Origin of the sequence: Copranaerobaculum intestinale, assembly GCF_009831105.1 — a bacterium.
GTDB classification, from domain to species: domain Bacteria; phylum Bacillota_I; class Bacilli_A; order Erysipelotrichales; family Erysipelotrichaceae; genus Copranaerobaculum; species Copranaerobaculum intestinale.
Map to the genome: position 1 here is coordinate 345616 of NZ_WUUQ01000002.1, position 57671 is coordinate 403286.

The 57671-nt window shown below is 42.0% G+C and carries 51 protein-coding genes and 1 other annotated feature (2 of these 52 only partly in view); of the genes, 46 read left to right on the plus strand and 5 right to left on the minus strand.

Annotated elements, in window-relative coordinates; genetic code table 11:
• The 21 genes from lepB to GSF08_RS06595 form a co-directional block, all read left to right on the plus strand.
• Positions 1-554, plus strand: the 3' portion of a protein-coding gene (lepB, locus tag GSF08_RS06495; RefSeq protein ID WP_160625022.1) for a signal peptidase I. Its footprint begins 58 nt before the window's first position; the window shows 554 of its 612 coding nt (coding positions 59-612); the start codon falls outside the window, past its left edge; the stop codon is at positions 552-554.
• 9 nt (positions 555-563) lie between these two features.
• On the plus strand, positions 564-1427 hold the full coding sequence (gene ylqF, locus GSF08_RS06500) for a ribosome biogenesis GTPase YlqF (protein WP_160625023.1): 864 nt from the start codon (positions 564-566) through the stop codon (positions 1425-1427).
• Positions 1417-2037: a ribonuclease HII gene (gene rnhB, locus GSF08_RS06505; protein WP_160625024.1), complete on the plus strand. Its 621-nt coding sequence runs from the start codon at positions 1417-1419 to the stop codon at positions 2035-2037. Before ylqF ends, rnhB begins: the two co-directional genes overlap by 11 nt.
• A 105-nt stretch (positions 2038-2142) precedes the next feature.
• Positions 2143-2934, plus strand: a complete 792-nt coding sequence (locus GSF08_RS06510; protein ID WP_347337986.1) for a DNA-processing protein DprA — start codon at positions 2143-2145, stop codon at positions 2932-2934.
• 65 nt (positions 2935-2999) lie between these two features.
• Positions 3000-5204, plus strand: a complete 2205-nt coding sequence (topA, locus tag GSF08_RS06515) for a type I DNA topoisomerase (protein ID WP_160625025.1) — start codon at positions 3000-3002, stop codon at positions 5202-5204.
• Positions 5201-6496 carry a methylenetetrahydrofolate--tRNA-(uracil(54)-C(5))-methyltransferase (FADH(2)-oxidizing) TrmFO gene (gene trmFO, locus GSF08_RS06520; RefSeq protein WP_160625026.1) on the plus strand — a complete coding sequence of 432 codons (1296 nt, stop codon included), beginning with the start codon at positions 5201-5203 and terminating at the stop codon, positions 6494-6496. The genes topA and trmFO overlap by 4 nt, the downstream gene beginning before the upstream one ends.
• Positions 6475-7398 carry a site-specific tyrosine recombinase/integron integrase gene (gene xerA / locus GSF08_RS06525; protein WP_249805944.1) on the plus strand — a complete coding sequence of 308 codons (924 nt, stop codon included), beginning with the start codon at positions 6475-6477 and terminating at the stop codon, positions 7396-7398. The genes trmFO and xerA overlap by 22 nt, the downstream gene beginning before the upstream one ends.
• Before the next feature lie 238 nt (positions 7399-7636).
• Entirely contained in the window at positions 7637-8290 is a 654-nt protein-coding gene (locus GSF08_RS06530) for a polymer-forming cytoskeletal protein (RefSeq protein WP_160625027.1), read from the plus strand.
• 114 nt (positions 8291-8404) lie between these two features.
• Positions 8405-8719: a PadR family transcriptional regulator gene (locus GSF08_RS06535; RefSeq protein ID WP_160625028.1), complete on the plus strand. Its 315-nt coding sequence runs from the start codon at positions 8405-8407 to the stop codon at positions 8717-8719.
• Positions 8716-9516 (plus strand): DUF2812 domain-containing protein, encoded by an 801-nt coding sequence (locus tag GSF08_RS06540; RefSeq protein WP_160625029.1) that lies wholly within the window; start codon positions 8716-8718, stop codon positions 9514-9516. Before GSF08_RS06535 ends, GSF08_RS06540 begins: the two co-directional genes overlap by 4 nt.
• 203 nt (positions 9517-9719) lie before the next feature.
• Positions 9720-10691: a 30S ribosomal protein S2 gene (gene rpsB, locus GSF08_RS06545; RefSeq protein WP_160625030.1), complete on the plus strand. Its 972-nt coding sequence runs from the start codon at positions 9720-9722 to the stop codon at positions 10689-10691.
• Between the two features lie 17 nt (positions 10692-10708).
• The gene (tsf, locus tag GSF08_RS06550) at positions 10709-11599 is read left to right on the plus strand and encodes a translation elongation factor Ts (RefSeq protein ID WP_160625031.1); all 891 of its coding nucleotides are present in this window, start codon (positions 10709-10711) and stop codon (positions 11597-11599) included.
• 159 nt (positions 11600-11758) lie between these two features.
• Positions 11759-12475 carry a UMP kinase gene (gene pyrH, locus GSF08_RS06555; protein WP_160625032.1) on the plus strand — a complete coding sequence of 239 codons (717 nt, stop codon included), beginning with the start codon at positions 11759-11761 and terminating at the stop codon, positions 12473-12475.
• Between the two features lie 3 nt (positions 12476-12478).
• Complete coding sequence (frr, locus tag GSF08_RS06560; protein ID WP_160625033.1) at positions 12479-13024, plus strand: ribosome recycling factor; 546 nt, start codon at positions 12479-12481, stop codon at positions 13022-13024.
• A 68-nt stretch (positions 13025-13092) separates the two neighbouring features.
• Complete coding sequence (gene uppS / locus GSF08_RS06565) at positions 13093-13803, plus strand: undecaprenyl pyrophosphate synthase (protein WP_160625034.1); 711 nt, start codon at positions 13093-13095, stop codon at positions 13801-13803.
• The gene (locus tag GSF08_RS06570) at positions 13800-14600 is read left to right on the plus strand and encodes a phosphatidate cytidylyltransferase (RefSeq protein WP_160625035.1); all 801 of its coding nucleotides are present in this window, start codon (positions 13800-13802) and stop codon (positions 14598-14600) included. The genes uppS and GSF08_RS06570 overlap by 4 nt, the downstream gene beginning before the upstream one ends.
• Positions 14601-15758 (plus strand): 1-deoxy-D-xylulose-5-phosphate reductoisomerase, encoded by a 1158-nt coding sequence (dxr, locus tag GSF08_RS06575; protein WP_160625036.1) that lies wholly within the window; start codon positions 14601-14603, stop codon positions 15756-15758. It abuts the gene before it with no gap.
• Positions 15755-16810: an RIP metalloprotease RseP gene (gene rseP / locus GSF08_RS06580; RefSeq protein WP_160625037.1), complete on the plus strand. Its 1056-nt coding sequence runs from the start codon at positions 15755-15757 to the stop codon at positions 16808-16810. The genes dxr and rseP overlap by 4 nt, the downstream gene beginning before the upstream one ends.
• Before the next feature lie 161 nt (positions 16811-16971).
• Positions 16972-17658 carry a LytTR family DNA-binding domain-containing protein gene (locus GSF08_RS06585; RefSeq protein WP_160625038.1) on the plus strand — a complete coding sequence of 229 codons (687 nt, stop codon included), beginning with the start codon at positions 16972-16974 and terminating at the stop codon, positions 17656-17658.
• A 180-nt stretch (positions 17659-17838) separates the two neighbouring features.
• Positions 17839-18573, plus strand: a complete 735-nt coding sequence (locus GSF08_RS06590; protein ID WP_160625039.1) for a C39 family peptidase — start codon at positions 17839-17841, stop codon at positions 18571-18573.
• A 42-nt stretch (positions 18574-18615) separates the two neighbouring features.
• A complete protein-coding gene (locus tag GSF08_RS06595; RefSeq protein WP_160625040.1) occupies positions 18616-19794 on the plus strand; it encodes a hypothetical protein in 1179 nt (392 codons plus the stop codon).
• A 52-nt stretch (positions 19795-19846) separates the two neighbouring features.
• On the opposite strand, the gene trhA is transcribed toward GSF08_RS06595, so the two are convergent.
• The gene (gene trhA / locus GSF08_RS06600; RefSeq protein ID WP_160625041.1) at positions 19847-20500 is read right to left on the minus strand and encodes a PAQR family membrane homeostasis protein TrhA; all 654 of its coding nucleotides are present in this window, start codon (positions 20498-20500) and stop codon (positions 19847-19849) included.
• Between the two features lie 116 nt (positions 20501-20616).
• Between trhA and GSF08_RS06605 the strand changes: the two genes are divergently transcribed.
• The 16 genes from GSF08_RS06605 to GSF08_RS06680 all read left to right on the plus strand — a co-directional run bounded on the left by GSF08_RS06605 (position 20617) and on the right by GSF08_RS06680 (position 40912).
• Entirely contained in the window at positions 20617-23556 is a 2940-nt protein-coding gene (locus GSF08_RS06605; protein WP_160625042.1) for a chromosome segregation protein SMC, read from the plus strand.
• 1 nt (position 23557) lies between these two features.
• Positions 23558-24532, plus strand: a complete 975-nt coding sequence (ftsY, locus tag GSF08_RS06610) for a signal recognition particle-docking protein FtsY (protein ID WP_160625043.1) — start codon at positions 23558-23560, stop codon at positions 24530-24532.
• The gene (gene ylxM, locus GSF08_RS06615) at positions 24525-24860 is read left to right on the plus strand and encodes a YlxM family DNA-binding protein (protein WP_160625044.1); all 336 of its coding nucleotides are present in this window, start codon (positions 24525-24527) and stop codon (positions 24858-24860) included. The genes ftsY and ylxM overlap by 8 nt, the downstream gene beginning before the upstream one ends.
• Complete coding sequence (locus tag GSF08_RS06620; protein ID WP_160625045.1) at positions 24853-26049, plus strand: acetate/propionate family kinase; 1197 nt, start codon at positions 24853-24855, stop codon at positions 26047-26049. The genes ylxM and GSF08_RS06620 overlap by 8 nt, the downstream gene beginning before the upstream one ends.
• Before the next feature lie 2 nt (positions 26050-26051).
• Entirely contained in the window at positions 26052-27002 is a 951-nt protein-coding gene (locus GSF08_RS06625; RefSeq protein WP_160625046.1) for a DHH family phosphoesterase, read from the plus strand.
• Between the two features lies 1 nt (position 27003).
• Positions 27004-28674: a CvpA family protein gene (locus GSF08_RS06630; protein ID WP_160625047.1), complete on the plus strand. Its 1671-nt coding sequence runs from the start codon at positions 27004-27006 to the stop codon at positions 28672-28674.
• 89 nt (positions 28675-28763) lie between these two features.
• Positions 28764-29876, plus strand: a complete 1113-nt coding sequence (locus tag GSF08_RS06635) for a hypothetical protein (RefSeq protein WP_160625048.1) — start codon at positions 28764-28766, stop codon at positions 29874-29876.
• A 75-nt stretch (positions 29877-29951) separates the two neighbouring features.
• Entirely contained in the window at positions 29952-33023 is a 3072-nt protein-coding gene (dnaE, locus tag GSF08_RS06640; protein ID WP_160625049.1) for a DNA polymerase III subunit alpha, read from the plus strand.
• Between the two features lie 10 nt (positions 33024-33033).
• A complete protein-coding gene (locus GSF08_RS06645) occupies positions 33034-33603 on the plus strand; it encodes a histidine phosphatase family protein (RefSeq protein ID WP_160625050.1) in 570 nt (189 codons plus the stop codon).
• A gap of 103 nt (positions 33604-33706) precedes the next feature.
• A complete protein-coding gene (locus tag GSF08_RS06650; RefSeq protein WP_160625051.1) occupies positions 33707-34627 on the plus strand; it encodes a DUF2156 domain-containing protein in 921 nt (306 codons plus the stop codon).
• Positions 34611-35471, plus strand: coding sequence for a GNAT family N-acetyltransferase (locus GSF08_RS06655; protein ID WP_160625052.1), 861 nt, complete (start codon positions 34611-34613; stop codon positions 35469-35471). The genes GSF08_RS06650 and GSF08_RS06655 overlap by 17 nt, the downstream gene beginning before the upstream one ends.
• Positions 35472-35528: 57 nt before the next feature.
• Entirely contained in the window at positions 35529-35729 is a 201-nt protein-coding gene (locus tag GSF08_RS06660; protein WP_160625053.1) for a hypothetical protein, read from the plus strand.
• A 1-nt stretch (position 35730) separates the two neighbouring features.
• The gene (locus tag GSF08_RS06665) at positions 35731-36222 is read left to right on the plus strand and encodes a YbaK/EbsC family protein (RefSeq protein ID WP_160625054.1); all 492 of its coding nucleotides are present in this window, start codon (positions 35731-35733) and stop codon (positions 36220-36222) included.
• 270 nt (positions 36223-36492) lie between these two features.
• Complete coding sequence (locus tag GSF08_RS06670; protein WP_160625055.1) at positions 36493-37242, plus strand: GNAT family N-acetyltransferase; 750 nt, start codon at positions 36493-36495, stop codon at positions 37240-37242.
• Positions 37243-37457: 215 nt separating this feature from the next.
• Positions 37458-39083, plus strand: coding sequence for a M20/M25/M40 family metallo-hydrolase (locus GSF08_RS06675; RefSeq protein WP_160625056.1), 1626 nt, complete (start codon positions 37458-37460; stop codon positions 39081-39083).
• 53 nt (positions 39084-39136) lie between these two features.
• A complete protein-coding gene (locus GSF08_RS06680) occupies positions 39137-40912 on the plus strand; it encodes a MutS-related protein (protein WP_160625057.1) in 1776 nt (591 codons plus the stop codon).
• Positions 40913-41016: 104 nt separating this feature from the next.
• Here GSF08_RS06680 and GSF08_RS06685 read toward each other — a convergent pair whose 3' ends face one another.
• The 3 genes from GSF08_RS06685 to GSF08_RS06695 are packed head-to-tail and all read right to left on the minus strand — an operon-like array spanning position 41017 to position 42331.
• Positions 41017-41259, minus strand: a complete 243-nt coding sequence (locus GSF08_RS06685) for a DUF3781 domain-containing protein (protein WP_160625058.1) — start codon at positions 41257-41259, stop codon at positions 41017-41019.
• Positions 41256-41810: an NUDIX hydrolase gene (locus tag GSF08_RS06690; RefSeq protein ID WP_160625059.1), complete on the minus strand. Its 555-nt coding sequence runs from the start codon at positions 41808-41810 to the stop codon at positions 41256-41258. Before GSF08_RS06690 ends, GSF08_RS06685 begins: the two co-directional genes overlap by 4 nt.
• A gap of 59 nt (positions 41811-41869) precedes the next feature.
• Positions 41870-42331 (minus strand): metallophosphoesterase family protein, encoded by a 462-nt coding sequence (locus GSF08_RS06695; protein WP_160625060.1) that lies wholly within the window; start codon positions 42329-42331, stop codon positions 41870-41872.
• A gap of 149 nt (positions 42332-42480) precedes the next feature.
• Between GSF08_RS06695 and GSF08_RS06700 the strand changes: the two genes are divergently transcribed.
• The 9 genes from GSF08_RS06700 (at position 42481) to GSF08_RS06740 (ending at position 56910) form a co-directional block, all read left to right on the plus strand.
• Complete coding sequence (locus GSF08_RS06700) at positions 42481-43713, plus strand: glycoside hydrolase family 25 protein (RefSeq protein ID WP_160625061.1); 1233 nt, start codon at positions 42481-42483, stop codon at positions 43711-43713.
• Between the two features lie 95 nt (positions 43714-43808).
• The gene (locus tag GSF08_RS06705) at positions 43809-44555 is read left to right on the plus strand and encodes a DUF3196 family protein (RefSeq protein ID WP_347337987.1); all 747 of its coding nucleotides are present in this window, start codon (positions 43809-43811) and stop codon (positions 44553-44555) included.
• 45 nt (positions 44556-44600) lie between these two features.
• Positions 44601-45869 carry a trigger factor gene (gene tig, locus GSF08_RS06710; RefSeq protein WP_160625063.1) on the plus strand — a complete coding sequence of 423 codons (1269 nt, stop codon included), beginning with the start codon at positions 44601-44603 and terminating at the stop codon, positions 45867-45869.
• Between the two features lie 60 nt (positions 45870-45929).
• Positions 45930-48248 (plus strand): endopeptidase La, encoded by a 2319-nt coding sequence (lon, locus tag GSF08_RS06715; RefSeq protein ID WP_160625064.1) that lies wholly within the window; start codon positions 45930-45932, stop codon positions 48246-48248.
• A 2-nt stretch (positions 48249-48250) separates the two neighbouring features.
• Positions 48251-48835 carry a ribosome biogenesis GTP-binding protein YihA/YsxC gene (yihA, locus tag GSF08_RS06720; RefSeq protein ID WP_160625065.1) on the plus strand — a complete coding sequence of 195 codons (585 nt, stop codon included), beginning with the start codon at positions 48251-48253 and terminating at the stop codon, positions 48833-48835.
• A 186-nt stretch (positions 48836-49021) separates the two neighbouring features.
• A complete protein-coding gene (locus GSF08_RS06725; protein ID WP_160625066.1) occupies positions 49022-49729 on the plus strand; it encodes a stage VI sporulation protein D in 708 nt (235 codons plus the stop codon).
• A gap of 547 nt (positions 49730-50276) precedes the next feature.
• Positions 50277-52877: a leucine-rich repeat domain-containing protein gene (locus tag GSF08_RS06730; RefSeq protein WP_160625067.1), complete on the plus strand. Its 2601-nt coding sequence runs from the start codon at positions 50277-50279 to the stop codon at positions 52875-52877.
• 485 nt (positions 52878-53362) lie between these two features.
• Positions 53363-53995: a YczE/YyaS/YitT family protein gene (locus tag GSF08_RS06735; protein ID WP_160625068.1), complete on the plus strand. Its 633-nt coding sequence runs from the start codon at positions 53363-53365 to the stop codon at positions 53993-53995.
• Between the two features lie 58 nt (positions 53996-54053).
• Positions 54054-54265: a binding site (T-box leader), on the plus strand.
• Between the two features lie 32 nt (positions 54266-54297).
• Positions 54298-56910: a valine--tRNA ligase gene (locus tag GSF08_RS06740; protein ID WP_160625069.1), complete on the plus strand. Its 2613-nt coding sequence runs from the start codon at positions 54298-54300 to the stop codon at positions 56908-56910.
• Positions 56911-56985: 75 nt separating this feature from the next.
• Here the strand turns inward: GSF08_RS06740 and GSF08_RS06745 are convergent, their stop codons facing one another.
• Positions 56986-57671 carry the 3' portion of a DegV family protein gene (locus GSF08_RS06745; RefSeq protein WP_160625070.1) on the minus strand. It continues 202 nt past the right edge of the window, so the window shows 686 of its 888 coding nt (coding positions 203-888); its start codon lies off the right edge, out of view; its stop codon occupies positions 56986-56988.

Genomic DNA, 57671 nt, shown 5'->3' on the forward strand with positions numbered 1-57671 from the left:
ATTGGGTGCGGACCATTCTGATATGCATGGTTGGAGTTTCGATCTTTGTTCATTTTTTCTTTCGGCCGGTGCAGGTTGATGGACAATCCATGCAGCCGACGCTTTTAAACAATGAAATTGGGTTTTCCAATGTATTCAGCAGACTGACCGGGTCAATTCATCGCTTTGATGTGGTAGTGGTACGTGAACCGGTGAGCGGGGATCTTTGGGTAAAGCGGGTCATCGGATTGCCTGGTGAAACGGTAAAGTATGAAGCCGGTAAGTTATATATTGATGGAGCTTATATCAAAGAGCCGTTTTTGAATAAAGCGTATATGATTAAGGACAGCGGCAGTACTGATGCCTTTACAAAGGATTTTAATACCGATGGGAAAGTGGATTACAACAATGACGGTAAAATCGAACCGCTGAAAAGTGATGAATATTTCTTAGTAGGCGATAATCGCAATAATTCTTATGATTCAAGATCGCGGGGAGCATTTCATGAGGATGAGATTGTCAGTAAATCAGTATATATTATCTATCCGTTCCAGAAAATCGGCGCGGTGGAATAGGAGCTTATAATGAGTGAACGGAAATTGAATATCAACTGGTTTCCAGGTCATATGACCAAGGCAAAGCGGGAGATGGAAGAAAAATTAAAATTGGTAGATATGGTTATTGAATTGCGGGATGCACGTATTCCTAGCGCAAGCGCGAATCCTTTGCTGGCAGATTTGACAAAGCAGAAGCCGCGGCTGATCATTATGAGCAAAGCGGATAAGGCAGAACCGATATACAGCGCGAAATGGGTGGAAAAGCTGAGTAAAGAAGGGGTTCGGGTCGTAGTAATGGATTTAAATCATGACAATGTCATAAAAATTGTCAGTGAAGCAGCTCGGGAATTAATGAAAGCAAAGCTTGAACGGCAGATACGACGGGGGATTCGCCCCCGTCCGATACGCTCAATGGTCGCCGGCGTTCCCAATGTTGGAAAATCTACTTTAATCAACCGTATGGCTAAGAAAAAAGCAGTTCAGGCAGCGGATCGTCCCGGGGTTACAAAGGCTTTGCAGTGGGTCAAGGTCAGCAAAGAGCTGGAGCTGCTTGATACACCGGGTGTTTTGTGGCCGAAGTTTGACGATGAACAAATCGGACTTCGGCTGGCCGTTAGCGGTGCGATTCGCGATGAAATCCTGCCACTGGAGGAGGTAGCTGTTTTCGCAATGAAATTTCTGATTCAGCATAAACCGGAAGTGATCGAGGAACGCTATCAGGTAACGCTGAGTGATGATCCGTATGTGATGCTGGAGCGGATAGCCGATGCCCGAGGTTATCGATTAAAGGGTGATGTGTGGGATGAAAAGCGTACGATTGAAACCTTTATTCGTGATATTCGAGATGATCAGCTGGGACGGATCACTTGGGAGCTTCCCGATGAAATGTGAGAATGTCTATGAAAAAGCTTGGTGGAAAGAAGGCCGTCAGCATATCATCGGATTGGATGAAGCCGGACGGGGACCATTGGCCGGGCCTCTGGTTGTAGCAGCGGTAGCATTTCCAATCGGATATGAGCATGAAGCGATTTATGATTCTAAGAAGGTGTCAGAGAAGAAGCGCGAGCAATTGTTTCGGGAAATCATTGAGCAGGCTGAGGAATATCATATTGCAATCATTGAACCGAAAATTATTGATGAACAGAATATTTATCGGGCAACTCAGCATGCGATGGAAGCTTTGGTGCAGCAGTTTCAATATGCAGATGGGGTGCTGAGCGATGCGATGCCGCTTCCCGGATGTGCAGTGGAAACCATCGATTTGGTCAAAGGCGACCAGAAAAGCGTCAGTATTGCGGCTGCCAGTATTTTGGCGAAGGTGACCCGTGATCATATCATGATGGGCTATGATCATCTGTATCCGCAGTATGGATTTGCCCGCCATAAGGGATATGGCACAAAAGAACATCTTGCAGCCTTGAAAAAATATGGAGTATTGCCGATTCATCGGCTGAGCTACGCTCCGGTCGCCCAAATGAGGCAGCTTCAGTTAGAGCTTTAGAAATTCCTGAAAGGATTAGGAATTTCTTTTTTTATACCTTATATATAAATGTGGATATAGTCTGATGGAATAAAGCATATCCGGCAGGGATCAGAAGATCTGTTCATGAAGAGAAAACAGCTATGGGAAGGCGGATATAGGAAAATGAATATTGCAGAGAAACAGAATATGCGAAAACAGATACTGGCTTATGCACTGCGCTATCAGGGAGATTGGAATAAAATTGCCAAAGCGATTGCTGAACAGGAGCGTTGGACAGCGATCAGTTATCCGGAAAATTATGTGACAGTGTTTGAGGAAGCATATCCGCAAGCACTGCGAAATCTGCAGTTTGCACCGTGGATTTTGTTTTACCGCGGAGATTTGAGCTTAACAAACCAATCGGCAATCAGTGTGGTCGGCAGTCGTAATCCGGATGAGTATGCATTGCGGCAGTGTCAGCGAATTGTGAATTTGCTGAAACCGCATGAAGTAATTATCAGCGGGCTGGCAAAGGGAATTGATGGCGCTGCTCATCAGGAAGCGTTGTCTCATCGAACGATCGGTGTGATAGGATGCGGCTTGGATATCGGTTATCCGAAGGTGAACCGGCAGCTGCAAAAACAGATGGAGGAGCACCATCTGGTGCTCAGTGAATATCCCAATGGAGTAAAGCCGCTGGCTTTTCACTTTCCCTGGCGCAACCGTATTCTGGCGGCTTTGGGAAGAGCGCTGATTGTGGTAGCGGCGGCACCGCACAGCGGAACCATGCTGACGGTGAATGAAGCACTTGCATGCAGCCGTCCGGTATATTGTGTTCCTCATGCGATGGATAGTCCCTGCGGCCTTGGCTGTAATCTCTTGATATCACAAGGAGCATTCATCCTCTGTGAAGAAGATGATATCGCAAATATTTAAACTTGTATTTGACAAAATTGAAAAATAGGCAATAATATAGTACGAAGTTCCTCAGGAGGAGTTATATGAAGAAATTAGTTATCGTTGAGTCTCCAAGCAAATCAAAAACGATTGAGAAATATTTAGGCAAAGATTATACCGTTGTGTCCAGCAAAGGGCATATCCGCGATTTAGCAACATCGGGAAAAGGCGGTCTCGGTATTGATATTGATAATGATTTTAAAGCAACCTATAAAATCAGTCCGGACAAGCGTGAAATTGTAAAGGAATTGAAGAATGATGTGAAAAAGGTCGATGAAGTCTATCTGGCAAGTGATCCCGATCGTGAAGGGGAAGCAATTGCATGGCACCTGGCTCAGGAGCTGGGACTGGATATGAATGAACAGAATCGTATTATTTTTCATGAAATTACGAAAAATGCGGTATTGGAAGCATTTGATCACCCTCGTTCAATCGACCAGGATCTAGTGAAATCACAGGAAACTCGTCGTATGCTCGACCGCATTATCGGGTTTAAACTATCTAAGCTATTGCAAAGCAAGATCAAGTCTAAGTCAGCCGGCCGCGTGCAGTCCGTAGCACTACGGTTGATCGTTGAGCGGGAAAATGAAATTCGCGCTTTTAAGAGTGAAGAGTACTGGACTTTACAGGCCAATATTGAAAAAGATGAAGCAAAATTCAGTGCTAATCTGGTAAGAGTGGACGGCAAAAAGGCTGAGCTGCACAATCAGGAAGAAACCGATGCAGTCATCAATCGCTGTGTTGGTGATTTTACAGTATCTTCGATTGAGAAAAAAGTTCGCAAGAAAGAATCGAAAATGCCGTTTATTACATCAACGCTCCAACAGGAGGCGAGCACCAAGCTTGGATTTGGTGCGAAAAAGACCATGCAGATCGCACAGAAATTGTATGAAGGTATTGATTTAGGCGGTCATAGTGAAGGCTTGATTTCCTATATGCGTACCGATTCGACGCGTATGTCTGATTTATTTATCAAGGATGCCATGCAATACATCGAATCTGAATTCGGTAAAGAATATGTCGGCAAGGCTCGCCAGAAAAATAACGAAAATGCACAGGATGCTCACGAGGCAATTCGTCCGACCAGCATTGACAACGCTCCGGATAAGGTAAAGCAGTATTTGACCAACGATCAGTATAAGCTGTATAAGCTGATCTATATCCGCGCTATGTCATCTTTGATGGCACCGGCAAAAAGCAATGTCGTGAATGCAACAATTGTGAATAACGGCTGTGAATTTACGGCCAGCGGCTCAATCATTGTATTCGATGGTTATTTAAAACTGTATCATGAATATGAACAGACCAAGGATGAACTGCTGCCGCTTTTAAAGGAACAGGAAATTCTGGAGCATGTGGAACTGGAAGGGAAACAGCACTTTACTGAGCCGCCGCTTCGTTATTCAGAAGCCCGTCTGATCAAGGAAATGGAAGAAAAGGGAATCGGACGTCCTTCTACCTATGCGATTATTATTGATACGCTGCAGGCTCGCGGCTATGTATCGCTAGAGAAGCCAAGTGAGGGAAGCAAAACCAAAGTGTTTGTTCCTACCGATCAGGGAGAACTCACGGATGAAAAGCTGCAGGAGTTTTTCTCGAGTATCATCAATGTCATGTATACGGCAAACATGGAACATCATCTCGATGAAATCGCCGGCGGTGAACGCGATCATATTCGCGAACTGCGGACGTTCTATGACGAGTTTGAACCGTTGTTAGAAACCGCATATGAAAAAATGGAAAAGAAAGAACTGGAGCGTACCGGAGAGATGTGTCCGGACTGCGGCAGTGAGCTGGTATACCGCAACGGCCGCTATGGGCGGTTTATTTCCTGCATCAATTTTCCAACCTGCCGATATACGAAAAATGAAAATCCGGAAGAAAATGAGGAAAGTGAAGAAACCTGTCCGCAGTGCGGCAGTAAGATGGTCATGAAAAAAGGCCGTTATGGGTCCTTCTTAGCTTGTTCCAACTATCCGGAATGTAAATATATCAAGAATAACAAGGTAAAGGAACCGCCGGTTTTGACCGGTGAGAAATGTCCGGACTGCGGCAGTGACCTGGTACAGCGCAAATCTCGTTTTGGTACAACATTTATTGGCTGCTCCAATTATCCAAAATGCCGATATATAAAGAAAGAGCCTAAGGATGAAACAAAGAAAGCATCTGCAGAAAAGAAAGCGGTGCGTAAAACGACAAAAAAGGCGGTAAAGAAATCCGTTAAAAAAGTTGCGGGAGATGAGGCATGAAGCAGGTAACTGTAGTCGGTGCCGGGCTTGCGGGCTGTGAAGCAGCCTGGCAGTTGGCCAATCGCGGTATTTCTGTAACTCTGATCGAAATGCGTCCGGTAAAAATGACGCCGGCACATAAAACTGCGGATTTTGCAGAACTGGTATGTTCTAATTCCCTGCGTTCCGATGCACTCACCAATGCCGTAGGGGTATTGAAACAGGAAATGCGAATGCTGAATTCCGTTATTATGGAGGCGGCTGACGCCCATCGCGTACCCGCAGGCTCTGCATTAGCGGTAGACCGTGAAGCGTTCGCAAAAACAGTAACTGAAAAAATCAGCAGTCATCCAAATATCACGATCGAACATCGGGAAGTATGCGAGCTACCGTCTGGTCCGGTAATTTTAGCTACCGGTCCGCTCACTAGTGATGCTTTAGGCAAAGCAGTCAAAGCGCTGCTTCATGAGGATACTTTTTACTTTTATGATGCGGCGGCGCCAATCGTGGAGCGCGACAGTATTGATTTTACCAAGGCATATTTTAAATCCCGTTATGACAAGGGTGATGCAGATTATATCAATTGCCCGATGAATGAAGAAGAATTTCATCGGTTTTATGAGGAATTGATTCACGCAAAAACTGCTGATATGCATGAGTTTGAAGATGAAAAATATTTTGAAGGATGTATGCCGTTTGAGGAAATGGCCCGACGCGGAGAAAAAACCCTGCTATTTGGTCCAATGAAGCCGGTCGGTCTGCAGCGACCTGATGGAACGCGGCCGTATGCAGTCGTACAGCTTCGTCAGGATAATGCGGCAGCCAGTTTATATAACATTGTAGGGTTTCAGACACATTTGACCTGGGGAGAACAAAAACGCATTCTAGCACTGGTACCGGGGCTTGAAAATGCCAGCATAGTACGTTATGGGGTAATGCACCGCAATACTTATATCTGTTCTCCAAAAGTTTTAAAACCTACCTATCAATGCACATTAAGAGACGATTTATATTTTGCCGGGCAGATGTGCGGAGTCGAGGGTTATGTGGAAAGTGCCGCCAGTGGATTATTGGCAGGGATCAATATGGCGAAGCAGCTGCTTAATGAAGCACAGATCATATTGCCGCCAACCTGTGTCATGGGTTCTATGGCACATTATATAACGCATACGCATCCTGATTATTTTCAGCCGATGAATGCGAATTTTGGCATCATGCAGCTGCTGGTTAATGTCAAAAAGAAAGATCGTAAAGAAGCCTATGGAAAACAGGCGTTGGAAGTGATGGAATCATGGCTGCCCAAATTGACGTAATGAAGCAGCAGCTTCAGCAGTTTTTGAATTTTGTCAAGCAAAGAAATACCGGTTCCAAGCATACCTTGGATGCCTATGAACTGGATATATCGGATTTTATCGCATATCTGTCCAGCCAATCTGTGGATACCTTTGATGATGTTGATCGGATTGTCGTTATGAATTATATTGCCGAACTAAGACTTCGCGGGGGGCGGCAGGGGGCCATGAAAAATACCACGGTGGCCAGACATCTGTCCTCGCTGCGTTCGTTCTATCATTATTTGAATACCTATGTCGGTGTTATTCATAATCCATTCCTTTATGTGAAAAGTCCAAAACGAGCTAAACGAATACCTGAATTTTTGTTTTATGATGAGATGGATGCTTTTCTTGCTTCAATTGATGAGCAGGATGAGGCAGGGATCCGCAATCGCGCAATGTTTGAAATCATGTATGCCTGTGGCTTGCGTGTCAGTGAAGTTGTTCAGCTGAAGCTTTCGGATATTGATTTTCAGGATCAGATACTGCATGTGCTCGGTAAAGGCGACAAACAGCGGCTCGTCCCTTTTTATGATCTTGCGAAAGATAAGCTGTTATATTATATCCAGCATGTCCGGAGTAAATGGATGCATCAGGTAACGCATGAGTATGTCTTTATCAACCAGCGCGGCGGTCAGCTGACGTCTCGTGGTGTCCAATACCTCATGGAAAAGCAGGCCACGCTTTGTAATCTGCATATCCATGTGCATCCGCATATGTTTCGACATACCTTTGCCACCCATTTGCTTGATAATGGAGCTGACCTTCGCGTGGTACAGGAACTGCTCGGTCATTCTTCGTTGTCAACGACGCAGATTTACGTGCATGTAACGCAGGATCGGCTGAAAAAGGTATATGATCAAGCGCATCCAAGAGCTTGATTCCCATAAAATGTATGAATTTTATTTGCTTTTCTTGTGTTTTTATACGAACTGTTGTATGATATCAGAAAGATTATGTCTATAAAAGTGTACAAATATAGACATTCTTTTTTTTTGATTTTTTACCTGCATTTGGTAATATTTTTAGATAATTACAGTAATTTCTGTGCCTTAACCTCTTTCTTTGAAAGGTACACATTCGTACACAATTTGATATTATCTTTCAGGAGGAACGCATATGAAATGGTATGAAAAGCAAAAAATGATATTCGCGACGAAAGAAAAAAAAGATGAATGGCCCAATGCAGATGTGAAGGAATTGAGCGAAGAAGCGTCAAATAAGGAAAAGGATGATAAATTGTCGGAAATAGTAGAAGCGATGATTGTGGAAGAGGAAGCGGCAGCAGGGGAAAAACACTCCTTTGAACCGACAATAATTGGAGAGGGATGCGTGATTGAAGGGAATATTACAACCGCAGGTGATATGGTCTTTCAGGGCAATGAGATCCGAGGAAATCTTGAAACGCACGGGAATCTTGAATTTACCGGTACAATTATCGGTGATATAATCTGTCATGGGAATTTATCCGTGAAAAGGGCTACTATGCAGGGAAATATCCAATGCGGTGAAGCACGAATTGAAAATGGCAGTATCGAAGGAGATATATCCTGTAGCGGAAAGGTTACGGTTGAGAAAGATTCATCGATAAACGGCAACATAACAACAGAAAGCATGGAAACAAACGGACAGATAAACGGACAGATAATTGCTTCGAAGTCGGTTTGTCTTGCCTCCTCTGCAATCATGCTCGGTGATGTGAGCAGCGGCGATATTGAAATAGAGCGAGGGGCACTCATGCGCGGAAATATTATAATGAAGCAGGATAATTAAGCAGAAACTGGATGAACAGAATTCATCCGGTTTTCTTTTTGGTTGACTATATCGATATTCGACTGTATAATGTAAATAGAAAGATGTATCGATAATCGATAGTGTGGTGGTGACATGGCAAGAGAACAGTTAAAGACACTGACGGAACAGATGTACTATATCATGCTCGCACTGCGTCATGAAAACTTCGGCTATGGAATTATGGAAGAAGTAAAAAAGCGTACTGGCGGCCGGGTTGAGATCGGTGCCGGCACCCTGTACGCCTTGCTTGCGCGGTTTGAAAAAGAGAAGATCATTTGCTGTACCAGAGAAGAAGATCGCAAACGCTATTATCGCTTGGATGAAAAAGGAGAACAGATGCTGAAAGACGAGTACAGACGATTAAAGCAGTTGATTCTGGATGGGGAAGAATTGGAGGAGGCAAAATGAAAAAGAAAGAGAAGATCATGAGCTATCTGGCTATGGAATATAAACAGATGGAGCTGTATTTTGAAGATATGGCAAAAAAGGGATGGTTGTTAAAGGATTATGAAGAGCTGTTCTTCAAACAGGTGAATAATGCCGTGTTCATGCAAAGCGAACCCAAAACGGTACAGTATTGTGTTGATTTTAAATCAAATGATTCTTATGACTATTTTGAAACCTGTCGTTTAAGCGGATGGAACTATGTGGCCTCGACATCGTATTTTCATATTTTTATGCATGAGGGTGAATCAATCGTTCCGCTTCAAAGTGATGAGAGAATTGAAAGTCAATTGATCTATGATCAGGTCTATCGCAAGGAGCTGCGTAAATTTTATCGGGGCGTATTCATATTTATATTTATTATGTATCCGGGTATTGAACGGCTGCTGAACCCTGCCATATATGAAAACCCTGGATACACCGTCACTCATTTGTCCGATTTGATGATGCTGGGCATGACCTTGCTGTATTTTCTGTATAGTGTAGTAATGATTGAAACGATCAGGCACATGATGAAAAAACGAACCTTTCTGAAGCGCAGCCGGCATCCGCTTTCACGGTTTCTCGGTATTTATCCCTTCACAGTCGCAATGACGATATTTATCATTTATGATATCATCAACAATCTGCAGCAGGGTAAGGCTCCTCTTGATCCGTTCGTATTGATAATTGCTGTTCTCATTTCCTTATGCTATTCAGGAATTTATGCAATCCGTAAAAAAGGCGAACGAATAGGAGAATCCTCGGTGTCTGATAAATGAAAACAGCCTTAATAACTGCATGTTTTTGTAAAATAACAGTTGTAACTCAAATGGATTATGCTATAATATATATTGCGCAAAATTGCGCGAATACACACATCATGGATTCAGCAGCCCGTGCTCTAGAAACGCAAGGTGCATTTCGATAATGAGTTGCTGCTGTCAGAAATGATGGAGGCTTAACGGAAAGTGAGGATTTATTTATGCCAGTTGTATCAATGAGAAAGTTATTAGAAGCTGGTGTTCACTTCGGTCATCAGACAAGACGCTGGAATCCGAAGATGAAACCAAACATCTACGCATCCAGAAATGGTGTTTACATCATTAACCTGGAGAAGACGATGGAACAGGTTGAAACTGCTTATGCCGCAATGAAGGATATTGCTGAAAAAGGCGGAAAAGTACTGTTCGTAGGAACAAAGAAACAGGCAACTGCCGTTGTTATGGAAGAAGCTCTGCGTTCTGGTTCATTCTTTGTTAACCAGAGATGGTTAGGTGGTTTGCTGACAAACTTCCGTACAATTCAGAAGCGTGTTCGCCGTCTGATTGAAATCGAAGAAATGGAAGCAAGCGGTGTTATCGATGTTTATCCGAAGAAAGAAATTGCTCAGATCCGCAAACAGAAAGCGCGTTTGGAAAACTTCCTCGGTGGTATCAAGGAAATGAAAAAACTTCCGAATGCAGTCTTTGTGGTTGACCCTAAGGAAGAACACAATGCAGTAGCGGAAGCAAAAAAACTGGGTATCCCGGTATTTGCCATGGTTGATACCAACTGTGATCCGGAATCGGTAGATTACCCGATTGCATCCAATGATGATGCTTTACGTTCTGTAAAACTGATCGTTACCCTGATGGCTGATGCGATTGTTGAAGCAAAGGGCGGTTTGCTGAGCGTAGCGCATAATGTAGATGAAAATGAAGCCGACGTTACGATGAAGGATGTTATCGTAAATGTTGAAGAACAGATTGCTGAAAATGAGCGTCGCCGCCGTCAGCGTAATGAAGAGCGCCGTAACCGCCGTCCTTATGACAAGAACCGCGGTCCTAGACGTGACGGCAATCGCCCTCCGTTCCAGAGAAGAGAAACGGAAGAAAATAAAAATGAAGCTGCAGCAAATGCAAATCAGGAAGCCAAAGCTGCTCCTGCTGAAGCAAAAGCTGAAGCTGCGAAATAATAGGAGGCCACAGAAATATGGTTACTGCTAAGGATGTAAAGGAACTGCGTGAAAAAACTGGCGCAGGCATGATGGACTGTAAAAAAGCGCTGACTGAGTGCGATGGTGATATGGCCAAAGCAATTGATTGGCTGCGTGAAAAGGGTATTGCTAAGGCTGCTAAAAAAGCTGATCGTATCGCTGCCGAGGGTCTTTCCCGCGTAGCGGTCGAGGGCAATACTGCCGTTGTATTCGAAGTTAATACAGAAACTGATTTTGTTGCGAAAAACGAACAGTTTTTAGGACTGCTGGATACTATGAAGGAAGTATTTTTACAGGTTAAACCAGAATCTTTGGAAGCTGCTTTGGCTGCTGAAAAAGATGGTAAGAGCATTGAAACAATGATTACCGAAGCTACTGCTACGATCGGTGAAAAGATTTCGCTGCGTCGCGTTGCGGTTGTGACAAAGACTGATGATGAAATGTTCGGAAGCTATATGCATATGGGCGGAAGCATTTCTGCTTTGGCATTATTAAAGGGAAAACAGGACGAAGCGGTTGCAAAGGATATCGCAATGCAGGTTGCATCTATGAACCCGGGATATGTTACGCGTAACGACATGCCAAAAGAAATCGTTGATCACGAACGTGAAATTCAGACGGAAATCACAAAAGCAGACGAAAAGCTGGCAAACAAACCGGAAAAGGTTCTTGCTGGTATTATTGAAGGACGAGTATCTAAAAATCTGCAGGATATGTGTCTGGTAGAGCAGCCATTCTTTAAAAATCCTGATCAGAAGGTTGGTCAGTATGTGAAAGAGGCTGGTGCTGAAATTGTATCCTTCGTACGTTTTGCTGTAGGTGAGGGCATTGAAAAGCGTGAAGATAACTTTGCCGATGAGGTTATGAATCAGGCGTTTGGAAACTAATTGAAAAGGACACAGCGTGTCCTTTTTTTAAGGAAGAATATTTATCATTATATTTTTTATAAAACTGGTAAAGCTTCTTCTTTTTCTTGGCTATTTACGTTATAATAAAGACGTATTATGGCTGGATATGTATAACGACAAGGAGCAGGTGAATAATGTATGTATAATCGGGTGCTATTGAAATTAAGTGGTGAGGCTCTGTCTTCACCCGGGAATGCTTTTGATCCGCAGATTTTAAAGAATCTCGCTTTGGAATTGAAAGAGGTTGCGGCTCTGGGAGTTGACCTTGCCATCGTAGTCGGCGGCGGCAACTTCATTCGCGGTAAACTGGCGGAATCGGTTGGTATTGAACGGGTGCAGGCAGACTATATGGGAATGCTGGCTACAGTAATCAATGCGTTGGCGGTTCAAAGTGCTCTTGAACAGGAGGGCGTACCGACAAGGGTGCAGACAGCAATCGAAATGCAGAAGGTTGCAGAGCCGTTTATTGTCCGTAAAGCGCTTCGTCATCTGGAAAAAGGGCGGATTGTCATATTTGGAGCAGGAACTGGAAATCCTTACTTTTCTACTGATACTACCGCTGCTTTACGCGCCAGTGAAATAAAGGCCGATGTAATTTTAATGGCAAAAAATGGTGTTGACGGCGTTTATGATGCGGATCCTAAGCTGAACCCGGAAGCGAAAAAATATGAATCGCTGACATATATGGATCTGATTCAGCAGGGTCTTCAGGTAATGGATACCACGGCAACTTCTATGTGTATGGATAATGATATCGATCTTGTCGTATTTAATATGAATGAGCCTGGAAATATCTTGAAAGCAGTAAAAGAGGATATTACCGGAACGGTGATTACTAGAGAAAGGAAGGAATAATATATGCAGGAAATTTTAAACAGTGTAACGGAAAAAATGGAAAAGGCTATTTCTGGATTAGAAAACAACTTAAAAACAATTCGTACCGGCAGAGCGAACCCAACTCTTTTGGATCGCGTACATGTTGATTATTACGGTTCTGCGACTCCATTAAATCAGTTGGCAAGCATTCAGGTGGTGGAAGGTCGTCAGCTGATGATCAAACCGTTTGATAAGAATATCTTGAAAGATGTAGAGCATGCGGTATATGCTGCTGATCTGGGATTGACGCCGCAGAATGACGGACAGGTTATCCGTATTTTAGTGCCTGCACTTACGGAAGACCGTCGCAAAGAATTGGCAAAGGATGCGCATAAAATGGGCGAAGATGCGAAAATCATCGTACGTAATGCCCGTCGTGACGGCAATGATATGGTGAAGAAAAATGCTGATCTTACGGAAGACGGCAAACATGATGCAGAAGATCAAATTCAGAAGCTGACGGATGTGTACGTTAAGAAAGTAGACGCTGTCATTGCGGAAAAAACCAAAGAAATCATGTCTGTATAACCCAAGTAGCAGTAACGAATCAAGCAGAACCCACAGACTGTGGGTTTTACTTTTAGGAGGTAGGAATAATGGATGCCTTGCATATACCTGAGCATATTGCCATAATCATGGATGGCAATGGTCGGTGGGCGCAGAAGCGGGGACTGCCGCGTACCGCCGGACACAAACAAGGAGCAGAGAATATACGAAAGATTGCGATTGCCTGCAGTAATATGGGCGTGAAGGCTTTAACCGTTTATGCGTTTTCAACCGAGAACTGGAAGCGGCCAACTACGGAAATCGATTATTTATGCAAACTTCCCAAGCTCTTTTTTAATCGTTATCTGACAGAACTGATCAAAAATAATATTCAGGTTGTCAGCTTAGGTGAAATAGAAAAGTTTCCATCGGAGACACAGGAAGTTATCCGTTCAGCTGTTGAAAAAACGGCACATAACACGGGAATGCATTTATGTCTGGCAGTAAATTATGGTTCCCGGCGAGAAATCGTACTGGCGGCACAGTATTACGCGGAGGACCGAATGAAAAATTCTGATATGCCGCTTTTGGATGAAGCGATGTTTAATCGGTATCTGATGACGGCTGATCTGCCTGAAGTCGATTTGATGATTCGTACCAGCGGTGAGCTGCGCATCAGTAACTTTCTGCTGTGGCAGATTGCTTATGCGGAATTGATCTTCACAGATGTGGCCTGGCCGGATTTCGATGAGCGGCAGCTGCAGCAATGCATTGAGGAATTTAATAAGCGAAATCGCCGCTTCGGAGGTTTGTCATCATGAAAGTTAGACTTATGACGACCCTGCTGATTCTTGCTTGGATTGTCCCAGCTCTATTGTATGGCGGATTTCTACTGCATGCACTGATTGCCTTCATAATTATCTGTGGCGGATTGGAGCTGTTATCACTTACCGATCAGAAATCCATGTGGCCGCGAGGATTAAGAGTTATTGCAATGATTTTTGTATTTATTCTGATTTATGTGCAGAACTATACCCACATCGCACAGCGCTCAGCCTTGGCAATGGGGATTCTCTCTATGTCCATGCTCTTTTATTTATCGATTCCGATCTTCACGGATCGTTTTCATATCAAGGATTCCTTTTTATGTATAACGTATATTGCGTTTTTCTATTTCATTGGAAGCGGTTTTTTGGATATTTTCAAAGCGAATAAATTATATGTCTGGATTTTATTCTTTGCTTCGTATGCTTGTGATACCGGCGCTTATTTTACCGGTATGCTGATTGGAAAGCATAAGCTGAATACTCGTATTTCTCCAAAGAAAACAGTTGAAGGAGCAATTGGCGGCTGGGCTTTTGGCTTCCTGTTTAGTTTTGGTTTTGCATATTTGTTTGTGGATACTCTGCCGATGTGGGCAATCTGGATGTCAGCACTCCTGCTTCCGATTGCCGGGCAGATCGGTGATCTTGCCTTTAGTGCGATTAAGCGCTGTTACGGTATTAAAGATTTCTCTAATCTTCTGCCGGGACATGGCGGTGTGCTGGATCGTTTGGACTCACTCATTTTCACAATGATTTGTTTCCATTTTATTATGATTTTGATGGCGGTGATGTAAGTGAAAAAAATAATTGTGCTGGGAGCCAGTGGCTCGATCGGCATTCAAACTCTGGATGTCATTAAAAATCATCCAGAAGAATTTGAATTAAGTGGGATCAGCGTTGGCCATAATATCACAAAACTGCGTGATATTTTGACGGCATTTTCCATATATGATGTATGTGTTGCCGATGCGGATGATGCTGAAGCGCTGAAGCATGAGTATCCGCATATTCATTTTTACTATGGTGAACCGGGAATGTGCGAACTGATCGAGCGGGTTGCTTGTGATGTGGTGGTCAATGCAGTAGTCGGATTTCGCGGTTTGCTGCCCAGTCTGACAGCAATTCGCTACCACCGGGTACTTGCGTTGGCAAATAAAGAATCGTTGGTTGCCGGCGGTGATTTGGTAAAGGCGGAGCTTAAAAAGTATCAGGGAAACCTGTATCCGATTGATTCCGAGCATAGTGCAATCTTTCAATGTCTGCAAGGCAATGATGCCAAGACGGTAGAACATTTGATGATCACAGCCAGCGGCGGTAGTTTTCGCGATAAAACTCGGGAGGAATTGAATAAGGTTACCGTTGCGCAAGCTCTTCATCATCCTAATTGGTCGATGGGAGGCAGAATTACCATTGACAGTGCTACCATGATGAATAAGGGATTTGAAGTGATCGAAGCCCACTATCTGTTTGATATCTCATACGATCGAATTAAGGTGCTTTTACATCCTCAAAGCATTGTGCATTCCATGGTGCAGTATACTGATCAGGCAGTTATCGCACAACTGGGTACAGCAGATATGAAACTGCCGATTCAATATGCGTTAAGCTGGCCAAGACGGTTGAAGCTGTATAACAGTGAACCTTTTGATTTGGTGAAAGTAGGACATCTGGATTTTAAAGCAGTGGATGATGAGCGGTATCCGCTTTTGAAGCTGGCATTTACTGCCGGACGCAGAGGCGGCAACAGCGGAGCGATCTTAAACGGGGCAGATGAAGCAGCGGTCGATTTGTTTCTTCATGATAAAATTTCATTTCTTGAAATCGAAGAAGCAATCTTTGCGGCTTATAAACATATTCCTTATATAGCGGACCCTTCGCTTGATGATTTAATAGAAACCGACAGAAAGGCTCGTGAATATGTTTATCGTGAGTGGAAAGGAGTCCTTTCATGAATTTGATGACGATCATATATTTTGTGATTTTACTGGGAGTAATTGTATTTATCCATGAGCTGGGACATTTTATATGGGCTAAGCGTTTTGGTGTGTACTGTTCTGAATTTTCTATTGGTATGGGACCAGCGCTTTATAAAAAAACCATTGGTGAAACTACTTATGCGCTGCGAGCTCTACCACTTGGCGGTTATGTACAGATGGCAGGAGAAGAAGGAACTGATACGGAAGGCATTCCTTTTGAACGAACTATTAAGGGTATCAAAGTGTGGAAGCAGGTCATTGTTATGGCAGCCGGTGCGGTTATGAATATTCTGCTTGCATGGATCATTATGGTCGGCATTTCCATGTATCAGGGGGTCGTCGTACAAACTCCGGAACCTGTTGTATCCAGCGTACAGAGCGGTTCCCCGGCGGAAAAAGCAGGGTTTCAGGCCAATGACCGAATTTTGAAAGTATCCTTTCATAATGGCAAAAAAGTGATCGAACCGGATACATTTGATGATATTATCATGGAAATGAACAATTATCCAAAATCCACAGCGGTTTATACAGTACAACGAGATGGTCAAACACTTGAGATTGCTTGTAAGCCGACATATCTAAAAGATGAAAATCGTTATTATATCGGTGCGAACTATACTCCGGTAGTAAAAAATATAGCATGGTATGAGTCTTTCAAATATGGAACGCAAAACTTATTGGATATGACTACCAGTATCTTCGACGCTCTAGGTAATTTGATTCAGGGAATCGGACTGAATAATCTATCGGGACCGGTAGGTATTTTTGAGATAACGGCAAAGACAGCCGCAAACGGTTTATTATCGATGCTGAGTTTATTGGCGCTCCTATCGCTCAATATCGGTATTTTCAATCTATTGCCATTACCAATCTTGGATGGCGGCCGCATTGTCTTAACCCTTTGTGAAAAGGTTTCCGGGCATAAGATGAGTGAACGCTTTGAATCTGCGATCATGATGGTCGGGGTTGTTATGATCATTGCGATTATGGTGTTTGCCACTTGGAATGATTTAACTAGGATTTTTTAAGAAATTGAAAGCATGTCTGATAAAAATATTCAGATATGCTTTTTTATTTGAAACGTATTCAACATAATAATACCAAGAACAGTAAAAATAAGATATTTTATTCATTATCATTATAAATTATGATGTTCATATAGAATACTTAACATAGGGGGCATTCTGGAATGGAAGAATTTATGATTATCCTTTCAGGTACTGAAAAGTATAGAAAACTAGAATGGATATCTGATAGCTATAAAGTAAACATATTGCATTTTTCGGTTATAGATTCTAAATTATCTACTATGAATTTAGATGACTGTGTTTGTTTCGTTATAGATGCAGATATTTATAAAAGTAGTAACTTATTAATGTTGATCAGAATATTGAGGAAGAAATATCATGCTATGAAATTTATAATGTTCACAAATGATTTTCAAATTGTGAATATGTTCTTGTTTTATTATCCGATATATTTTTGTCAATGGGGAAATGTTCTTCAATATAAAAATATATTAAAAAATATAATAGAGAATCATACATCTATATTAAGACTATTTTACTATCATACAAGAGGTATTGAGAAATGTATTGAAATAAAAAATATCCTTTATTTTGAAAAGCAGTTACATAAAGTTCGAGTAAAACAGATGAATGGAGATTGTGATGAATTTGTAGGAAGCATATCAGAAATAATGGGAATGAATTATCCTCATATGTTTGAAATTAACCGCAGTGTAATTATCAATGATCTTTATGTGGATAAAATTGAAGATATATATGTTATTCTGACTAATAAAGAACGTTTTGAAATTAGCAGGCGCAGAAAAAAATATTTGGAGGAGGAATTAAATAGATTAACTACCAGATAAGAGAAATTTTTCTTATAATTTGACCATTCGCTTAATCTAAAGACCATTCATGCGCATTCTATTGCATTTCTATATATGAATTTTATAATGAAATCAAAGATAGACATGTAAAAAGGGTTATGATGATCATGGTTTCTTTTCTTTTGATAATGTAAGTAATAATGAAAGGAGCGATGTCAGATGAAAAAAATTATTTCTTACTTTTTGAGTATCTTCTGTGTATTTGGATTAACCTTATCTCCGGTTTTTGCGAACGATGATTATGATGCAACAAATTATCCAGATGGATATGATAGTTATGAACAATATTTAAATGATCCTGATTACTACAATCAAGATAGAGTGAAGCAACGAGAGGGAAAAATCGCAGCTGCTGATTCATATATGAAGACGAGAGCATTGATGCGAGTTGGTGCTTCTAAATATTTGAATGTTACGCTTTTCCCACAAGAAACAGATTATTGGTGTTCTGCCGCAAGTGCCCAAATGGTTATTTACTATTTAACTGGAACAAAGATATCTCAAGGTACGCTTATTAATGAAATTGGAGCAGGGTACACTGTTGGCGGAGTTGCAAAAACTTTGCGCGCACATACAGGAGCGTCTTATGAAGCACAATTAACGAGTGGATATGCATTGGGTAATGCCACAACAGTTGATATAGATGCGGGTTATCCTCTGATTTATAATCCTAATGCTGGCTTATTGAAAACGGGTTATCCAATTACCGGGAAAACACCGCATTATGTCGTTGGATATGGATATCGATATAATACGTTTGGATCAACAGGTGAAAGTTATGTTAGTTATTTAGATCCATATAAATATATTAGCAGTGCATATGGTAAGCATGAAATTAGTGTTACCAATATGGTCAAAGCAGTTAATGATAATACAGGATATTACATTTGGTAAGAGAGAAGCTATGCTTCTTTCTTACTGATCGAGGAGACTGAAATGATAAAAATATCAAAATATTCTATGGTCGTATTAAGTATTTTATGTTCCTTGATTATGGATGGTTGCTATTATAACAAAGAACCGGATGTATGGAAAGCAAAAGAAGTTGCGTTTGCTGAGTATAGCTTTTCTCCAATCGAAAAGGTAAATAATATGGATATGACAAAGATGGATGATATCGGTTTTGTAAAGGGAAAACTTTATTTGGAATCATTCATCAAGACAGATAATAATCTTTGGTCAACTGAAAATTTGTATACGTATGATCTTAGATCAAATACGATTGAACAATTAGAACTAGATCACAGTCATGTTGCTCGATTGTTCAGCATTTTCCAAGATAAAGATGCTATCATATATTCTGCAATGTCCCATGCCAAGGCAGACGATTTTCCACCAGTTATAGCAAGCATTTGGAAAGCCAAAGACGGTAAACAGGAGGAACTATTCGAAAGTAATATTGATATTTATTATCGTGCACCATTATTTTATATGTTTGGAGATGAAGCATACTTCTTATCACATGATATGAAAACGGTAGAAGCTGATGTATCTCCGTATGTAGAAAATCAAAATGTGTTAAGTTTTCAAGTATATAAAAATGGTAAAATAAAAACTATATTTAGTACTACATCTAAGCTGACCAAGGGATTTCGATATAATGGAGAGGGGGAATTTACTGACTATGATTTGATTTTTGACAATCAAAAGGGTTCTATTGGTTTCTTTACCGCAACGAAAAAGAAAAAACAATTTGAGTACAATTTTTATGATTATTCACGAAAGACAAAAAAGCTTCGTAAAACAATTCTTGGCAAGGGTGATATGGAAATTTTGGGATACCAAGATAAATATGTTTACGGACGAAATAAAGGCGGTTTGTTTTTGTTTAATTTAGAATCAAAAAAAATGATGCAGCTTTCGGAATGGGAGGAAGGGCAATATTATAATTTTCAATCTTTGCCAGATAATGTCATATTATATAATTATAGTAGTCCCTATTCTTTAACGGAAGAAACGTATGCTATTAAATTGGAAGATGGATATTACAAGAAAATGAAAATTGATATCCCAAACCGTAATCAATCTTTTCCGTTTTTTAAGACGGATGGCGAAAGTATTCTTTGCTTTATCAATAATATGTATTATCGTTTTACCTTTAAAATAAAGGCATAATAAAATTTATATATACTGTTAAGACCATTCCTATCATTAGAAATGGCCTTTTTTACATATAGAATACAACAGCGATAAAGTGAGAAATACTGGCCAGATTGATAAAAATATGCCAGATCGCATGATAATATTTTTTCTCTTTCTTGGAATAGAAATATACACCGATTGAATACAGCACGCCGCCTAATACAATTAATCCCAAAAACAGCGGTGAAGCATTTTTCAGCAGGGTTGGAAGAAAGAATACGGCAGACCAGCCCATGATCAAATAAATACCAACGGATATAATCGGCATGGATTTCTTCGCAAATATTTTATAGAAGATGCCTATCAGTACAGTTGTCCATTGAATGATGAGAATCAATAGTCCTTCCCATCCCTTGATCAAACAAAGTGCAATTGGTGTATATGTACCCGCTATCGCAAAATAAATAAAGATGTGATCGAAGATTCTCCCGATAAATTTCTGTTGAGTATGAAAAGGAGTAATGTGATAGAAAGCAGAACCGGTAAACATCAGAAACAGGCAAATGATGAAGATAGATGTACCAATCGCGCGTTCTACACCACCGATATTATAGGAGTATACCGCCGTGATCGGTAATGCAATCAAACAAAGCAGACTCATCACGATATGGGTTCCGGCATTTGCCGCCTCCTCATTCATCGTAACTTCATATATTTTTTTTAAGGCATTTTCACGCATGAACGTACCTCCTTTTAATAGTCCCTATTCTATCACAATATCTTTTAAATACCAACCGGTTTATGCTATAATAAAAAGGACGCAATCTTATAAAAAACGCGGAAGGATGGCGGTTTATGTTTTTAAAAAGAATAGAATTACAGGGGTTTAAATCCTTTGCCGATAAATCGGTTATTACCTTTGATTCCGATGTGATTGGAATTGTCGGTCCGAATGGATGCGGCAAGAGTAATATCAATGATGCGATACGTTGGGTGCTTGGAGAACAGAGTGTAAAATCGCTTCGTGGAAGCAGTATGAGCGATGTGATTTTCAGCGGTTCGCAACAGCGTAAAGCGGTGAATATGGCAGAGGTTACGCTGGTATTTGATAACAGCAAGCATTTTTTAAACATTGATTATGAAGAGGTGGAGGTAACCCGTCGACTGCATCGAATCAGTGGTGAAGGTGAGTATTTTATCAATCAGACACCATGCCGCCTAAAGGATATTTTGAATTTGGTAATGGATACCGGTTTGGGAAAGGATTCGCTTTCTATCATATCGCAGGGGAATATCTCCAGCTTTGCGGAAGCAAAGCCGGAAGACCGGCGGGCTTTGTTTGAAGAAGCAGCCGGCGTGGCAAAATATAAGAAGCGTAAAAATGATTCTCTCAATAAGCTGAATCGGACTCAGGAAAATCTTTTGCGCCTAGAAGATATTATTCTCGAATTGGAGCGGCAGGTGAATCCGCTGAAACGTCAGGCGAAAAAGGCTGAGCTGTATTTAGAGAAAAAAGCACAGTTGGAAACCATTGAAGTCAGTGTTATCTGTGATGAAATAGAAAATCTTCAGAATAAGATTGAGATATTGAAAAAGAAATCATTTGATTTAGATTCACAGAAAGCCATGCATGAAACGACCATTCAGGTTCAGGATTTAAAGAATATGGAACTGAAAAAGGAAATCTCGCAGCTGGATCAGGAAGTGAACCGGCTGCAGGGTGATCTGATGAAGGTCATGAATGAGATGAATATGCTGGAAGCCAGAAAAGCGGAACTGGATGAAAAGCGAAAATACGCAATGGAATATGCGAGCAATCTCGATAAAGCCAAAGAATTAAAAAAGATGCTGGAAGAAGCAGATTATGAATATAAAGATCGTCAGAAGCGTTATATGGATATGCAGAGTGATCTGGAATTAACCAGGAAGCAGGTTAGTGAGCTGGAAAATCAGGTTTCTTTTTGCAATCAGGAAGCATTACAGGCACGAAATTACTTAAATAAATTGAATAACCGTAAAGAGGTCTTGGAAAATCTAATGCGTCAGCCGTTTAATCATCAGCAGGGGGTAAAAGCGATCATGGATGCGCAGCGTTCCCTGCATGGGGTTTTAGGTGTTATGTCACAAATCATCATTCCGCATGAGTCTTATGAACTGGCAATTACCAATGCCTTGGGCGGAGCGATGTATCACATCGTAACAGAAGATGAAACAGCGGCACGTCATGCGATTACATTTTTGAAAAAGAATCATAGCGGCAGGGCGACCTTTTTGCCGATATCTGTGCTGCGGCCACGTTCTTTAAATCATGATTCAAGAACGCTTGCGGAGCATTCTGCCGGTTTTCTTGGAACCGCTAATGAATTTGTCGACAATGATCCAATTTTTGATACTGTCCGTGATTCACTGCTGGGTAATGTGATCGTCTGTGATAATTTGATCAATGCGAATGAATTGGCCAAAACGTTAAAATTTCAATATAAAATCATCACAGTGGAAGGAGATATCGTGCATCGCGGCGGATCCATGACCGGTGGGCACATAAGAGATAATTCCTCACCGTTAACAATCCGCAGAGAATTGGAAACGGTTAAGGAATCGCTGGAGCAGCACACGCTCAAGGTACAGGAGTTGGATGCGCGGCAGACAGCCCTGCAGTCCAAACGGGAATCGCAGGCAAATCAGCTGGTACAGCTGCAAATAGCATTGGCGCAGCTTCAGCCGATCGTAGATGCGAAACGAGCGAAGCTTGATCGCTTAAAAATTGATTATGAACAGATTGCACCGAAGGATATGGAGCTGGATGCGGTCAGTATGGAAGATGATATTGTCATCAAATTATCGGATATGTATTCGCGGCGCGATGACATCACAAAAGCGATTAACGAGAAGCGGGATCGGCGAGTAAAAGCCGGAGCGGAAGTCGATCGGCAGGAAATGCAAATACGTGAGCTGCGCCGTGATTTGAACATTCTTCAAAATGAAGAAAGAGAAGTGGATATTGATAAAGCGAAGGCGGAAGCTAAACTGGATAATGCATTAGAACGTTTGAGCGGTAATTATGAAATGACCTTTGAATACGCACAGACGCTGAAACAGGAAATGGAGGATATGGAGCAGGCAAGGGCGGATGTATCTCGACTTCGCAGTGAAATTGCGGCGCTTGGCAACGTGAATCTGGATGCTCCGCAGGAATATGCAGAAGTATCTGAACGCTTTGAATTTCTGCAGTCTCAAAAAGCGGATTTGGAGGCAGCTCGGGCTAAGATTCTGGATGCCATTGATGAAATGGATCAATCGATGGTCATTCAATTTAAAGAGATGTTTGATAAAATCAACGCAGAGTTAAATGATGTCTTTCGGGCATTGTTTGGCGGCGGCAAAGCTCGGTTGTTTATGGTTGACCCGCAGGATGTACTGAATACCGGCATTGATATTGACGTGCAGCCGCCGGGTAAAAGCGTTCGCAATATTCGCTTATTCTCCGGTGGAGAAAAGAGCTTGATTGCAATTTGTGTCTTATTTTCCATTTTGAAGGCTCGTACGATTCCGCTCTGTATCTTTGATGAGGTAGAAGCGGCGCTGGATCAGGCGAATGTTGAGCGTTTTGCGAAATACATTGCCCAGTTTCGCGGGGAGAGTCAGTTTATCGTAGTAACACATCGCCCTGGAACAATGGCGCAGTGCGATTCTTTGTATGGTGTTACGATGCAGCAAAACGGTGTGTCACAGCTGCTGCGAGTAAAATTGCAGGATGCCATCGAAATGATTGATCGACCGAAGGAGGCAGCTTAATATGGGTATTTTTTCAAAACTGAAACAGGCCTTTGCAGGCAAGGATGATCAGGATCGCTATTTAAGCGGTCTCGATAAATCACGGCGCTCATTTTCCCAACGGATTCGTAATTTGGCACTGAATTTTACCGGAGTTAATGAAGAATTCTTAGAAGAGTTAATGATTGTGCTGCTGGAAGCGGATATTGGTATACGTACCGCAGAAAAAATTATTGAACGGGTAGAAACCCGTGCCATGGATGAAAAACTAAAGAAATTTGATGAAATCAGTGAATGTCTGATTGAAGTCATGGCGGAAATGTATGAAGAAGCAGGAACGTGTGATGATCATGTGAATGAGAACGGCCCGACTGTTGTGCTGATGGTCGGGGTCAACGGCAGCGGCAAAACGACGACGACCGCAAAATTGACCAAACTGTATCAGGAGCAGAGAAAGAAAGTGGTGCTGGCGGCTGCGGATACATTTCGAGCCGGAGCAGTCGATCAGCTTGCAATGTGGGCGGATCGGCTTAACGTGCCATGTATCAAAGGCCGCGAGGGCGGTGATCCCAGCGCCGTACTGGTTGATGCATGCCGCTATGCACTGGAAGAAAAAGCAGATTATTTGATTGGTGATACTGCCGGACGGCTTCAGAACAAGGCAAATCTGATGAAAGAGCTGGAAAAGATGAAGCGGGTAGTTGGACGTGAAATTGATGGTGCACCGCATGAGGTGTGGCTGGTCATTGATGCGACAACCGGTCAAAACGGAATATCACAAGCACAGGTATTCTTAGAAACAACAGCTGTCACTGGAATCATTTTGACCAAGCTGGACGGGACTGCCAAGGGCGGTATTGTCTTTGCCATTCGTGATCAGTTAGGTTTGCCGGTGAAGTTCATCGGTCTTGGCGAACATCCGGATGATCTGCGTCCGTTTGATCTGCAGTCCTATCTGTACAGTCTTTGTGAAGGTATGCTGGAAGATCATGATTGAAAAGACACAGGAAATCAATGAATTGATGGATGCCTATGAAGGATTGTTGACGGAAAAGCAGCGGGATATCATGAAACTGTATTATCAAGAGGATTTCTCACTCAGTGAAATTGCCGAGAATAATGATATTTCCCGAAGTGCAGTCAATGATGCGATTAAACGAAGTGAACATGTGCTGTATGATTATGAAAAAAAGCTGGGCCTGGTACAAAAATTTAAGAAACGCAATCAGTTATATCAAAAGCTGCGTAAACAGGTAACTGGTTCCGCAATTAATTTGATTGATCAATTAGAGTCATTAGATGACACAGGAGGAAATTATGAGTAAGATTATCGCAGTAAATGCAGGAAGTTCATCCTTGAAGTTTCAGCTGTTTAACATGCCGGAAGAAACGGTTTTAACCAGTGGTTTGGTAGAGCGTATCGGTTTTGAAGACGCGGTTTTCACAATTAAAGTAAACGGTGAAAAGAAAACGACGACCTGTCCGATCTTAGATCATGAAAAAGCGGTTTCGATGCTTTTGGAAGCACTTGTTGAACATGGAATTGTCACATCTCTCGATGAGATTACGGCAGCTGGTCATCGTGCTGTGCACGGTGGGGAAACCTTTAAAGAATCAGTATTGGTGGATGAAGAAGTCGTTGCGGAATTTGAAAGCCTGTCGGAATTAGCACCGCTACATAATCCCGCCGGTTTGGTTGGCTACCGTGCTTTTAAAAAGAATCTGCCGAATATTAAACATACATTTGTGTTTGATACTGCATTTCATCAGACCATGGAGCCGGATTCTTATATTTATCCGCTTCCGATGGAGTATTATGATCAGTATAAAGTACGCCGTTATGGCTTCCACGGTACTTCACACATGTACGTTTCACAGCGCTGTGCAGAATTGATGAACAAGCATTTAAAAGATACCAAGATCATCACATGCCATTTAGGAAACGGTGCCAGCATTACTGCCGTAGATGGCGGCAAATCCGTAAATACCTCAATGGGCTTTACACCGCTTGCCGGTATTATGATGGGTACCCGTTGTGGTGACATCGATCCTGCAATCGTACCGTTTTTAATGCGGAAAACGGGAATGACACCGGATGAAATGGATACGATGATGAATAAAAAATCGGGAATGCTTGGGGTGAGTGGTATTTCCAGCGATGCGCGTGATATTGAAAACGGATGTAAAGCGGGAAACGAAAGAGCGATCCTGACTCAGAATTTGTATGTGAACCGTGTAATCAATACCGTTGGCGGCTATTACGCGCAGCTTGGCGGTTTAGACGCGATTGTATTTACCGGGGGTATCGGCGAAAATGATGTAGTTATGAGAGAAAAAATTTGTACGAAGCTGGAAGGTGCGCTCGGGGTAAAATTAAATAAAGAGCTGAACAGTGTAAGCCGTGGTGAGGAGCTGTTGCTTTCAGCACCCGATAGTAAAGTTCAGGTATGGCTGATTCCGACCAATGAGGAATTGATGATCGCCCGTGACGCTTACCGTTTGTCAGGTTGCTAAAAATGTCAGAGCTGTTTTTCAAATGGATCGAAGCGAGTGAGGTCATTACCATTTTCCGCCATGTCGGAGCGGACAGTGACGCACTTGGATCACAGTTTGGATTAAAAACTTGGATTTTAGATCAGTATCCCAATAAACAGGTTTACGCATTGGGTGAGGATCTGGGCTCACAGGGAAAGTTGTTTCCGCCGATCGATGATGTATCGGATGAAGTGATTGCAAACTCTTTGGCGATTATCCTGGATACGGCAAACGCTGCCCGTATTGATGATGCCCGGTGGCAGCTGGCTGCTAAAAAAATCAAGGTGGACCATCATCTTGAAGTGGAGCATTTCGGTGATCTTGAAATTGTTAAAGAAACTGCTGGTGCAACCTGTGAAATACTCGCATCCTTATTTCAAAAGGATGGCCGGCCTTTATCATCAACTGCTGCAAACTATCTGTACGGCGGTTTGATTGCTGATACTTTACAATTTTCGATAGCATCTACAACTTCTGATACATTGCTGGCAGCTGCTTATTTGGCTCAGTGCCATGCAGATATTCCTCGCATCAACCGTGAAAATTTTTCTAAGACCTTAAAAGAATTTCAGTTTGAGACGTTTATCCGTTCTCACTATAAATTGCTGGATGGTCATCTGGCTTATATCATTCTGCATGCTCAGGATTACGAGCAATTTGGGCTGACCCGCAATGAGGCAAAGGAAAAAGTATATGCGCTGGGCAATGTAGATGAATTTGAGGTTTGGGCTCTGTTTATTGAACAGGCTGAAAGTGATAAAAACGAACCGCTTTATCAAGGCTCGCTGCGCTCAAAGCAAACAGCGATCAATGATATTGCCAACGCATTTAACGGCGGCGGGCATAAGCTGGCCTGCGGTGTGAAACGGCTCAGTCCGGCAATGATTGAAGCACTGCTTCAGCAGCTGCTTCGCCGGATTAAGAAAGGATAATATGAAAGTATATCATTTTGATCAATTTTTCGATCCAAAGACATATCAGAATATGGCAAAGCCGAAGCTGAGTTCGGTTAAAGGACATATTTTGTCCGTAGTGATTACCTTGCTGGTCTTTGCCATTACCTATTATGTATCGCACCCGGTTTTAAATCTGCACGATCACGGATCAGTCATCTATATTGTATTTCATCTTCTGATCTTTGCCGGATTGGAATTCATGACGCATGGCTATATGCCGAAGATCGGAAAGCTGGCAGGTGCACTCAGTGGAATCATCGTGTTGGTGATGATCGTTCTAACGGTTGCCAGTGCGGCGTTTTTTCGCAGCGGGGACTATCATAAACAGCTGAAAATGGATGAAACCGCTAAATTTGATAAAGACTTCAAAACCATTGAAATGAGCAAGGTGCCGTTGATCGATTATGATGTTGCCAAACAGCTCGGTGATAAGAAAATGGGGCAGGTAACAGCGCTTGGCTCGCAGTATGAAGTATCCGATCAATATACTCTGATTTCGGTTAAGGGTGAACTGTATCGGGTTTCACCGCTGGAATATCGTGATTTCTTTAAATGGTTCCAGAACAACGACAAAGGCATCCCCGGATATATTAAAGTAAATGTCACAGATCCGGATGACGTTGAGCTGGTAGAATTGAAGAAGGGGATGAAATATGCCCCAAGTGCTTATTTCAATCAAAATATGGAACGTCATGTGCGTTTTTCCTATCCCATGGAACAGATCACCGATTATTCCTTTGAATTAAATGACGAGGGAAAACCGTATTGGGTGATTTCTACCTTCCATCAGGAAGTTGGTTTTTATGGCGGAAACAGCGCAAATGGTGTGATTTTACTGGATCCGGTAAGCGGTGATATGAAGAAGTATGATCTGAAAGATGTTCCGAAATGGGTAGATCGGGTACAGCCGTCTGAATTTGCTTTGAATCAGCTGGAAAACTGGGGATTGTATGTCAATGGTTATTTCAATACGCTGTTTGGGCAAAAGGATATGCTGAAGGTTACCGATGGGCATAACTATGTTACCATCGACGGACAGACGAACTTATTTACCGGTGTAACATCTGTCGGAGGAGATAAATCGATCGTTGGTTTTGCACTTATTAATTTAAAGACCAAGGAAGCAAACTTCTTTAAAGTAAACGGTGCTGATGAAGCGAGCGCGATGTCAAGCGCCGAGGGAGAAGTGCAGAATCTTCGCTACAACGCGACCTTCCCGATCATGCTGAATATCGCAGATCGTCCGACGTATTTCATTTCCTTGAAGGATCAGGCAGGACTAGTGAAAAAGTATGCGTTTGTATCGGTTGAAAACTATTCGACCGTAGGTGTCGGCGATACTGTCGGCAAAGCACGTGACAGCTATGTTCAGCGGCTGCGCGATGCCGGCAATGAGGTTGCTGAAGAAGAAAAGGCGACAACGGACAGTACAGCCGTCATTGCCTCAATCAACACAGCGATCAAGGACGGTAACTCTACGTACTATATTACGTTAGAGGGTGATGATCATCTCTATGTGGTGCCGATCAAACTAAGCAATGAGCTGGCCTTAACGAAGCCCGGACAAAAAGTAAAAATCACGTATGAAAAATCTAAGGAAAAAACTGTTTTAGCGGAAAAATTTGATAATCTGGATTTGCAGTATTAAACTTGAAAAGCTCTTTTGAAAAGAGCTTTTTTCTAGAATTTGTAATTTTATTGGGAACCGCCTATAATGAAGATAAAGAAGGTGATCGTATGAAAAAACGTTCTATGATTTTCTTGCTTCTATTATCATTTTGTATATGCGGCTGCGGGAATCGTCAAAAAGAATCCGATCGTACGATTAAACAAATTAACGATACCCGATATTCGATGAAGATAATTGAACTGCCGGGACTTGAGTCCATGGATAATCACACCCAGATAACTCAAATGGATGATGAAATGATGTATTTTACAACCTATACGACATTTGGGAATTCGGGACAGGATGTTTATTATGCGAGTGGTAATAGACCATTGACTTCCTTTGTGACAAAGGCGGTTTATGCGTATGATCGTAAGCAGAAAACGCTGAAAACCATCCTTGAGGGGGATGGGGAAAAAGTGTATTATGACTATCAAATGTTTCAGGGCATGTCCTATGCGGTGATTGGAACGATGCAGGAATCTAGTGATCTGGACAATCAGCTGCAATTAACTGAAAACGGCATTCCCGTTTTAAACTGGAATCATAATCATGATGATCTTGGCTTCTATCTGCGTGCTGATCATAATAAGCTGTATCTGCTGCAGTATCCCACCGGAGATCACATGGTGCCGACATTGTACGAAATACATGATAAAGGCCCTCTTACAATGGTTCGCAATGCTTTTATGACTCGGTTAAATGAAATATCAAACATCAGTGAAATGACACCGCAGCTTCGCGTGTATGGAAATAAAGTGACGTATCTGGATCAAAAGAAAAAATCCATGGAATTGGGTATTTATGAGCATCAAAAATTTCAGCAATATGAAATTCCCTTCACCGGACAGATCCTTGCCATTTTTGACAACGATGTATTGATGCAATCCGAAGATGGTGTTTGTTACTGGAATTTGAAACAGCGTCAGCGAAAAGAAGTCAAAAATGACGATTTTAAAGAAGAACTCACCCATGAATTTCGGCAAATCAACAAACATCAACTGCTGTACACCTCATCGCATTCACTGAAACTGTATACTTATCGTGATAACGATACTTATCTGCTTCAGGATATAACAGATCAGCCGTATCGGATTGAAATGGTTTACGGGAATCAGATTTTATTGAGCCAGGCTTCTGTTAACTCCATGCGGTATTATCTGGGTATTTTGAAAGATTGAGAAATTCTCAATCTTTTTGCTTCCGGCGTAAGATTAGATTTGTTTTATGGTAAAATAGAGATAGGAAGTGATATCATGAGCGTTCATCTTCATGTCAGAAGCTGTTATACCTTATTATCGAGTACGCTGAGCGTAGAACATATCGTAGCACTTGCGAAACAATATGGATATCGTGCGGTGACGCTTTGCGATGAAAAGGTAATGCATGGCGCCATGGCTTTTTATCATGCTTGTAAGAATGCCGATATCAAACCGCTGTTTGCGATGGAAGTGGAGGCTAGCTGGGAAGAACAGCCATATCGATTTATTCTGCTCGCAAAAAATGATCAGGGTTATTTATCCTTATTAAAATTATCAACATATTTGAATACGGTTCAGAATACCATTACACTAGACGAATTAAAACCATACTGTTCTGATGTTTTTCTTTTGACCGCGGGTGCAGATACCAATTTGGAATCACTTATCATTAAGCAGGAGGGTGAAACCTTAAAAGAATTTTTAGTTGCCTGCCGTGCGCTTACGCGATCATTTGTGGTGAGTATCGCTCGCAATGATTCAGGACTTTGGCAGATCAAGAATCAATATTTGAAATCAGTATGTAAAGAATTGAATATACCAACCTGTGCTTTATCGCGGATTTATTTCGGTGAACCGGATGATGAGGAGAGTTATCAAACTCTTTGCGCGATCAAACAGGGTGTCAGTGTGCAGGATAAGACCTTGAATTACAGTCCGAATCGCTATTTTCGAACCCCGGAAGAAATGACCGAGCTGTATGATGATGACGATCTGAAAATGACGGATGTGATCGCGGATGCATGCCAGGTTGATATGAAATTCGAAAAAGCAAAGCTTCCGCAGTTTCATAATAAATTTCATGTGAGCAGTGAAATGTATCTGACTCAGCTTTGTCAGAAGGGACTCTTGAAACGTATGCAGGGGAAACCGATTCCCAAAGTGTATCAGGATCGTTTACATTACGAGCTGCATGTCATCATCTCCATGCATTATGCAGATTACTTTTTGATTGTTTGGGATTTTATCCGCTTTGCCCGTTCAAAAGATATTTATGTTGGACCGGGGCGAGGCAGCGCTGCCGGATCACTCGTCTCCTATTGCTTAGGAATCACGCATATTGATCCGATTCAGTACGGTTTATTGTTTGAGCGGTTTTTAAATCCCGAGCGTATTTCCATGCCGGATATCGATACCGATTTTCCGGATAACCGTCGGGATGAAGTGATCGAATATGTCCGTGAACATTATGGATATGATCACGTTGCGCATATCATCACCTTTAATACCCTGGCAGCTAAACAGGTACTGCGGGATGTCGGAAAGGCGCTTCAGGTGCCGCCGCGGGAAGTGGATGCGCTCTGTCGAATGGTACCGAATCTGCCGAAGGTAACGCTTGATTATACATACGAAAATGTTCCCCGTTTTAAGCAGATGATCAATACAAGTGAAAAGTACCGCAGACTGTATGCGATATCCAAACGATTGGAAGGTTTGCCGCGTCATGCGTCTCAGCATGCGGCAGGTATTGTATTTGCGGATGCGGATATCACAAATGTATGCCCGCTGATTCACGTGGATGAAAATATTTGCGCTACGCAGTTCACGATGGAATATTTAGAAGAACTCGGTTTGATTAAGATGGATTTTCTGGGACTTCGAAATCTGACGATAATTGATGAGATTGTATCAGATATCAATGCAAGTCGTACCAAGAAACTGGAAATTATGAAAATCCCATTGGATGATGCCCGTACCTTTCAGGTGATCCAGGCCGTGGATACAGTGGGTATTTTTCAGCTTGAAAGTGAAGGTATGAAGAACTTGATCCGCAAGATGAAACCGCGTGATTTTGAGGATATCGTGGCTTTGCTGGCGCTGTTTCGGCCGGGTCCCATGGAAAACATTCCCCGTTATCTGGAAGCGCGGGCTCATCCGGAAAAAGTGGACTATATGCATCCAAGTCTGAAACCGATCTTGCAGAATACTTATGGGGTTATGATCTATCAGGAACAGATCATGCAAATTGCTCAGGTCATGGCAGGCTTCAGTCTGGCCAAGGCAGATAATATGCGTAAGGCGATATCGAAGAAACACGGTGATGAATTAAAAATTCTTCAGCAAGAGTTTATTGATGGTGCGGTTAAGCGCGGTTATTCAAAAAATCTGGCAGAGCACGTATATGAAATGATCATGAAATTCGCCAATTATGGCTTTAACCGTTCGCATAGTGTCGCTTATGCACTGCTTGTATATCAGCTGGCATACCTGAAAGCCAATGCACCGCTGTATTTTTTCAGTTCATTATTAAACAGTGTAATCGGATCAGAAACCAAGACCAGTGAATATTTGTTTGAGGCGCGAAGACGAGGTATTCAGATTTTGCCGCCTTCGGTTAATTACAGTACCAATCGTTATCAAATTGAACAACGGGCCCTGCGCTTTCCGCTTACCGCAATTAAGGGTGTAGGCTCCTCGGTATGCATGCAGCTGCTGAAAGAGCGAAAGGAAAAGGGCCAATACGATGATGTGTTTGATTTTGTGGCCCGTATCACCACCTGCCGGATCAGCCGCAAGCTGGTCGAAACACTGATTTATGCAGGTGCATTGGATGATTTTAAAATGAACCGCACGAGCTTGATTGCTTCGCTGGACGATGCGTTTCGTTATGGTGATCTGGTTAAGATTGAAGATGAGAATCAAATTATGATTGATTTTGACTTGGTATCCAAGCCAGCCCCGCATTCGTTAAAAGAAAACAGTTTTCTTTGTGCGGAAAAGGAAAAGGAAGTGCTGGGCTTTTATCTAAGCTCTCATCCGATTTCTCAGCTGCGCGCTCGTATTGATCCCAATCTTCCGGGTCTGATCATGCTGAATCAGAAACGCGGCTGGGTTAAATTTATCTGTCATGTGGAAAAGACACGGCAGCATCGTACGAAAAACGGTGATCTGATGCTGTTTGCGACCGTGAATGATGAAACCGGCAAATTCGATCTTGTCATCATGCCGAATATTTATGCGGCAAACGGCGCCATACTAGTAAAGGGCACCTATTTGATGGTCGAGGGAACCATCGATCGAGAAAATAGCTGTTTGGTAAAACGAATATCAAAAATAGAAACAGAATAGCGAGGTAAGTATGGAAATATGGTATGTGCGTCATGGTCAGACGGACTGGAATGTAGAAGGCAGAATTCAAGGCAGTACCGATATCCCTTTGAATCAGACTGGAATCGAGCAGGCATATCAAGTCAAGCAGCAGCTGGATCAGGAATCATTTGACCTGGTGCTGGCTTCTCCGCTGTTACGAGCATATGAAACTGCAAAGATCATCTGCCTTGATAAAGCCGTGGAGATCAAGGGTGATGAACGTTTGAAAGAACGTAATTTCGGAAGCTATGAAGGAACGCTGGTCAAAGCAATGCCGGTCGGGGACTTCTGGGACTTGAAACAGGATTTGTGTCCGGAAAACGGTGAATCCACCCGTATGGTATTTGACCGTATTTATGCATTTCTGGATGATTTGAAAAAGCTGTATCCAAGTCATAAAATTTTATTGGTAGCGCACGGCGGTATTGCCATCCCGTTGCGATGTTATATGGAGGGTATTCCCGAAACCAAAGCACTGCGCTCCTTGATCATTCACAACTGTGAAGCGGTGCATTATCAGGTCGATCCTGATCAAATTGTTAAGAATCCATTTTCATAATGGATTTTTTTCATGGATCAGCATGTATGCCTTTTGGCATATTGCTTTTCAAGAAACTGGCAATCAAGTATAATAATGCTAATATATGAAAGAGGGTTATAGAATGGTTTCACTGGATAAGGATTTTGAAACAGTGAGTTTGGATGATATTCCCATGATCATGAATTTTCTGGCCAAAAGTAAATATGAAGAAAGCAATCATAATATTGTCAATATGATTTTATGGATGGATGTATATCCGTTGTGGAAGTATGTAAATGATCATTATTTACTGCTTTTAGGTATCCACAACCGAAAGCTGTTTTTATATATGCCGCTGTGTGAGGAGAACTATTTTAAAGAGGCGATTCTTTGCGCAAAGCAGATTTTCGATCGGTATGGATGCCCGTTTCGGTTAAGCTGCTTCACGCGTCCGCAGATTGATATGGCCGCACAATATGTCCCTGGATATCACGTATGTGCGGTACGAAACAGCTTTGATTATGTGTATGAATGTGAAAAGCTGCGTACCTTCTCCGGTAAAAAACTTCAAAAGAAACGAAATCATTTAAATGCTTTTTATAAGGAATATGATGGCCGTTTTACATATGAAGTGATGAATGCGGATAATGCTTTGGCATGTATTGATTTTCTGCATACATGGAAGGATGATGATGAAGATGTGTTTCTTCAGCAGGAAAAAGCCGGAACGGTAAGAGTACTGAAGCTGTGGGATAAGCTGCCGGCACGCGGAGGAATCCTTCGAATCGATGGTGAAATTCGCGCTTTTGCGATCGGTTCGCGGCTTTCCAAACGCATGTGTCAAATGAATGTCGAAAAGGGGGATGATCGCATTCGGGGAATTTATCAGGCAATGGTCAAAGAATTTTTGAGTCGGGAATATTTGGACTGCGAATATGTCAATCGGGAAGATGATATGGGAAAAGAGAATATCCGCAAAGCGAAGGAAGCATATCATCCGGTATTTATGGTTGAGAAATATCAGTTCTGTGAATGTGGTGAAATCAATGATTACGTTAGCTGAAAAGCAGGATAAAGAAGCGATTTATCAAATATGGAAAAAGTTATTTGCTGACGATGACGGCGGATATACCGATTATTATTTTCAATCACTCTATGATCGGGCTATCACGTATGTTATCAAGGAGCAAGGACTCATCAAAGCTGTGCTGCAGCGGCAGAAACATGAGATTCGCTTTCATCAGCACAACGTTCCTACTTCGATGATTTTGGGAGTCGCAACCCTTCCTGAATATCAGGGACAAGGACTGATGCGAAGGCTCATGGAATATGCGCTGGATGATGCGAAAAGAGAAGAAACGGTAACGATGATACAGGCATATCATCCTAAGCTTTATACACCCTTTGGATTTCAGGTCTATTACCATACGAAAACAATACCGTTTTCATCAGTACATACAAGGATAACCGGAGGGCTGGGGGATCCTGATTTTTTAGCTTGTTTGAAATTATATGATCATGCCATGGCATCCTTTGAGGGAACGATCGTGCGCACAAAGCAGTCCTTTATCGAGCTGCATGAAGAGCTACAGGCTCAGGGAGGGCAACTGATCGGTTACTATGAGGGTGATGTGATGAAAGCCTATGCGGCCTTGGAACTGCAGGCAGATAACCTGGTAACCGAATGCTTTGGTGATGCGGACGCTTGTTCAAAGCTGCTTGCCCTGGCACAACGCCGATTTGGAAATCTGAAGCAGCAGATATGTGATCATGATGGAGACCCCTATACAATGCTTTTATTTCATGATTGGCCGCGTTTTGCTTCCCTGGTGGATTTAGAGGAGCCATGTGAATCTGCTTATTTTCAAAATTTGGATACGCTGTTGTTTATGCATGAAAATGCTTAGAAATATTGAACCGGTCATCTTAAAAGGTTATAATAGTTGAAAAGAGGAGGCATTATAATGGAACCGATAAAAATTGAAAAATGTCCTTATTGTGGAAATACCAGTATTGGCATTGGATATCAGCTGGGACAGGGCAGTTTATCTGCTTCAAAAATGGGCTTAACAGGATGTAAGGTTGTTCATATGATTTGCCGCGGCTGCGGAAGTATTCTGTATAGCCGTGTGGAAAAGCCTCAAATATTTAAGGAGGAAAAATAACATGCATTTGGAAACGTATGAATTATTGGATCGGCTTAATCTGAAATATCAGCCTTATGAACATGAACCGGTATTGGATTATGAAACAGCGGCAATGGTAGATGAGAAATATCATATTGAAGGTGTGGAAAGCAAAAGCCTCTTGATGAAGACAAAATCGGGGAAATATTACCTTTTGATTACAACAAGCGATCAGCGGATGGATCGTAAATATATGAAACAGCTGCTGGGAGAAAAGGTTTCTATTGCCGCGCCGGAAGAACTGATGGAATTAGCAGGATATGAGGCTGGCTGTGCCGCGCCGTTCTGCTATCCGAAGGAAGTTGGTTTTTTGGTAGACACGTATTTGTTTACGTTGGATAAGATTATAATTTCCGCTGGTATATCAACTCAGTCAGCGTCTTTTGATCCCAATATCCTGAAAACTGTTTATGAACACGTTGAAAATGAAGTACGTTATCTGGATGATGTTCATGTGATGCCGGAAGTATAACGAATCATTTATATGAATTGAAGAAGGGGTCTTTTGAGAAGACTTCTTTTTATTATGTGCTTTACCGAATAAGTACAGGTTTTCTTTTGTCGTTTATTAAGATTGCGGATAAAAAAGTAAGGCAAGCCTCGATGTGGCATGTGGATAATTTGCAGCTATTAACTATCCGTAGTGTAAAGAATAATTTGCATATTTATTAACAATATGACAGGGGATGTCATATCCTTCATGGTATACTTTTGATAAAGAAAGATACCAGAGGGAGCAAACATGGAAGGTAAATTTATAAATATTACATTGGATAATATCGAACAGGAGCATCTGTGCTGTGCGATAGGGGACAAAAAGCATGCGGCAGGGGTAGATGTTAAAAAACAATGGATGAAAGAGCGTCTTAATGAGGGTCATGTGTTTCGTAGACTTGATGAAAAAGGAAAGATATTCATTGAATATGCACCGTTGGAAAAAGCTTGGGTGCCGGTTATCGGAGATAACTATTTGTATATTTACTGTTTATGGGTAGCCGGATCTTTTAAGGGCAAGGGTTACGGAAAGGCACTGATGGATGATTGTATAGAGGATGCTCATACACAGGGAAAGTCCGGTATCTGCATAATCAGTTCCAGGAAGAAAAAGCCGTATCTAAGTGATAAAAAATTCTTGAGTAAGGTAGGATTTGAAACGGTTGACGTCATACAAGATGATTATGAGTTAATGGCCTTGTCATTTGATGGCACCAAACCGGCTTTTCAAGAAACAGCGCGACGGATGAAAATTGATCAGCAGGAGCTTACGATCTATTATGGTAAACAGTGTCCGTATCATGTAAACTGCATCATGCAGATTACTAACTACTGCGAGGCTAACCAGATTCCGCTTCATCTTCATTGTATAGATTCACTTCAGAAAGCAAAATCAGAGCCCGGTATTTTCAACAATTGGGCGGTTTTCTATCATGGAGAATTTTTAGGTGTGCAGCTCATGAATGAGAATATTTTAAAGAAAACGTTGGGAGTATGATCAACTGATAAACAAGACAGTCAAAATGGACTGTCTTTAAATGTGGAAATCAGAAGCCAAATCCCATAAAGCAATTTATTATTTTCATATGCTTTTGAAAAAGATATAACAGGATGTCAAGGCATGGGAGATGATGTCAGCTCATAAATCAGAAATTGATATTCCATATGCGGCAGTTTGTATTATAATGGAATTTGTCAGGAGTGAAGCAGAAAATGAATAAACAAAGAATTTTTGATCATTTGCTTAAGCTTTGTGCAGTACCGAGCATTTCCGGCAGCGATGGTGAGAGAGCAATGCCGGATACGATTCGAGCGTGCTTGATGGAACACGCATATTTTCAAAAACATCCCGATTTCATTGATATCTTTACCATTCCTCAAGCTGCGGAAAAAGAGAGCTATATTTTTGCGCGCTACGAATGTGAGCGGAAGACCGAAAAAACAATTCTTCTGCTGTCTCATTTTGATGTGGTTGCGATTGATGAGTACGGAGCGGGTAAACCATATGCTTTTGATCCGATCGCATATGAAGACTTTTTAAAAAAGGGAAAGGTCCATCTGGATGAGGAGAGTCAGGCAGATCTTGAAAGCAGTCATTATCTGTTTGGGCGGGGAGTATGTGATATGAAATGGGGGTTAGCTGCGGATATGGAGGTGCTCTTTCATTTCGCAGAACACCCTGATGAAGCAGAAGCAAATGTATTACTGGTAAGCGTGCCGGATGAGGAACGAAATTCCATGGGCATGCTGGCAGCGGTGCCGCAGTTATTGGCTTATCAGCGGAAACATAATGTAAAGATCGAGCACTGCATCGTATCGGAACCGGATATTTCACCGGATAAATGTATGAACGGCAAACGGATGTTCATCGGTGCTGCCGGGAAAATCATGCCGTTATTCTACTGTGTCGGAAAAGAAACACATGTCGGCGATCCGTATTTTGGATTGAATCCGAATACACTGTGTTCCGCAATCGTGGAGCGAATGGAGCTGGATCCCAATTTCATTGATACTGCCAAAGGCTATGAAACGCCGGCGCCGACCTGTTTGAAGCAGAGCGACTGCAAGACCAATTATTCCGTGCAGACACCTTATGATGCATATTGTTATTTCAATTTAATGACTTTATCCAAAACCCCGGATGTCATCATGAAAGAGCTGATCGATTTGGCCGAGGATGCGTTTGCGGCGGTGTTAAAAAAGCGTATCGAATATCATCATGCAGCCTTAAAGAAGGTTGGAAAGCATATTCCTATCAATGAATATCCGGTGAATGTGATGACTTATCAGCAGCTGTATCAGCGCTGTGAACAGCTGCACGGTCAGACATTCGTCACCCACATGCAGACATTTATAAAACAATTAAAGAATGATGATTTAAGAAAAATGAGCTTGGCGGTCGTGCAGGAAGCACATACTTTTTTAGATGACCGCAACCCAATCATCATTCTGTCTTTTACACCGCCGTATTATCCGCACAGTGGATTTCTTCATGAAGATGCGGTGCTTAGAAAAGCGTGTGAGCGAATCGTCCGTGATGGAGAAGCAATTCAGGAAACCTATCACATCAATGACTGTTTCAACGGTCTGACAGATATGTCTTATTTATCGCTTCGAGAACCGGTAGATATCGATTCATTGACAAAGAATTTCCCGCTATGGGGTATTCATTATGAAGTGCCGCTTCAGAAAATACGCGACTTAAATATTGATTTTGTGAATTTTGGGCCGCTGGGAAAGGATCCACACAAGTATACGGAACGTATCGATCTGGAATATAGTATGGAGAAAGCCCCGGTGTTACTGTTGAAGCTGGTGCGGTATCTGAGTGAATCATGACTTGTATCTGGTCATCTATCTGGCTATAATAGATACGAAATGATGGTGAAGATATGGATGGTTCAGTTTTAGAGGCAGAAATGAAGCAGCTAAAGAGCAGCTGCGCTTATTATCGAAAAAAACGCACAGTGGTTGCACTGCTGCGTTTTCTTGTTTTTATCTCAATGATATTGAGCTTTATCGGTGGTTATCAGCTGCAGACGATCTGGTATGCATCAGCAGTAATGTTGCTGTTGGTTTTTATTGGATTGATCGTGTATCATGATACGATTAAAAAAGGGCTGTTTTACCGGGAATGCAAGCTTGAGGTTTTGCAGGATATCAAAAAGCGTAAAAATCATGAATGGACAGATTTTAAAGAGGACGGTAGTGCGTTTGTCGAAACAGATGATCTTGCGGCAAAGGACTTGGATATTTTTGGACATGCTTCCCTTTATCAGTATTTATGCTGTGCTGCTACACCTTATGGCCGCAGGGAATTTGCGCAATGGCTGAAACAGCCGGCTTCAAATATCACCCAATGGAAAAAACGGCAGGATGCAGTTGTCGAACTTTCGCAAAATATGGAATTTTCCCGGGCATTTATGACCTGCAGCAAAATTTTTGCCCATCGAAGCAAGATTCAAGAAACGACAATGTATAAAATTGTCGATGCGTCAAAAAACATGAAGCCCCAATCTGCTGCTTGCCGTATGATTCGATTTTTGGGACCGACGATCATGCTGGTCTTATTTGTCTTTGCAATACTTGGAACACTTGCCTGGCCGTGGTTATTCGCCTGGTTTGTCATACAGGCTGCCTTGGCGATGCTGCTGAGGAAAAGCTGTGATGAACGTTTGACCCTGCTGTCACATACACAGTCACTGATGGATACTTACGAACGTATGTTTCGCAGTATTGAGCTGGAATCCTTTTCCAGCCAGTATCTTAGAGAACTGCATGACGCAGTCTTTGGTGCGACCTTGGCAGTCAAAAAGTTTTCAACGCTGATCGGCTTTGCGAATGCCCGCAACAACGATATTACCTATTTGATCGGATCGGGATTTTTTCTGATGGATTTCCAGTTTGTATCCATGTATGAAGCATGGAAGCGTCATTACGGAAAACAATTAGAAGCATGGCTGCGGGCTGCCGGAAACATGGAAGCGTTGCTGTCGTTGTCCATGCTGAACCTGGTGCGGGATGATGTCTGTGTACCAACTATGGGTGAAAATCCAAAGCTATCATTTACAAATGCCGTACATCCGCTGCTGGATGAGCGAAAAGCAGTTGGCAATACGTTTACATTATCCGGCGGTACCTGTGTGATAACCGGATCCAATATGTCTGGAAAAACAACCTTTTTAAGAACGATCGGATTAAATATGACGCTGTTTAATGCCGGCGGATTCGTATGTGCGAAGGAATGGATCTCACCGATGATGAATATCTATACTTCAATGCGAGTAGAAGATAATGTCGATCAGGGTATATCCACTTTCTATGCGGAAATTCTACGTATCAAAACGATGATGCAGGCAATGGAGAAGCAAGAGCCGATGCTGGTTCTGATTGATGAAATCTTTAAGGGAACCAACAGTGCCGATCGCATCATCGGCGCACAGGAGGCTGTGAAACGACTTCATCAGCCATGGGTGATGACCTTTGTTTCAACGCATGATTTTGAACTCTGTATGCTGGAGGATGATCCGATGATCCAGGCATGCAATATGCATTTTCGTGAATATTATGAGGATAATGAAATCCGCTTTGATTATCTGCTCAGAAAAGGCCGATGTCAAACAACCAACGCCCGGCAGCTGATGCGAATGGCAGGAATCATCGACTAAGCTTGCGTTATAAAAAAAGATTCACTCATCTTTGACAAATAACATCATAAAGATAAAAAAATAGTCAGCAGTGATCGGTACTCATATCATCCGATCACTATGGACTATTTTCTTTTATGTGCGGTTATGATGGTGTAGCTGCTCGCGTTGACGGTAAAAATATTGTCATCTATTTCAATATACCAGTTTTTTCCGTTACGGGTAATCAATGCCTGTTCCTTTTGGATTTGTACTTTGCACCAAGCTGCCATATCATCTGTTTTCATGGAAAGATTTTGTTGAATCCGGATGATTCCGAGCGGTGTTGTATGCAGCCGGTCAATATTTTGAATCAGCTCTGTCGTCATGATACAGTATCCCTTCTTTCATAGGAAGCTTTTAAAAGCGCATGCTGAATCGCAAGGATTGTTTTTGCATCGGTAATTTCACCGTTTTGGATCATATGATAGGCATCGTTAAAGGAAAAGCGATGCAGGGTGATTCGTTCATCTTCATCCATTTCCAGTGGTTTATCCGGCTGATACAGTTCTTCTGCTTCATAGATTGTGACCTGTTCATCGAGAAATCCGGGTGAGGGAAGCATGGTACAGACTTTAACCAGTCTTTTGCATTGATAGCCGGTTTCTTCTTCCAGCTCACGATGTGCAGCGCGCATGGGATCTTCTCCCTTTTCCAGCTTGCCTGCCGGTATTTCATAAAGGGATTTCCCAATGACATAACGAAATTGACGAATCAGCAGGATATCTCCCTGATCGATCACCAGGATACCGACTCCGCCGGGATGTCGTACCACCTCTCTGAGCGCTGATGATTGATTGTCCTCGATGATGACATGATCTTTGGTTACCTTGATAATTTTACCGTCATAGAGCAATTCTGATTTTTGTTTAATTTCCATTTCTATCCCTCCGCTTCCTTCATTGTTATCAAATTTAAGAAAATGCGTGCATGCACGCATTATAGAAAAATATGTTTTGCTTCTAACGCTTTGCCGTTGTCTTCAATCAGGGCATAGCTTGGTCCCCGTCCATCGCGGCTTCGCCAAAGTGAACCGGGATTGACTACCAGTACACCATGGATAGTCTGTATATCGGCAACATGCGTATGTCCGAAGCACACAATATCACAGTTATTTTTACGGGCTGCCTCGGCCAGCTTCTCAACCCGCCGCATATAGGCAAACTGATGGCCGTGCGCAACCAGGATCCGATGCTTTCCAAAGGGGACGATCAGCGAATCCGGCAAATCATAAAAAATATCATTGTTTCCGGCTACAACCATCATTTCCGGAAAATTTTCCGCATAATCTTCAATATCGCCGCAGTGAATCATCACATCGACCTCACTATGGTACTGATCGATTAATTTGTTGACAAGATCACTGCGTCCGTGACTGTCGCTGACAACTAAACATTTCATAAAACATCACCTAGTATTATCATACCAAAAATGACAATATTATAAAAGAAAAAGCAAACAATTTAAAAGGACAGGCAAATATGCAGTACGGGCAGTAAATCTTCGGCATACGGTGGAATGTATCGAGGTACAGGAAGGAAGGATGATGTATGGCATATTCAGGAATTGATGTATCAGAGTTTCAAGGAGATATCAACTGGTCCGGCGTTAAGGCAGCCGGCATTCAGTTCGCGATCATACGGGCCGGATTCGGATCCTTTCCGCAAGGAAGAAAAGATCGTAAATTTGATCAGAATATGAAAAATGCCGAGGCTGCGGGAATGGCGGTTGGTGTATACTGGTATTCTTATGCGACAACGGTTCAGCTGGCAAAGCAGGAGGCTGAAAATTTTCTTTCGACGATCCGCGGTTATCGATTTGCATATCCCGTCTATATGGATTTTGAAGATGATTCTCAGCGGCCCCTTACAACCCAGCAGCGAACACAGATTGTAGAGACCTTTTGCTCGATCGTGGAAGCAGCCGGTTATTATACCGGTATTTATGCGAACCTCTACACATTTCAGAATCTATTGAATCTCAGTGAATTGGCGAAGTATGATAAATGGTTGGCGCAATGGGCGGCCACACCGACCTATGGAAATGAATTTGGAGGCTTGTGGCAGTATACCAGCAGCGGTCTTGTGAATGGGATCAGCGGACGGGTGGATATGGATATCTCATATCGAAATTATCCGGAAATTATAAAGCAGGCCGGATTGAACGGTTATGGTAATAACGGCGGCAGCACACCTGATCCGCTTCCCGAACCGCCGACAAAATATCAGCTGCATGACTATGTGACGATCAACGGCATCTATACGTCGAGCGATTCGACAGAAAAATTAAAACCCAGCATTACCGGAGGAACGATCACGAAAATTTTGAGCGGACATCGTAATCCCTATCTGCTGAATAATGGATCGGGCTGGGTTAATGATGGCGTGATTGTAGCTTCTGATTCCCCGACAGCTTTTCATGTCGGAGAAATGGTAACGCCGATTCGACCGGTTTCCTATGATGGTGTTCCCCTGCTGCCGGACGTTATCAACAAATCTTATCCGATCATTCAGCTGAATGGTGAACGGGCAGTGCTTGGGGCAGGCTTGAATACTGCGTTCAAAACAAACAATCTAAAGCGTTCGCAAGCCGGGGTGCCACAGATGATCCGTGTTGGCTCAACGGTGAAGATCAAACCGGGCGCTTTGGATTACAATGGTACCGCGCTCGCTTCCTTTGTCTATGACAACACATATAAGGTCACCGAGCTTCAGGGAAAACGCGCTGTTTTATCTTCTATCAACACTGCCGTAAACACTGATAATCTAATTTTGGTATCGTAAAAAAATACAGATGATAAGACATTGAGAAACAGGGGAAAAAGCCCCTGTTTTCTTGCATAATCACTATGTTTATGCTATATTAGTAAAAGGCTTTTGTGAAAAAGGAGTCATGCATGGATTACTATCAAGAAATACTATCAAAATGTGATGCACTGCTCGTAGAAAACAAGGTGCAGGAAGCGTATGATTTATTGGAAGAAGAATTGCGGATGCCATATATTCCCAAGGACAGTGAAGAAAAGATCATCGCCCTGTATAATGAATGCCGGCAGCAGCTCGAAATGCAGAAACCGCAGAAAACATACACGGAAGAAGATCTGGAAGATCTTTTATCCGGTACGCTCGATGAACAGTTTGCGGCAGTGGAGGTGCTGAAATCCAGCAATATCCGTCGTCATCTGCCGATCATTGAGCATTATTTTTGCGGGAATCCGCATTATCTGGTACGATCATTACTGGTAGAAGCACTGATTGATCAGCAGGTACACGGAGAGCTGAAAATGGATTATGAGGGGATGGAAATCACCTTTGATCCTGGCTTTGTGGAAATGCCGATGGAAAGTGACGGAGCCCTGCAGGCAGTCGCATGGATTCGCGAATGGTTTGAGAATGACAATCCGAGCTTTGCGATGATGTGTGTGGAAACCTTGGTAAAAGAGGCTTATCTGAAGCTTCCGTTCAACATTGATGAAGATGAAAGTCAGTTGATCGCTTTGGCGGCAGTAAAGTATGTCTTTTATGCATACGGCGAGCAGCCGGCATTTGAGAAATTTCTTGCGGAAAAAGCACTTGCGCAAAGCAGTGGTTATGAATTATTATTAAATAAGCATGACATGGAATAAGAAAACAGATACATGCATAAAAGCAGTTACTAGGAGGAACGAACAATGAGTTCAACATGGCAGTTAAACGAAAAATCAAAAGGTGAATTAAAAGCAACCGTAAACGGCGAAACCTGGACGAAAGCACAGGATAAAGCATTTAAGAAACTGGCGCAGAAAGTAAATCTGCCAGGCTTTCGTAAAGGACAGGCACCTTTGAACATGGTGAAGAAGCACGTCGGCAAACAGAATATCCTGATGGAAGCGATCGATGAAGTAGCCGGAGAAGCACTGATGAACGGTGTGAAAGAACACGAGCTGCAGATGATTGCACGCCCGGAGCTGGGAGTCGAGAAAATCGATGAAAATGAAGTTGTGCTGACTTTCGCAATCACGGTAAAACCAGAGGTTACGCTGGGTGAGTATAAAAACCTGGATGTGAAGAAAGATAAAGTAAAAGTTACCGCGAAAGAAGTTGAGGAAGAAGCAGCGAAGCTGCAGGAAAAATTTGCTGAGCTGGTTGTCAAAGAAGAAGGCGAAGCAGTTGAAAACGGTGATACTGCGGTCATTGATTTTGAAGGATTTAAAGATGATGTTCCTTTTGAAGGCGGTAAAGGAGAAAGCTATCCGCTGGTGATCGGTTCTGGTTCTTTCATCCCTGGCTTTGAAGAACAGCTGGTTGGTATGAAAGCAAATGAAACGAAGGATATCAATGTGACGTTCCCGGCCGAATATCAGGCAGCAGAATTAGCTGGCCAGCCGGTGGTATTCAAAGTAACCGTACACGAAATCAAAAAGAAAGAGCTTCCGGCACTGGATGATGAACTGGTAAAACAGGCTGAAATCAAGGATGTTGAAACTCTGGAAGCATATAAAGAATATCTTAAAAAGCAGTTAACAGAAGCTAAGACGAATCAGGCAGAAGAAAAATATACCAATGATATTCTGACGAAAATCTGTGAAAACAGCAAGGTTGAAATTCCGCAGATCATGATCGATGATGAAACAGATCGTCTGGTAAATGATTTTGCTCAGCGTTTGCAGTCACAGGGCTTCTCACTGGATCAGTTCAAGCAGATCACCGGGCAGAGCCAGGAAGCAATTCGTGCTGAGCTGGGAAAAGATGCGGAACAGAAAGTCAATGTACGACTGGTTCTGGAAGCAATCGCTGCCAAGGAAGGTATTGAAGTAAGTGATGAAGAAGTAGAAGCAGAATATACAAAACTTGCCGAGAATTACCACATGGAAGTGGAGAAAATCAAAGAGCTGCTGGATCATAATGCAATCGCCTACGATTTAGAAATCCGTAAAGCGATGGATCTGGTAAAAGCTTAGTAAGGAATGAAAGAGACGCTTCCTGCGTCTTTTTTAGGCTTTTGAAAGGAGTGTTTAAGAATGGAAGAAAAAAATTTGGAAATGCAGTATCCAGTGGTTTGCACACGGGGTGTAGTCGTGTTCCCAAATCAGGAAATATCCATTGATGTGGGACGCACCAAAAGCATGCAGGCGGTTGAGGAAGCACAGCTTCATTTTGATAATACGGTAGTTTTAGTAGCACAGAAGGATGTTGCGATGGAAGATCCTAAGGCTGAGGATATCTTCGGCTTCGGAACGCTTTGTGTAATCAAGCATGTGCGCCGTATGGAGGGCTATCTGCGCGTAAAATTCCGCGGTGTAAAAAGAGCATCGATCCAGACTCTGATTAACGATGATACGATGATGAGTGCTGACATTGAACTCATGGAAGATGTCATGCAGAATCCGAAAGAGGAAATTGCTTTGGTGCGCCGGATCGCTCATCAGTTTGAAGAAATTGATATTATCAATCAGCATCTGCCGAAAGAGATGATCAACGAGCTGGCTAAGGGCGTATCCGCGCCACAGCTGGCCGATCAGGTATCACAGTTATTCCCGCTGTCGCTGGAGAAGCGTCAGGAACTGTTAGAAACGCTGGGCGTCAATGACCGGCTGCTTCTGATATTGCAGGAAATTGAAAGTGAAAAGGAGCTTTCTCAGATTGAGAATCGGATCAATGAAAAAGTAAAAACCCGCATCGAGGAAAGTCAAAAGGAATACTATCTGCGTGAGAAGCTGCGCGCGATCAAAGAAGAACTCGGTGATGTACCGGATCAGGACAGCGATATTGATGAAATGCGCAAGCAGATCGAGGATCATCCTTATCCGGAGTACGTAAAGGAAAAGGCTCGCGAAGAGCTGCAGCGTTATGAAATGCTGCCAGCCGCATCGGGGGAATCCGGGGTTATTAAAACATATCTGGATTGGCTGCTGAAGCTGCCTTGGTGGCAGGAAACCGAAGATGAGGAAGACTTAAACCATGCGGCTGAGGTATTGGATGCGGATCACTATGGCTTGGAAAAAGTAAAAACCCGCATCATGGAATATTTGGCAGTGAAGCAGATGACCAATTCACTGAAGGCGCCGATTCTTTGTTTAGTCGGTCCTCCGGGGGTCGGTAAGACTTCACTTTCAAAATCGGTTGCCCGTGCGTTAAACCGTAAATTTGTGAAAATTTCATTAGGCGGAGTCAAGGATGAAAGCGAGATCCGCGGTCATCGCAGAACCTATTTGGGTTCGCTGCCGGGACGTTTTATCCAGGGCATGAAAAAGGCCGGTACGATCAATCCGGTATTTCTGATTGATGAAATTGATAAAATGGCATCAGATTACAAGGGAGATCCGGCCAGTGCGATGCTGGAGGTATTGGATCCGGAGCAGAATTCTTTGTTCTCTGATCATTATTTAGAAGAAACCTATGATCTTTCTAAGGTGCTGTTTATCGCAACTGCCAATTATCTGGAAGATATTCCCGCGGCATTGCGTGATCGTTTAGAAATCATCAATCTTTCCTCTTATACGGAAGTTGAAAAGGTTAAGATTGCCGAACGTCATCTGGTGCCGAAGCAGTTAAAAGAAAACGGCTTAAAGGCCTCTCAGTTGAAGATCGATGAAGACATGCTGTTATATTTGATTCGCTATTACACGCGGGAAAGCGGAGTGCGTCAGCTGGAGCGTACGATTGCGACAGTCTGCCGCAAGAGTGTATTGGCGATATTAAAGGATAAAAAGAAATCTATAAAGCTCACGAAAAAGCTTTGCCGTGAATGGTTGGGCAACGAAATGTTCGACTATGGCAAGCGGGAGAAGAAGGATCAGGTGGGAACCGTCACCGGACTTGCCTATACCAGCTTCGGCGGTGATGTGCTGCAGATCGAGGTTACACACTTTGACGGCAAGGGCAAACTGGTCATTACCGGCCAGCTTGGCGATGTCATGAAGGAAAGCGCGACGATTGCATACGATTATGTTCGTGCGAATGCTAAAAAATATAAGATTAAATCAGATATCTTCGAAAATAATGATATTCATATTCATGTGCCGGAGGGAGCGGTGCCAAAGGATGGTCCGAGTGCCGGAGTTACTCTTACCACGGCGCTGGTATCCTCACTCAGCAATCGCCCGGTTCATGCGGATCTGGCAATGACCGGTGAAGTCACACTGCGCGGCAATGTTCTTCCAATCGGCGGCTTGAAAGAAAAGTCGATGGCGGCTCACCGCTGTGGCATTAAAACGGTCGTGATCCCTAAAGGCAATGTTAAGGATATCGATGAGATTCCATCGATCGTAAAGGAAAGTGTGAACTTCGTGCCGGTAGACAACGTGTCTCAGGTTCTGGATATCGCACTGAGTAAATAGTCATGCAGTTTCAAAAAGCGGAATTGGTGATATCCGCTGCGTCCAAGGTGCAGTGGCCACAGACCGAGCTTCCGGAAATTGTGCTGGCCGGACGAAGCAATGTCGGGAAATCATCGCTGATCAATGCGCTGACCGGACGTAAAAAGCTTGCTTATGTCGGAAATACACCCGGTAAAACAAGATTATTGAACTTCTTTAATTTGGATGATCAATACATGTTTGTCGATGTGCCCGGCTATGGGTATGCCAATATTTCTAAGCAGCAGCTCATTCGCTTCGGTGAAATGATGGAAGACTATTTCAATGAACGCATGCAGAAGCGGGGATTGCTGTTGATTGTGGATGCCCGGCATAAACCGACTGAAGATGATCTGACGATGATCGACTTTGTCCGTTATTACGATCTTCCGGTTGTAGTAGCAGCGACAAAGTATGATAAAGTAAAACCATCGCAGCGTCAGCACAATCTGAAAGTGATCAAGGAAACATTATGTCTGCGTGATGAGGAAAAATTAATTCCGTTTTCAGCCGAAACCAAGCTCGGCGTTGATGAGGTGTGGGATGCGCTGCTGGAAATGCTCCATTAGAACACATAGTTTATGAAGCTATGTGTTTTTCTTTTGATAATTTAGATATTCAAACAGACTTCATGCTGTTTTATAGAAGCAGCAGATGCTGATAAGGCAAGCGCACATAGCTGCATCATAAGTATAAAAAGGGAATACAGGCATAAAAGAAACTGAAAAAGCATAGATAATCATAGGAGGAATCTTATGAAAACAATGCGTATAGAAAAAAATCTGCATCTTCATGATACAGTTGATGAGGTGGTGAATCTGCACGTCAGTGAAGCTCTTAAATACAATAAGGAAGAAGACGGCATTCGTGCGGTAGGACCGCTTTACATCAAAGGACAGTATTTGCATGAAGGAGAACAGAAACCGTTTCAAGAAGTTTTGGATATGGATGTATTGGCACCACATGAAAAACTGATGCCGAAGGAAACATTTGATCTGGAAGTTATGAAATATGAAGGAACTCCAAGTGAAGACGGGATTCATCTATTGGTGCAAATGGGTATCCACGGGCTGAAAGAAGACAGTAAAGTAAATGAGCCGGTGGAGGTCAGTGAAGCTCCGGCTTCACAGCCGCAATCAAAACCGATTGCGGAGGCGCCGACCATAGCTGAAGAGCCGCCTTTGACGAAATCCATTGATCAGGATGAGGAGCAGTCGGCATCAGCTGAGCCGACTGATATCAGCGAGCTGGAGGATCTGTTTGAAGGGACGGACAGCGTATATACTTCATATCGAATGATCGTTGCGAAACCGGATGATACGTATGCGTCGATTGCGCAGCGTTATGAAGTTGATGAAAGTGTCCTTCGCAATACAAACCGCAATAAGGATATATTTCCTAAGACGCTGGTTGTCTTGCCGTTTGGACAAGGAAGTCAAGAAAAAGAAACGGTAACGAAATAGATTGAATCAAAGTGTCTATGAGGTTGCGCGTGTAAATAATTTTGAGTAAACTCAATTCATACTATGATTGCATAGATCGTGATAGTATCAAGCATAAAGGTACTATCACTTTTTTACTGTTTTATCATAATGATAATGTTTATCAATGAACACTTTTATTCTGTCTTTAAATATATCACACGGTTAAAAGACTAAATTTTATATTCAATTTATGAGTGATTTATTTCATTTTCTTTATGTTTATTCCGGATCTTAACTTTTCACTTTCCGCAACTGGGAAATTGGCATGTTAAAATTTGACAAGTGGTGGTAATTGTTATATTCTTATCAAGAAGGATTACAACACAGCATTTGTCTATAAAGGTAAACAATTATAGACTCTTCTTAAATTCCCTTTTTACATATAATAGATATACAATTATAGTCTTTTTTTTTGCTTTAAGACGCTCCTGCATGATACCTATCAAAGTTTACCTTAATAAACAAGAGGGAGAATGCATATGAATTATCTATGCTGAGAAATAAAAAGGGAGGATAAGAGGAGAAAATGAAAAAAAGAATTATAAAGTATTTGGTGAGTGGGATATTAGTATTATTTATATTAATTTCTGGTGTTAAAGGATTTGAAATCATTATTCATGGGAATTCTGTAGTAGATCTTCTTATTGATCATGCTGTAAATGAAGATAGAACATCTGTTGATGTTTCATGGAAAGGTGTTGTAAAGGACGGTTATACGATTGTTGCTATTCAAAAAGATGGTGAACAAAGAGTAGCTGGACAATCATTAGAAACGACAATTCATGAAAATGGAACATATAAAATTATTGTGTATTATGTCCAAAATGATCATGAAGCAAATCCAGAGAATCCTAAACAAGAAGAAAGTGTTGAATTTGAGGATACAATTACAGAAATTCAAGAAGAAACTTCTGATATTAAATCATCTGATAAAAGTACATCTATTTCACAGATACAAACTTATAGTTCTAGGGAAATAGGAGATACTGAGGATCTTATTATTGATGAAACAAGTTTTCCGGATGAGGAATTTCGAGCTTGGATAAAAAGTCAAAGCTATGGCAGTGATGGAAAATTAACACCTTCCGAACGAAGAAATGTAATCATGATAAGCCTTCCTCAGCATGGAACAATTAAAAATTTAGATGGTATTGAATACTTTACAGAGTTAACCCATTTGTATTGTTCATATCAAGAGTTGAATAAACTGGATTTGTCAAAAAACACAAAACTTGAAATGCTAGAGTGTTTTAAAAATCAACTCACAAGTTTGGATTTATCACAAAATATCAATTTGGATTATTTATATTGTTCTTATAACAATCTTACTGAATTGAATGTTGATAATAATCCACTTTTGACAGATTTGTATTGTGAGAATAACCAACTTACAGCACTTGATGTTAAAAATAATATAAAATTGAAACTCTTGCGTTGTAGTGTGAATAAAATTGAATCTTTGGATATAAAGACAAATGTATTGTTAGAAGATTTTGAATGCGCAAATAATAAAATAAAATCACTTGACATCAGTCATAATCCCAATTTGACTACGGTTTATTGTTATACAAATGAATTAGAAACCTTAACGGTTGGCAATCTTACAAAATTAGATACTTTATTTTGTCAAACGAATAAACTTAAAACATTAGATGTAAGTGCGTGCATTTCATTGAAACAATTTTGGTGTGGTAGCAATCAATTACGGTATATGGACATGTCTAACTGCACAAAATTAACTTCATTAAGTCTTGGAACTCAACAATTAGGAGATATTTATTTGGATCATGGGAATGTGTTTGATTTACATACATTGGATGAACATATTAATAGTGATAATATTACACAAGCTGATACAACCGCTGCTTATCATACATTAGAAGGAACTGTCATTACTAGCATTGGAATGGGATATTATTTTTACTATGATATTGATTGTGGGTTTGCTAATAAAACAATGAGAGTTGGTATTATATTCAGAGGAATCAATGACTGGAAGACACCATTATCAATAGAAAATTGGCGAGTAGGGGAAACACCCCAGCAACCTAAGGCCAGCGCATGGTTTGGAGATAATACATTAAAATATCAATATGCTCAAACAGCCAATGGTGAATATCATGATGAGATACCCAATACTGCTGGAACATGGTATGTCAAGGCATCGGTAACTGGAGCTACAACATATGCGGGATTGGAAAGCGACCCGGTTATGTTTACGATTAATGCATGGACTTCATCTTTGAAGATTGACGATTGGTCATATGGTGAAAAGGCAAAGACACCAACCATAGAAGCAGCAATAGGAACCAAGGATGTTCATTATGTTTATAGTAATACACTAGATGGTACATATAGTGAGGACATTCCTACTGAAGCGGGTTCATGGTATGTCAAAGCTATTTTACATGATACAGATGAGTATAAAGGATTAGAAAGTCAACCAACAAAGTTTCAAATTCATCAAGCTAAAAATCACTGGATTCAAAATCCAAGTCTAGATAATTGGACTTATGGTGTTAATGGTGCTGTCCCTCAGGCAAAGGCTGCTTTTGGTACAAATGCTGTTATTTATCAGTACAGTGACAAAGAAGATGGTCTTTATACGAGTCAAAAACCTAATAGAGCCGGAATTTGGTATATGAAAGCATATATTCAAGAAACTGCAAATTATGAAGGATTAGAGATGAATGTTCGTTTTGAAATTATACAGCCACAAGTTAAAATTGAAGAAACAGATACGATATATATTATAAATAGCGGAAAAAATATGGTGTTTGTATGCAGTGGTTTGCTTCCCAATTTAACAGGAGTGTACATAGATGGAAATTCTCTTGATCAAAAAAATTATATTCTTGAATCGGGAAGTACAATCCTGACTTTGAAAGAAAATTATTTAAATGGGCTTGATGAGGGATGGCATGTATTGCAATTTGTATATGGAAATACAAAGGTTGAAACACGTTTTATGGTTCAAAGACCTATTGATGATAATACGACGATAACACATAAGCCTGATGTGAATACAGGGGACAGTACCAATAGATATGGACTCATCTTATTATTTGGAGCAAGTTTTGTTGCCTTGAATTTAATCATGATGAATCGACATAAAAAGAAATTATAGTCTGTAAATTTTCGTGATGATCCCTCTAAGCAGACAACGGAAATTAATAATACGTTGGATACGAAAGGAGGGATCTTTTCTAATGGGAAAAAAGCAAATATATATTAGAACAGAAAATTAAAGCAGTAGAAGACTGTATAAGCGAGAAACAATGCAAATATGTATAGATATGTGAGAAGGTACTCTATATAAGTGGATGACAATATATGACAACCTTGGTGAAATGGTTTTTTTCAAAAGAAAGAAATAAATTGTTTTGATCAATTTCATCAGCTGTAGATTTTGTTTTAAAAAGGGGAGGATGCTTGCTTTTAAACAGATGGCAAAGCAGGATCACCATTCTAAGAAGGCAATATAGATACATAGTGGTGTATATGCGAGCGAACTCCATGGTCATGCTCATATGATGCGTAAGGACTGGTTGTCTTATGCGTTTGCCCATGATAGAATGACAGGGATCGGATGATGGAAACGGAGCTAAGAGAATGGGCGATAAGCGAGAAATGAAACAATCGAAGCAGATGATTTCACTGCCAGGGCTTGCGGCAATGCTTTTATCCATGGTGCTTGCAGGCTTTGGTGTCTGCATCTTTGTCGAGTGTAACATCGGTTCTGACACCTTGACCGTATTGTTGGATGGGGTGCGTCAAATATTGCATACATCCTTAGGCAATGGCAGCCGTATTTGTAATATAACAATTTTGATCATTGCCATGTTAGTCAATCGCAAAGCGGTGGGATTAGAAACGATACTCTATGCGTTATTGATCGGCTTTTTCATTGATCTTGCGGGAGCACCAGTAGCTTCCTTATCCTTAGGCAGTCAAAGTCTGTTTATCAAACTGCTGGCAATTGGTATAGCGCAGTTATTCTTTGCCTTTGGTTTTGCGATTATGATTAAGGCAGACAGTGGTATCCATGCGATTGATGCGGCCGTGAATGGGATCGTAGAAAAAAGCAGATTCACGTATCCGTTTGTACGAACCATGGTCGATGTGATTTTTGTGGTTGGCGGGATGATGATGGGGGGCGTAGCTGGTGTGGGTACCATCATTGCTTGTTTAACAACCGGATTATTGATAACCAGTTTTAAAAAACTCTTGAAATGTGCTTCATGAAGATGAAATTTAGGAGCAGCTATTGCATTCCCATAAAATTTTGATTATAATGTTTGACATACATACGATGAACAGAAGGAGTACATACTTACTGCTTACAGAGAGCTTTCGGATGGTGTAAGAAAGCAGCGGGAACTATGGAAGGTAGTCTGGGAGTAGATGCTTTGAACGCTGCAGTAGAGGCATCCGCACAGTACGGCGTTATGTACTTGAGGCATATACATTTGGGATATGCAAAATAAGGTGGTACCACGTGCAAGCGTCCTTTGGAGGGCGCTTTTTTTATGGAAGGAGATAAGCATATGGAAAAAAAGACAATGGCTGGCAAATACGACCATCACCAGGTTGAAAAATCACATTATAAAACATGGGTTGAACAGGGATATTTTACTGCGGGAGATAAAAGTAAGGATCCATTCTGTATTGTAATACCGCCGCCGAATGTCACCGGGAAACTGCATCTTGGTCATGCTTGGGATACGACGCTTCAGGATATCGTTACCCGCTACAAGCGGATGCGCGGTTTTGATGCACTGTGGGTTCCCGGTATGGATCATGCGGGAATCGCCACGCAGGCCAAAGTAGATGAACGTTTGAAGGGAGAGGGAATTTCCCGTTATGATATCGGACGTGAAAAATTTTTGGATCGTGCTTGGGAGTGGAAAGAGGAATACGCACAGACGATCCGAAAGCAGTGGTCAAAGCTGGGATTATCATTAGATTATACGCGGGAACGCTTTACCCTTGATGAAGGGCTTTCTAAGGCGGTCCGCAAGGTATTTGTGGATTTGTATGAGGAGGGACTGATTTATCAGGGAGAACGGATCATCAACTGGGATCCGAAAGCGAAGACCGCGCTGTCCAATATTGAGGTTATTCATAAAGAAATCGAAGGAGCCATGTATACTTTCCGCTATCAGGTTGTGGAAACCGGCGAATATTTTGAAGTAGCAACCACTCGCCCGGAAACAATGTTTGGCGATGTTTGTATTGTTGTGCATCCGGATGATGAGCGCTTGAATCATCTGATCGGCAAGCATGCGATCAATCCGGCAAACGGCGATGAGCTGCCGATTATCGGCGATGATTATATTGAAATCGGTTTTGGAACGGGAGCGATGAAGTGTACGCCGGCTCATGATCCGAATGATTTCCAGATCAGCGAACGCCATGATCTGCCGAAGGTCATCTGCATGAACCCTGACGGTACGATGAATGAGATATGCGGTAAATATCAGGGGATGGATCGCTTTGCATGCCGCAAGGCGTTGGTTGAAGATATCGAGCGTGACGGGAATTTGGTGAATATTGAAAAGCATATTCATCAGGTTGGTCATTCGGAACGGACGGATGTAATTGTTGAACCGTACTTATCCAAGCAGTGGTTTGTAAAAATGAAACCGCTGGCGGCGGAGGTGCTGAAAAATCAAAACATCGAAGATCAGAAAATTCACTTCTACCCGAATCGTTTCGAAAAGACTTTCCAGCAGTGGCTGGAAAATATCGAGGATTGGTGCATTTCCCGTCAGTTGTGGTGGGGACACCGTATCCCTGCCTGGTATCATAAAGATACGCATGAAATCTATGTTGGAATGGATGATCCAAAAGATCCGGAAAATTGGATTCAGGATGAAGATGTGCTGGATACCTGGTTCTCCAGCGCCCTTTGGCCATTTTCAACCTTGGGCTGGCCACAGGATACCGAGGATTTGAAGCGCTATTTCCCCAATGATGTACTAGTGACCGGTTATGATATCATATTTTTCTGGGTTGCGCGGATGGCCTTTCAGACCCGTTACTGCATGCATGATCGTCCGTTCAAGGATGTCTTGATTCACGGCTTGGTTCGTGATGCCCAGGGCCGCAAGATGAGTAAGTCACTAGGAAATGGTATTGATCCGATGGATGTGATTGAGAAATATGGCGTTGATGCATTGCGGTTTTTCTTGACGACCAATTCAACGCCGGGTCAAGATCTTCGTTACATTGAAGAAAAAGTAGAATCAAGCTGGAATTTTATTAATAAAATCTGGAATGCCTCCCGCTTTGTGGAGATGCAGATTGATGATGAAACATCGTTGGAGATCGAGAGTCCGTCAATCATTGACAAATGGATTTTAAATCGGTTTCATGAAGTGCTCAGTAATGTTGAATCCAACATGGAGAAATATGAATATGCACTCGTTGGAAATGAACTGTATAGCTTTATCTGGGATGATTTCTGCAGCTGGTATATCGAGCTTTCAAAGGCCGGTTTACAAAGTGACGATAAAACGATCCGCAAAGCTGCTCAATCGACGCTGCTTGTTGTACTGTCCGGCATTATCAAGATGCTGCATCCGTTTATGCCGTTTGTGACCGAAGAAATTTATCTGTCGCTGCCGCATCACTTGGAAAGCATCAATCTTGAAACATGGCCGAAGGCTGTTGATCAAACAATGGATCAGGATGAGATGGAGAGCGTTAGTCAGCTGATTACGATGATTGAAGCAGTGCGTGCGATCAAAGCTGAATACGGCATGAAGCCAAGTGCTGATGTGTTTATTCTGGTTTATGATGATGCGATGCAGCTGATAAAGGGCACTGATGAATTAAAAGCTATTTTGATGAAGATGTGTCATGCAAGCTGGATGGAGCAGTCAAGCGATGAGGAAATGGTGGTTCGTCCGATTCGCGGCGGTTCTTTACATGTGCCGTTGGCATCAGTCATTAACATTGAGGAAGAAATCACGAAATTAACCAAAGAATTAAATAAATTAAAAGGAGAAATAAAACGCGGTGAGGGAATGCTTGCCAACCCGAATTTTATCCATAAAGCACCGGAAGCAAAGGTGAACGCAGAACGTGAAAAATTGGAAAACTATCGCAAGCAGTATCTAGTTGTCGAAGCAAAATTGAACGAGTATCGCAAATAAGAAAAGCTGTTGTCCAAAGCAAATGGATAACAGCTTTTTTAAGCGATATTGGAGATTCAGGAAAACTTTTGTGTCTTAATCAATGCGAGGATCACCCCAGAAGAACAAGGCTACAGTACCGGGGCCGGTATGGCTTCCGATGGTTGTACCGACATAATTGATGACAACCCTGCCGTTTAGGAAAGGGAACTTAGATTCAATAAGATCCGCAACTTTTTTGGCATCCTCATAACAACCGGAATGTGAAATAAAGCATTTTCCGTCATATTGCAGTCCTTTGTCAGCATGTGCTTCCATCTGGTCGACAATCGCTGAAATAACTTTTTTCTTAGTGCGAATTTTATAGCGGGGCACCAAATGTCCTTCTTTATCCATATTCAGCAGAGGGCAGATTCCAAGCATTGTGCCGACGGCACCAGAGGTTTTTGAAATTCTTCCGCCTTTTACATAAAAGGTGAGATCGGTTGAAAAAAACCAGTGATGAAGCCGCAGCTTGTTTGTTTCTGCCCATTGATAGACATCATCCAATCCCATGCCCTGATCACGCAGATCCGCAAGCTGATCCATCAACAGTCCATAGCCGGAGGAGGCCCCCAGTGAGTCAACAATATAGATTTTACGATTCGGATATTTTTCTTCCAGTTCTGCTTTCGCAAGCATGGCTGAGTTGATAACCCCGGACAGACCACTGGATAGACATACGTGAAGAATATCATTGCCCGCTTCTAAAAACGGGGTAAAATATTCAATAAATTCCGCCA

Coding starts and splice junctions, on each gene's coding strand:
- ylqF (WP_160625023.1), top strand. CDS start 564: ATGAGTGAACGGAAATTGAATATCAACTGGTTTCCAGGTCATATGACC.
- rnhB (WP_160625024.1), top strand. CDS start 1,417: ATGAAATGTGAGAATGTCTATGAAAAAGCTTGGTGGAAAGAAGGCCGT.
- GSF08_RS06510 (WP_347337986.1), top strand. CDS start 2,143: ATGAAGAGAAAACAGCTATGGGAAGGCGGATATAGGAAAATGAATATT.
- topA (WP_160625025.1), top strand. CDS start 3,000: ATGAAGAAATTAGTTATCGTTGAGTCTCCAAGCAAATCAAAAACGATT.
- trmFO (WP_160625026.1), top strand. CDS start 5,201: ATGAAGCAGGTAACTGTAGTCGGTGCCGGGCTTGCGGGCTGTGAAGCA.
- xerA (WP_249805944.1), top strand. CDS start 6,475: ATGGCTGCCCAAATTGACGTAATGAAGCAGCAGCTTCAGCAGTTTTTG.
- GSF08_RS06530 (WP_160625027.1), top strand. CDS start 7,637: ATGAAATGGTATGAAAAGCAAAAAATGATATTCGCGACGAAAGAAAAA.
- GSF08_RS06535 (WP_160625028.1), top strand. CDS start 8,405: ATGGCAAGAGAACAGTTAAAGACACTGACGGAACAGATGTACTATATC.
- GSF08_RS06540 (WP_160625029.1), top strand. CDS start 8,716: ATGAAAAAGAAAGAGAAGATCATGAGCTATCTGGCTATGGAATATAAA.
- rpsB (WP_160625030.1), top strand. CDS start 9,720: ATGCCAGTTGTATCAATGAGAAAGTTATTAGAAGCTGGTGTTCACTTC.
- tsf (WP_160625031.1), top strand. CDS start 10,709: ATGGTTACTGCTAAGGATGTAAAGGAACTGCGTGAAAAAACTGGCGCA.
- pyrH (WP_160625032.1), top strand. CDS start 11,759: ATGTATAATCGGGTGCTATTGAAATTAAGTGGTGAGGCTCTGTCTTCA.
- frr (WP_160625033.1), top strand. CDS start 12,479: ATGCAGGAAATTTTAAACAGTGTAACGGAAAAAATGGAAAAGGCTATT.
- uppS (WP_160625034.1), top strand. CDS start 13,093: ATGGATGCCTTGCATATACCTGAGCATATTGCCATAATCATGGATGGC.
- GSF08_RS06570 (WP_160625035.1), top strand. CDS start 13,800: ATGAAAGTTAGACTTATGACGACCCTGCTGATTCTTGCTTGGATTGTC.
- rseP (WP_160625037.1), top strand. CDS start 15,755: ATGAATTTGATGACGATCATATATTTTGTGATTTTACTGGGAGTAATT.
- GSF08_RS06585 (WP_160625038.1), top strand. CDS start 16,972: ATGGAAGAATTTATGATTATCCTTTCAGGTACTGAAAAGTATAGAAAA.
- GSF08_RS06590 (WP_160625039.1), top strand. CDS start 17,839: ATGAAAAAAATTATTTCTTACTTTTTGAGTATCTTCTGTGTATTTGGA.
- GSF08_RS06595 (WP_160625040.1), top strand. CDS start 18,616: ATGATAAAAATATCAAAATATTCTATGGTCGTATTAAGTATTTTATGT.
- trhA (WP_160625041.1), bottom strand. CDS start 20,500: ATGCGTGAAAATGCCTTAAAAAAAATATATGAAGTTACGATGAATGAG.
- GSF08_RS06605 (WP_160625042.1), top strand. CDS start 20,617: ATGTTTTTAAAAAGAATAGAATTACAGGGGTTTAAATCCTTTGCCGAT.
- ftsY (WP_160625043.1), top strand. CDS start 23,558: ATGGGTATTTTTTCAAAACTGAAACAGGCCTTTGCAGGCAAGGATGAT.
- ylxM (WP_160625044.1), top strand. CDS start 24,525: ATGATTGAAAAGACACAGGAAATCAATGAATTGATGGATGCCTATGAA.
- GSF08_RS06620 (WP_160625045.1), top strand. CDS start 24,853: ATGAGTAAGATTATCGCAGTAAATGCAGGAAGTTCATCCTTGAAGTTT.
- GSF08_RS06625 (WP_160625046.1), top strand. CDS start 26,052: ATGTCAGAGCTGTTTTTCAAATGGATCGAAGCGAGTGAGGTCATTACC.
- GSF08_RS06630 (WP_160625047.1), top strand. CDS start 27,004: ATGAAAGTATATCATTTTGATCAATTTTTCGATCCAAAGACATATCAG.
- GSF08_RS06635 (WP_160625048.1), top strand. CDS start 28,764: ATGAAAAAACGTTCTATGATTTTCTTGCTTCTATTATCATTTTGTATA.
- dnaE (WP_160625049.1), top strand. CDS start 29,952: ATGAGCGTTCATCTTCATGTCAGAAGCTGTTATACCTTATTATCGAGT.
- GSF08_RS06645 (WP_160625050.1), top strand. CDS start 33,034: ATGGAAATATGGTATGTGCGTCATGGTCAGACGGACTGGAATGTAGAA.
- GSF08_RS06650 (WP_160625051.1), top strand. CDS start 33,707: ATGGTTTCACTGGATAAGGATTTTGAAACAGTGAGTTTGGATGATATT.
- GSF08_RS06655 (WP_160625052.1), top strand. CDS start 34,611: ATGATTACGTTAGCTGAAAAGCAGGATAAAGAAGCGATTTATCAAATA.
- GSF08_RS06660 (WP_160625053.1), top strand. CDS start 35,529: ATGGAACCGATAAAAATTGAAAAATGTCCTTATTGTGGAAATACCAGT.
- GSF08_RS06665 (WP_160625054.1), top strand. CDS start 35,731: ATGCATTTGGAAACGTATGAATTATTGGATCGGCTTAATCTGAAATAT.
- GSF08_RS06670 (WP_160625055.1), top strand. CDS start 36,493: ATGGAAGGTAAATTTATAAATATTACATTGGATAATATCGAACAGGAG.
- GSF08_RS06675 (WP_160625056.1), top strand. CDS start 37,458: ATGAATAAACAAAGAATTTTTGATCATTTGCTTAAGCTTTGTGCAGTA.
- GSF08_RS06680 (WP_160625057.1), top strand. CDS start 39,137: ATGGATGGTTCAGTTTTAGAGGCAGAAATGAAGCAGCTAAAGAGCAGC.
- GSF08_RS06685 (WP_160625058.1), bottom strand. CDS start 41,259: ATGACGACAGAGCTGATTCAAAATATTGACCGGCTGCATACAACACCG.
- GSF08_RS06690 (WP_160625059.1), bottom strand. CDS start 41,810: ATGGAAATTAAACAAAAATCAGAATTGCTCTATGACGGTAAAATTATC.
- GSF08_RS06695 (WP_160625060.1), bottom strand. CDS start 42,331: ATGAAATGTTTAGTTGTCAGCGACAGTCACGGACGCAGTGATCTTGTC.
- GSF08_RS06700 (WP_160625061.1), top strand. CDS start 42,481: ATGGCATATTCAGGAATTGATGTATCAGAGTTTCAAGGAGATATCAAC.
- tig (WP_160625063.1), top strand. CDS start 44,601: ATGAGTTCAACATGGCAGTTAAACGAAAAATCAAAAGGTGAATTAAAA.
- lon (WP_160625064.1), top strand. CDS start 45,930: ATGGAAGAAAAAAATTTGGAAATGCAGTATCCAGTGGTTTGCACACGG.
- yihA (WP_160625065.1), top strand. CDS start 48,251: ATGCAGTTTCAAAAAGCGGAATTGGTGATATCCGCTGCGTCCAAGGTG.
- GSF08_RS06725 (WP_160625066.1), top strand. CDS start 49,022: ATGAAAACAATGCGTATAGAAAAAAATCTGCATCTTCATGATACAGTT.
- GSF08_RS06730 (WP_160625067.1), top strand. CDS start 50,277: ATGAAAAAAAGAATTATAAAGTATTTGGTGAGTGGGATATTAGTATTA.
- GSF08_RS06735 (WP_160625068.1), top strand. CDS start 53,363: ATGGGCGATAAGCGAGAAATGAAACAATCGAAGCAGATGATTTCACTG.
- GSF08_RS06740 (WP_160625069.1), top strand. CDS start 54,298: ATGGAAAAAAAGACAATGGCTGGCAAATACGACCATCACCAGGTTGAA.